This window comes from Paenibacillus sp. FSL W8-0186 (assembly GCF_037969765.1).
GTDB classification, from domain to species: domain Bacteria; phylum Bacillota; class Bacilli; order Paenibacillales; family Paenibacillaceae; genus Fontibacillus; species Fontibacillus woosongensis.
The window spans coordinates 3,709,887-3,767,557 of the sequence record NZ_CP150207.1 but is presented as its reverse complement, the minus strand read 5'-3'; the positions used below and the strand labels follow the sequence as shown (position 1 = coordinate 3,767,557).

Sequence of the window (57,671 nt, the reverse complement as noted above, 5' to 3'; positions counted from 1 at the left end):
ATTTATTACGGAGCAGCGGATACTTACGTAGGCGTGGCCTATACGACGGTACAGGAAATTGTAGAGTACGTAAAGGAGACGAGCGAGGAAGTGGCCGACGATGCCGGGATTGGCATGATGTAGCTTGAGATTTGCGATAACCATATCAGACAGAGGACGGAATCCTTCATCATGAAGAAGCGGCTTTCGTCCTCTTTTTAAGGAGGCGTAACGGGATGAGCAGCGACATGGCATTAGCGGAGTTGAAGCAATATGAAGGAAGCAGCCCGCGGCCGGCTGATTTTGATGCGTATTGGGCGAGGGCGCTACAGGAGCTGGAAGGGCAATCACTGGATTATGAGCTGGTTCCGGCTGAATTTAGCAGCCCGTTAGCGGATTGTTATCACTTATATTTTACCGGGACGGGCGGAGCGCGAATCCACGCGAAATACGTGAAACCGAAGAAACTGGAGGATCAAGGCCCAGCTATGGCGATGTTCCATGGCTACTCCTGTGATAGCGGGGACTGGGCAGATAAGGTGAATTATGCGGCTCACGGCATTACGGTGCTGGCGCTGGACTGCCGCGGTCAAGGCGGCTTGTCCGAGGATAATTTGACGGTCCAGGGGACGACGATTCGCGGCCATATTATCCGGGGAATCGATGACCCGAATCCGGATAAGCTGTATTTCCGGAACGTCTTTCTCGATACGGTGCAGACGGTGAGGATCCTGATGAGTATGGAGCATGTTGATCCAGAGCGGATTGGTGTTCACGGACTCTCGCAGGGAGGTGCCCTAGCAACAGCTTGCGCTGCACTGGAGCCAAGGGTTAAGCTGGCTGTGCCCGTATATCCGTTCTTGTGCGATTACCGCAGAGCCTTTGAACTGAATGTTACGACTTCGGCTTATGAAGAAATTCATTATTATTTTCGGTTCTTCGATCCTCACCATTTGCGGGAGGAAAAGTTTTTCACGAAGCTAGGTTATATTGACATTCAACATCTGGCCAGCCGGATTAAGGCCAAGGTGCTGTTCGTAACCGGACTTGCCGACACGATCTGTCCGCCGTCCACGCAATTTGCGGTCTATAACAAAATTTGCGCGGAAAAAGAGCTGCTGGTCTACCACGAGTATGGGCACGAGTACTTGCCATATTTGAGCGACCGTACTTTGCAAGCGTTCCTGAAACTGTAAACGTTAAAGTTAAGCAGTTGCTTCTATATAATATAGAAGAAATTATCCCGATTGGGAGGTTGGAGAACAACCTCGGTCGGGATTTTATTTTTCTGACGCCAAGGCCAACATTGCTGATGCTTTCCATACCTGATATAATAAATTGATTATACTTCTAAGGATTTGTGGTGGGGGTAACAATGACAGATATTAGAGCAAGGCAGCAAAAAATTCGGAATTTCTGTATTATTGCACATATCGACCATGGCAAATCAACGTTGGCTGACCGCATTTTGGAATACACCGGGGCGTTAACCTCGCGGGAAATGCAGCAGCAGGTGCTTGATACGATGGATCTGGAGAGAGAACGCGGAATTACGATTAAGCTACAGGCAGTCCGTCTCTCATACCGTGCGGATGACGGTGAAGAGTATGTGCTTAATTTGATCGATACGCCAGGACACGTCGACTTCACTTATGAGGTATCCAGAAGCCTGGCAGCTTGTGAAGGAGCGCTTCTGGTCGTCGATGCCGCGCAAGGGATCGAAGCTCAAACGCTGGCTAATGTCTACTTGGCATTGGATAACAATCTTGAGATTTTGCCGGTCATTAACAAGATCGATCTGCCGAGTGCAGATCCAGATCGCGTGAAGCAGGAGATCGAAGATGTCATCGGCCTGGACGCCAGCGAGGCGGTGCACGCTTCGGCCAAAGCGGGGATCGGCATTAGGGAAATTATCGAGCAGGTCGTTCAGAAGGTGCCCGCTCCGACGGGAGATCCCGACGAACCGCTGAAGGCGCTGATTTTCGACTCGCATTACGACCCGTACAAAGGGGTTATCGTATATGTCCGCGTTATTAACGGGCATATCAAAGCGGGCTCGAAGATCAAAATGATGGCGACTGGCAAGACGTTTGAGGTCATTGAGGTCGGCGCCTTCATGCCGCGGATGACGATGGTAGACGAGCTTAATGTCGGAGATGTAGGATTTATTGTCGCCGGCATCAAGACGGTGGGCGACACACAAGTCGGGGATACGATTACGGATGCGAAGAATCCGACGGCAGAGCCGCTGCCGGGTTACCGCAAGATCAATCCGATGGTATTCTGCGGCCTGTATCCGATCGACACTTCCGATTACAACGACTTGCGTGAAGCGCTGGAGAAGCTGCAGCTGAACGATGCTTCACTCAGCTTCGAGCCGGAGACCTCCAGTGCGCTTGGTTTCGGATTCCGCTGCGGATTCCTCGGCCTGCTGCACATGGACGTCATTCAGGAACGCATCGAGCGGGAATTCAATATTCCCCTCATTACGACCGCGCCAAGCGTTATATACAAAGTGGCCCTGACGAACGGAGAGACGGTGTCGATCGATAACCCTTCCAACTATCCGGAGGTCGGCAAAATCGATCACGTAGAGGAGCCGTTCGTCAAGGCTTCCATCATCGTACCGAATGATTTCGTGGGCACGGTCATGGAGCTCTGCCAAAGCAAACGCGGGGAATTTATCAATATGGAGTACCTGGATACGACGCGAGTAACGATTACGTACCAGGTTCCATTGTCCGAAATCGTGTACGATTTCTTCGATCAGCTGAAATCCAGCACGAAGGGATATGCTTCCTTTGACTACGAACTTTCCGGCTACCGTCAATCGAACCTGGTCAAAATGGACATCCTTCTCAACGGGGAGCAGGTGGATGCGTTGTCCTTCATCGTTCACAGAGACCGGGCTTACCATCGTGGCCGCGCCATTTGCGAGAAGCTGCGCGAGCTGATTCCACGCCAAATGTTCGAGGTGCCGATCCAGGCTTCCGTTGGTACGAAGATCGTAGCCAGAGAGACGGTCAAAGCAATGCGCAAAAACGTGCTTGCAAAATGTTACGGCGGGGATATCTCCCGTAAACGTAAATTGCTCGAGAAGCAAAAAGAAGGCAAGAAGCGCATGAAGCAGGTAGGCAACGTGGAGGTGCCGCAGGAGGCGTTTATGGCGGTGCTGAAAATCGACGACAATTAACCGACCAACTTGCCGCATGCATAGGGATAAATAAGGAAAGCCGGAGGGCTTTCCTTTTTCCGTACTATCATTGGAAAGTCATCAATTTTGGCAGTAAAACATATGAAGGAGGGGCACCAGCGTGAGCCATCAAATCAAAATAGAAGGCAGGGAGCCGCAGGGTTCCTCGCCATGCACGAAATCGGCTCCCCAAGCCGTATATATCCACATTCCGTTTTGTACGAATAAATGCTTCTATTGCGACTTCAATTCTTACGTCCTCAAGGATCAGCCGGTGATGGATTATTTGCGGGCGCTTGATCTGGAGATGGAGCTAACGGTCCAGGAGACACCGCCCGGAGAGATTAAGAGTATATTCGTTGGCGGCGGTACGCCGACCGTGCTCAAGCCGGATGAAATGGAATTTTTCCTGTCCTCCGTACGACGCCACTTTCCGAATTGGGCTGCGGATATCGAATTTTCCATGGAGGCCAATCCCGGTACGACGGACCGGGAGAAGCTGGCCGTCATGAAAGCGGGGGGCGTCAATCGCGTCAGCTTCGGCGTGCAGGCGTTCCAGAACGAGCTGCTCAGCGGAATCGGGCGAATCCATAACACCGACGACGTATTTCGCAGCTTGGAGAATGCGAGAGCGGCCGGACTGGACAATCTGTCGATCGATCTGATGTTCGGTCTACCGAACCAGACGGTTGAAATGCTGGATTACAGTGTATCCCGAGCATTGGAGCTCGGTCTCCCGCATTATTCCATTTACAGCCTCAAAGTCGAGGAGAATACGCTTTTCCATACGATGTATCAGAAGAACCAGCTTCCCCTGCCGGCGGAAGAGGACGAATTGAACATGTATCTGCTGCTGATGGAGCGGATGGAGCAAGCCGGTTACAAGCAATATGAGATCAGCAACTTTGCCAAACCCGGCTTCGAGAGCCGGCATAATATGACTTACTGGCGAAACGAAGATTACTACGGCCTTGGGGCGGGCGCCCACGGATACGTAAATCGCTGGCGCCATGTCAACATTAAGGGCGTTAACCCATATAATGAAGCAACTCAGCAGGGAAGGCCGATTCTCGAGCGGTTCGAGATATCCCGCGAGGAAGCGATGGAGGATTTCGTCATGGTCGGTTTGCGCGTACTGGAGGGCATTTCGGATGAACGGTTCCGGAGCCAGTTCGGGCGTTCGCTTGATGAAGTGTTCGGAGGGCAGTTCAGCAAATTGCTGGATGCCGGATTGCTGGAGAGAACCGCAGCAGCAGGAGGCTACCGGCTGAGCCGGAAGGGGATCTTGTTTGGCAATGAAGTATTTGCCGAATTTGTAGGTGCCTTGGACGGAAAATAATATATTGAACTTATATACGCTTTGTTGTATATTTATTCATATTATTGTGCCGGATTCGAGGAGGGATCAGCATGCCTGCTGTAGCTGTATGCAGAAGAGCAAAATTAAAAGACGTAGAGCCTCTATTTCAAATGATTGATGGATATGCCCAGCGGGGCATCATGCTTCCGCGGTCGAGAGAGGTGCTGAGCAGGCAGATTAATGATTTCGTCGTAACTGAAATTGACGGCAAGGTCGTTGGCTGCGGATCCCTCTGCCGTTTAGGCGAAGAACTCGTGGAAATCCGGTCGCTGGGTATAGCAGAAGGATATAAGGGGCGCGGTCTCGGCTCTCTGCTTGTGGAGCAGCTGTTAGAGGAAGCAAAGGGCCTCGGCATACCGAAGGTTATGGCGCTGACTTATGAAGTTTCTTTTTTCTTGAAAAACGGATTTACCGTCGTAGAGAAGGATATTTTTCCGGAGAAAGTCTGGACGGACTGCATTCATTGCCCGAAGCAGCACGCCTGTGACGAAATAGCAGTACTGAAGATACTGAACTGACTTGACAATCGTCTTGTCGGTTTGGTATTTTTGTATTAGCGATTAGCACTCGATATGAGTGAGTGCTAACGAACGCGGTCAACAGTCTAAATAGGAGGGATTTTCATGTTAACGGAACGCCAAAGAATGATACTGACAGCCATTGTAGATGATTATATTCGTTCGGCGGAGCCGGTGGGATCCCGAAGCATTTCCAAGCGAGGCGATGTCGGCTACAGCCCGGCAACGATTCGTAATGAAATGGCAGATTTGGAGGAGCTCGGATTCCTCGAGCAGCCTCATACCTCAGCAGGCCGTATACCATCTAACAAAGGATACCGATATTATGTTGATCATATGATGCCGCTTAATCTGTTAACTTCGGATGAGCTGGGAACGATGAAGTCGTTTTTTGCCGAGAAGCTGAACGCGACCGAGCAGGTCATCCAGCATGCAGGTACGATTTTATCGCATATGACAAACTATACCTCTATTCTGCTTGGGCCGGAAGTATTCCACACCTCACTTCGTCATTTTCAGCTGCTGCCGCTGAACGATACTACAGCCGTCGCCATTATTGTGACAAATACCGGGCAGGTAGAGAACAAGACGGTCTCGATCCCGCCAGGGGTGTCGATATCGGAAATAGAGAAGGTCGTCAACCTGCTCAATCACAGGCTGGCCGGCGTGCCGATCTATAAACTGAAGTCGGCCCTTTACAACGAAATCGGTCAAGAAATGCAGCGCCATATCGACCATTTCGAAGATTTGATCAAGGTGCTGGACGAAGCGCTCGACAGCGACGGAACCGAAGGACAGCGGTTGTTCCTTAGCGGAACTACCAACATGCTGACGCAGCCGGAATTCCGGGATGTCGAGAAGGTAAAGAGCATTCTTGACCTCTTGGAGGAGACGCCGACGTTGCTGAAGATGATGACCGCGGCTTCGAAGGGGTCAGGCATTCAGGTGCGTATCGGTACCGAGAACAAGCATGAAGCATTTGCCAACTGCAGTCTGATTACGGCGACTTACGCCATTGATGGCGGAGCCGTGGGCACGATCGGTATTTTGGGTCCAACCAGAATGGAGTATGCCCGGGTCATGCGGATTTTGGATATGTTATCTAAGGATTTGACAGAATTCCTGTCCCGCTTACATTAATAAGAATGAGCATGATATTTATGTTGCACGGCATGTTAAGGAGGTGAACATCTTGAAGGAGCAGGAACCGATTCAAGACAACATCAATACGAATGTAGAGGAAGAGTTGGAAATGAGCGATAACGTAAATCAAGAACATACAACGGACGAGAACAGCACTGCGGAGGAAACTGTGGCGAACAAGCAGCAGACTTCCGAGGCTAGCTCGGCCGAAGGGAGCAATACAGAGGCAGAGGCGCTTCGCGCTGAACTGGAAGAGCAGCAGCAGAGGCTGCTGAGAGCTCAGGCGGATTTCGATAACTTCCGCAGGCGCACACAGAAGGAAAAGGAAGAGCTGGGAAAATATGCTTCCGCGAAGCTGATCACCGAGCTGTTGCCGGTTATCGATAATTTCGAGCGGGCAATCGCCAGCGGTGAGCAGGGTACAGATGTCTCTTCCTATGCGAAGGGCGTGGAAATGATTTTCCGCCAGCTCGAAGGCGTGCTGGGCAATGAAGGTTTGAAGGCGATGGAGACCGTTGGCGAGCCGTTCAATCCGGAGTTCCATCAGGCGATCATGCAGGTGGAATCGGATGAGCATGAAGAAGGCATCGTTGTCGAAGAGGTACAGAAAGGGTATATGTTGAAGGATAAGGTAATTCGTCCGGCGATGGTCAAGGTCAGCGGTTAGAGGAAGCACACACATAAGCACAATCTATTAAGGAGGACATTACTTATATGAGCAAAGTAATCGGTATTGACTTAGGAACTACAAACTCTTGCGTAGCCGTTATGGAAGGCGGCGAGGCGGTCGTTATCCCTAACCCGGAAGGCGCGCGCACAACGCCATCCGTTGTAGGCTTCAAGAAAGACGGTGAGCGCGTTGTCGGCGAGACGGCAAAACGCCAGGCTATTACGAACCCGGATCGCACGATCATCTCGATCAAGAGACATATGGGAACGAACCATAAGGAGAATATTGACGGCAAAGAAATGACGCCGCAGGAAATTTCGGCGATCATTCTGCAGAAGCTGAAATCCGATGCCGAAGCTTATCTTGGCCAACCGGTGACCCAAGCGGTTATTACCGTTCCGGCCTATTTCAATGACAGCCAGCGCCAAGCGACGAAGGATGCGGGTAAAATCGCAGGCCTCGAAGTATTGCGTATTGTGAACGAGCCTACGGCAGCAGCACTGGCCTACGGTATGGAGAAAGCAGAAGATCAAACGATTCTTGTATATGACCTGGGCGGCGGTACGTTTGACGTATCCATTCTGGAGCTTGGGGACGGCTTCTTCGAAGTTAAGGCAACCAGCGGGGACAACAGCTTGGGCGGCGATGACTTTGACCAAGTGATCATCGACTATCTGGTAGCCGAATTCAAGAAAGACCAAGGTATCGATCTTAGCAAGGACAAAGCGGCTGTACAGCGTCTTAAAGATGCTGCCGAGAAGGCGAAGAAGGAATTGTCCGGCGTCCTGACGACGACGATTTCCCTTCCGTTCATCACGGTAGCCGATGGTGTGCCTCAGCACTTGGAGATGAACCTGACTCGTGCTAAATTCGAAGAGTTGTCCGCACATCTCGTAGAACGGACGCTTGAGCCGACACGCCGCGCTCTGAGCGACTCCGGGCTGACACCAGCGGAGATCGACAAGGTTGTATTGGTCGGCGGCTCCACGCGGATCCCTGCCGTTCAAGAAGCGATCAAGAGACTGACTGGCAAAGAGCCGCACAAAGGCGTTAATCCGGATGAAGTTGTTGCTCTTGGCGCTGCGGTACAAGCGGGCGTTCTGACAGGCGACGTTAAAGACGTAGTATTGCTAGACGTTACTCCGCTGTCCCTTGGGATCGAAACCGCAGGCGGCGTATTTACGAAAATGATCGAACGGAACACGACGATTCCGACGAGCAAATCGCAAGTCTTCTCAACTTATGCAGACAATCAGCCTAGCGTTGAGATTCACGTTCTGCAAGGGGAACGTGAAATGGCGGCAGGCAACAAAACGCTAGGTCGCTTTATGCTGGGCGACATTCCACCAGCGCCGCGCGGCGTGCCGCAAATCGAAGTTACCTTTGATATCGATGCCAACGGGATCGTTAACGTATCGGCAACGGACAAAGGAACCGGCAAAAGCCAAAAAATCACAATCACTTCTTCCAGCGGTTTGAGCGACGAGGAAGTAGAGAAAATGATGAAGGACGCCGAGCTTCATGCAGAAGAAGACAAGAAACGCAGAGAGCTTGTAGAAGCGAAAAACAATGGCGACCAGCTCATTTACAGTGTGGACAAAACCATCAAGGACCTTGGCGACAAAGTCGACGCTGCGGAGACAGAGAAAGCCAATGCGGCTAAAGACGAGCTGAAAAAGGCGCTTGAGGGTGACAATATCGACGAGATCAAAGCTGCTACCGAAAAGCTGACGGAGATTGTACAGCAGTTGTCCGTGAAGCTGTATGAGCAGGCTCAAGCAGGCCAAGCTGAAGGCGCTGAAGGTGCCGCTGCCGGCGGAGCCGGCAAAGACAACGTCGTAGATGCTGAATACGAAGTTGTGGACGAAGACAAGAAGCAAGACTAATCGCGCTGGATAGCAGCGATTGGTTAACCATACAACTTTGATGAACCGGGAAGGTCAAAGCGCGGGGCATTCCGTGCTTTGACTTTCCTTTTGCCGGATTGAGGGATGATCCGGGAAAGAGCAGAGCTATAGCAATAGTGGGGGTGGAAGGATGGCTGAAAAACGCGATTACTATGAGGTGCTAGGCGTTGGCAAGAGTGCCTCAGACGATGAGATTAAGAAGGCCTACCGCAAGCTGGCGCGTCAATATCACCCTGACGTGAACAAGGCGCCGGATGCGGAGGATAAATTTAAGGAAGTCAAGGAAGCATACGATGTCCTGAGCGACTCGGGAAAACGCGCCCGCTATGACCAATATGGCCATATCGACCCGAATCAGGGGATGGGCGGCGGATTTTCCGGGGCGGATTTCGGCGGCTTCGGCGATATTTTCGATATGTTCTTCGGTGGCGGCGGCCGTCGCGATCCGAATGCGCCGCAGCGCGGCAACGATTTGCAGTATACGATGACGATCGAGTTCAAGGAAGCTGTCTTTGGCAAAGAGAGCGACATTACGATTCCGCGCACGGAAAATTGCGATACGTGCTTTGGCTCAGGAGCCAAGCCGGGCACGAAGCCAGAGACCTGTTCCGTCTGTCGTGGCACAGGACAGGAGGAAGTGGTTCAGAATACGCCGTTCGGCCGTATGGTGAACCGTCGTGCTTGTAGCAATTGTTCGGGCAGAGGACAAATTATTAAAGAGAAATGCTCGACTTGCCAAGGCAGCGGCAAAGTGAAGAAGCAGCGTAAAATCCATGTTCGAATTCCAGCAGGGGTAGACGACGGTGCTCAACTGCGGATGACTGGCGAAGGGGAAGGCGGGCTGCGCGGCGGTCCTGCAGGGGACTTGTACATCGTCATTCGTGTGAAGCCGCATGATTTCTTCGATCGCGAAGGCGATGATATTTATTGCGAAATCCCGCTGACCTTTGCCCAGGCGGCATTGGGGGATGAAATCGAAATCCCGACGCTCACGGAAAAAGTGAAACTCAAGGTGCCGGCCGGTACGCAGACAGGCACTTATTTCCGCCTGAAAGGCAAAGGAGTGCCGCGGCTTCGCGGCATCGGCCAAGGCGACCAGCATATTAAGGTGGTTGTCGTAACGCCGAGCAAGCTAAGCGACGAGCAGAAAGATCTGCTGCGCCAATTTGCCGCGCTCGACGGGGAGCATACGCACGAGAACGAGCAGTCGTTCTTCGATCGAATGAAGCGGGCATTCCGCGGAGATTGAGAATCATAAGCTAAATAAACACAGGGTCTAGCCGACCGACGTCATCAAGACGTCGGTTTTTTTCTTTTTCAGAGAAGAAATTCCCGGTTCGTAATACTTTCGCCATGTTCGTTCTATCCAAAATAAGCGATGATAGCTATGAGTTCATGCACAGCTGGCTTTACCCAGGCTGGGATGTCCGATCATTCCGCAGTGCAGGCATACCATCTATGCTTGGCATGCTGTATTGTCAGAGGCATGAAATCTCCTATGCAAGGGTTCGAATCCCTTATCCTTAGAGAAGGATTAGCTCAGTGGTAGAGCGCTCGACTTTTAATCGAGAGACAAGAGTACAGATGATGGCCTGGTGGAGGATCCTCGGTGGCTTGTTATGCACGCTGCTGCAGATGCTTTGCAGCTTTGCGGATACCGAATTGCGGGCTGGATGCCGCCCCTGAGGGAGAAACGGGCAGATCGGAAGAAGGCAAGCGATTCTTACGGTAAGCTCATAGATGCTTCGGCGGGACGCAGGCGGCCTGCATTTCTTAAACAGAGCTCCGTTGATGCGGCAGGAGGATGCCTCTGCAAGAGGCCACAAATCGGCGGTGGAGCCGTCGTGAAGGAGGAAGAATGAGATGCTGAAAAAAATTACGATACATAAGGGCAAGCGCGGCTTGCTGTTCAAGCAGGGGAACTATGAAAAAATGCTGTACCCGGGTACGTACCGCCAGTCCCCGTTTGCGGAGAGCGATATCATCGTTGTCGATACAGCCATGCCGTTTGAAGTAGATGGCCAGGATTTGCAGCTGTTCATGCATGACGACCTGCTTAAGCGGGAGCTAGAGGTCGTTCAGGTGATGGACCACGAATATGTGCTGCATTACGAGGATGGCCGGTTCAGCGGGCTTCTTAAGCCGGGGGCATACGCTTTTTGGAACGTTCTGAAGAAGCATAGCTTCGTTCATGTCGATATTCGCAATCCGGAGCTGCCGGCCGAGGTCGATCCCGTTGTTTTGCCCAAATTGCATGGCTATTATCATATGCTGGAGGTAGCAGAGCATGAAGCAGGTGTACTGTATTACAACCATGTCATGCAAAAGGAGCTTGCGCCCGGGAAGTATTATTTCTGGAGAGGGCCGGCGGCGGTGTCGCTGCAGAAGGTCGATTTGCGGCAACAGCAGTTGGATATGACAGGGCAGGAAATGATGACGGAGGATAAGGTTACGCTAAGGCTGAACTTCGTTTGCCAATATAAGGTGACTCATCCGCTGCAAGTACTGGCGATCAAATCCTTCGAGGAGCAGATTTATATCCAGCTGCAATTGATATTGCGCGAATATATCGGGGGCTTTAAGCTCGACGACCTGCTTAGAACGAAGCAGCAAATTGCCGCTTTCGTGCTGGCGCGCCTTCAGGAGAAGGAACAGGAATATGGCGTTCATTTCATATCGGCCGGGGTGAAGGATATCATCCTGCCGGGGGATATCAGAGATATTTTGAATACCGTTCTCTTGGCGGAAAAGAAAGCGCAAGCCAACCTCATTACCCGCCGTGAGGAAACGGCATCTACACGCAGCCTGCTTAATACGGCCAAGCTGATGGACGAGAACGAGACGCTGTACCGTTTAAAAGAGCTTGAATTTCTGGAGAAGATTTGCGAGAAGATCGGCTCGATCTCCTTAACCGGAGGCAGCAGCCTGCTGGAGCAGCTTAATTTCTTGTTGGGCAGCAAGCGGGCAGATCAGACTAACTCTTAAGGTTCGAAGAGAGTTAGGGTGAACTAGCTATAAATTAAACGGACATACTCTTCTTCGAACAAAGATAATAAAAAGGCACCCTTATCGTCTGTAACGATAGGGTGCCCTTGCATATTACAGCAGTCAACCTTTACTGCCTTATGGACGCTGTAATTTCTTCATCCAGTTCCAGGGTAATATCGTCCTTGAAAGCCCGAATACCATATTCCTTGTACATATACTGGATAATCGCTTCTATAATATTCAATTCGATCAGGTAACGGCTTCGTCCATTAGCCCAAACTTCGCCGGTATAACCTGTATCTTCATCCCAGCTCAGCTCCACCTGGATGTCTGTTGGCCGCAAGCCGGTACGTTCGGCTGTATGAATACAAATGGCGTTGATGATTTCATCCATGCTTAGAATCATAGCTTAAAATCTTCCTCCGCGATTGTCATGGTCGTCATGACGCGGTCCTTGATACACCTGAGGCTTCCTAAACCTGCGGAACAGGGCAACCGCCACCATTACGATCAGGTAAATGGCAATCAAGTTGACTGCGAGCCCCAGCAATTCACCGAAAAAGCCCATGCCTCCGAACAGTCCGCCGAACAGAAGTCCGGCCAAACCGCCGACCATCATGCCTTTCATGAAGCTGCCACCGCCGAAAAATCCGGTTCTATTGTTCGTAGCGCCTGGAGTTGCAGTCGATTTGTTGGTCGTGTTGGATTCCGACTTATTGACGTTGCTTGATTTCTTTGGCGTTGTCGTGTAACTGCGTGGCCCGGATTTAAAACCACCGCCGCGCCGCGCGTCAGCGAAATCCGCAGAGGCGAAAGCAAACAATAAAGTGAATACCATCACGAGCGCCGTCATTTTCTTGAACATACTATAAATAAACCCTCCTACTGTAAAAATGGTATTTATATAAGAGTATATACGAAACCTCCCGATAATAGTTTCAAATTTTAAAAGAACGTATCATTTGTATAAAATGCCATTCATTTTTGCATCCTACAGACTAAGAAGCTGCGCAAGAAGCAGGTTCAATACATGCCGAGGGAAGGCAGGCGATCGCGGGTGGGTGAAAAAAACATACTCGCTTATTTTAAAAGCCCGGAAGAGGCGGAGGGCGCGGCCAGAAAATTGCAGGCTCTTCGGGTCGCGGACTTGTCCATCGACCGTTTCAGCAGATATCCGGGCGAGGGTTATGACCCGCTAAATCCGGTCACCGGCAAAATTTCGAGCCTGGCGGCGATTACTCAGGATGCGGAGATCACCAACAGGTCGGCCGGCATTTTGTCGGCTGCCGATCCTGCGGCAAGCGGGATGAGTCATGGCGGCCAAGGCGGACCGACCGGACACGATATCCTGTTGACGGTTGTCGTGGACGAGTCCAGTCATCATCAAGCGTTGCGAATCATTGAAGAACTTGGCGGGATGATGTAACTTGCAACTATCCGAAGGAGGGAAACGGGAAGATGAGCGAGCACAAGCAGGACACAAAGCGCTCCAGTACGGCAAAGTCATCAAGAATACCGATTGAACACAACGAGGACGTGGAGTTCTCCGAAGACTTGGCCGATCAGGAGGATTGGGAAGCGTTGGAGCGCAGCGAGCGCGCTGACCGCAGGCAGCAGCAGCGCTTCTGATCAAGCATGGGCGAAGCCATGCAGCAGGACCGCGGGCAGCCGCTGTTCATGGAGCTCCGGAAAAATGACGAATCCCTGGCGCAGAGCAGCCGGAGGAACTTAAGTTCAGGGTAAAAGACAATTTGCGTCTTTTGCCCTTTTTTCATGAGCCTTCAACCGGAATTAGAACGATCGAGGTAAGGCCGTTAGCGGCCTTTGTTTCCCTGGATATTATATAGTACAATAAAGGGTATGCGTATGAACCGAGGAGGATAAATCAACATGATTTGGAAGGAAATATCTATACATACAACGGAAGAAGCGGTAGAGATGATTACCAACTTCTTGCATGAGGAGGGGGCTGGCGGCGTTACCATTGAAGAGTACGTGGACAACAATAAACCTAGAGATACGTCCCTGGGACAATGGTTTGAAATACCGCCCAACGATATTCCACAGGGGGAAGCAAGAATTAGCGGGTATTTCCCGGAAGGAACGGACATTGACGCGGTGGTAGCTTCCGTAAAGGAACGGATTGCGGAGCTGCCAAATTACGACATTGATCCCGGCAAGGCAGAAATGGCAGTGAAGGATGTCAGCGAGGACGACTGGGCGAACAACTGGAAGCAATATTTTAAGCCGATCCGCGTGTCCGAGCGGCTGACGATTAAGCCGACCTGGGAGGATTACGTCCCTCAATCGGAGCAGGAGAAAATCATTGAGCTTGATCCAGGCATGGCTTTTGGAACCGGCACGCATCCGACGACCTCGTTGTGCCTCCGTACGCTGGAGGGCGTTATTCAAGAAGGGGACGAGGTTATTGACGTTGGGACTGGCTCAGGCATTCTCGCCATCGGGGCGGTTAAGCTTGGCGCATCCCGGGTTCTAGCATTGGATCTGGATCCGGTTGCTGTTTCCAGCGCAATCGAGAATACGAGGCTCAACAAGCTGGAAGAGCAAATTACGGTCGTGGAGAGCGACCTGTTATCCGTTTTGAAGCAGGAAGCAGGGGCCGAGCTAAACGTTAAACTGCCCGTTCGCGTGGTTGTAGCTAATATACTAGCGGAAATTATCCTGTTATTCATCGAAGACGTATACCAGGCGCTGCAGCCGGGCGGATATTATATTGCTTCGGGAATATATAAAAACAAAGAACAAGCCGTGAAGGAAGCGCTGCTTGCGACGGGCTTCGAAATCGAGGAGACCGCCCGCGAAGAGGATTGGGTTGCTTTCGTGGCGAGAAAGAGGTAGCCGTTCATGGATTTTTTAAATAAAATTTTGCGGATTCCCCTGGATCAGCTGCCTTATTTTTTAATTACGCTGATCATCGCATTTAGCGTGCATGAGTTTTCCCACGCTTATTTTGCCAATAAATTTGGGGACCCGACAGCACGGCTGCAGGGGCGGCTCACCCTGAACCCGGCTGTTCACTTCGACCTGTTTGGAGTGATTTTACTCCTCATTGCGGGGTTTGGCTGGGCAAGGCCGGTTCCCGTCAACCGGGATAATTTTGAGAAGCCGCGGCAAATGGGGATCGTCGTCGCCGCGGCAGGGCCGCTGAGCAATTTGCTGCTCGGTTTTCTCGGGACGATGATTTATGTTGTCCTTTCCAGGTTCGGCATAATAGATATGATTTCGAATGAAATCTTGTACAATGCCGTTCATACTTTTTTTGCGATGTTTAATTTCTGGAACTTTTTCCTTTTCCTATTCAACTTATTGCCGCTGCCGCCGCTTGACGGCTACCGTATTCTGGAGGATATCGTACCTGACCGGGCCAGAATCTCATTGAAGCAATTTGAGCAGTGGTCTGTACTCATCTTTCTGCTCATCTTGATCATTCCCCAGCTCCGCAGTGTGATTATCCAACCTTTATATGCGGGAGCCGAAACGATTTATTTTCAGTTCGGCAGTTTTTTCCTCATGCTGTTTGGCGGGTAGTCCCGCCCATTTTTTCGAGGAATAAATACTGGAATCCATAATTCAAAAGTTGTATGATGTTCTTTGGTGATTAAGGTGAGGTTGATGAGAAATGCAGCGTTATTTTATTGACCCGATACAGTTTGGGGACAAGACGGTGAGCATAACCGGTGAGGACGCTCGCCATATAGGCAAAGTGATGCGTTCCAAGCCTGAAGATAAGCTGATTGTCAGCGACGGGATCGCTAGGGAAGCGCTAGTCGAGATTACGGAGATTGAAGCGCAGGAAGTGACAGCCCGTATTATAGAAATGCTTGAGCCATCTGGTGAACCCCGTGTTCAGGTGACGATCGCCCAAAGTTTGCCGAAAGGCGATAAAATGGAAGTCGTCATCCAGAAATGCACGGAGATCGGCGCCACTTCCTTTCTGCCTTTCATGTCGGAACGGACGGTTGTTCAATATGATCCGCGGAAAGAGGAGAAGCGGGCGCTCCGCTGGCGCAAAATTGCGAAAGAGGCGGCGGAGCAGGCTCACCGCAGCAGGATTCCGACGGTGGATTCGCCGGCGGCCTGGAAGGAACTGCTGGTCAAGCTGCCGGAATATGACCTCGCCTGTGTATGCTACGAGAAGGAGCACGGCCAGCAGCTGCGGGACGTGCTGAAGCCTTTTGCGGAGCGCATGGAGGAGGGGGCGAAGCCGCGGGTGCTGATCGCGATCGGGCCTGAGGGCGGATTTACGGAGCAGGAAATCACGCAATTAGAAGCGGCAGGTGCCGTATCCATAGGGCTGGGCCGAAGAATTTTAAGAACGGAGACGGCTGGTATGGCCGCCTTGACCTGCATCATGTATGAAACCGGAGAAATGGGGGAGTTTTGAACAATGCCATCCGTCGCTTTTTACACGTTGGGCTGCAAAGTCAATTTCTATGACACAGAAGCCATTTGGCAGCTTTTTAAGAACGAAGGCTACGAGCAGGTCGATTTTGAACAGACCGCAGATGTATACTTGATTAATACGTGCACCGTCACGAACACAGGCGATAAAAAATCACGGCAAATCATTCGCCGGGCGATCCGCCGCAATCCGGACGCGATCGTTGCGGTTACGGGCTGTTATGCCCAGACCTCGCCTGCCGAAATATTGGATATCCCTGGGGTGGATCTTGTGATCGGTACCCAGGACCGGGAGAAGATCATGCCCCTGATCGGCCAGCTTCAGGAGCAGCGCCAGCCGATCAATGCCGTGCGCAACATTATGAAAACCCGGGATTTCGAGGAGCTGGACGTACCGGATTTTGCAGACCGGACACGCGCCTTTCTCAAAATCCAAGAGGGCTGCAATAACTTCTGCACCTTCTGTATCATTCCATGGTCGCGGGGCTTGTCCCGCAGCCGCGATCCGCAAAGCGTTGTGAATCAGGCGAAGCAGTTGGTCGCCGCAGGATATAAGGAAATCGTACTGACCGGCATTCATACCGGGGGATACGGCGATGACCTTGAAAACTACCGACTGTCCGATTTGCTCTGGGAGCTGGATAAGGTCGAGGGCCTTGAGCGCGTACGGATCAGCTCGATCGAAGCAAGTCAGATCGACGATAAGATGCTGGAAGTGCTGAAGGGCTCCAGCAAAATGTGCCGTCATTTTCATATTCCGCTGCAGGCGGGAAGCAACGAAGTGCTGAAGCGGATGAGACGGAAATATACGATTGAAGAATTCGAACTTAAGATTAAGAAGATTCGTGAATTCATGCCGGATGTGGCGATTACGACAGATATTATCGTCGGCTTCCCGGGCGAGACCGATGAACTGTTCCGGGAGGGCTTCGAGGCGATTAAGCGCATCGGCTTCTCGGAAATGCACGTATTCCCTTATTCCAAGCGGACCGGTACGCCGGCAGCTCGGATGGAGGACCAGGTAGACGAGGAAGTGAAGCACGCACGCGTCCATGAGCTGATTGATCTTTCAGAATCGATGCAGCTGGCGTATGCACAGAAATTCGTCGGCCAGGTGGTCGATGTCATACCGGAGAAGGATGAGAAGGGAGTCGCGGGAGAAGGCTATGCAGCCGGATTCAGCGACAATTACCTGCAAATTCGTTTTGAGGCTTCCGGTGACTTGGCTGGTAAAGTGTGCCGGGTCAAACTGACGAAAGCGGGCGTCAACACCTGCGAAGGCCAGCTTGTACGCATTTTGGAGGATTCCTCCAGAGCATTGGCCTAACATTCTGCCCAGCTTATCACGTGTTTGAATATCATACCTGCTTTCAAGGATTTCACCCCGGGGGTGAAATCCTTGTTGTCCATTTGGGTATTATCCCCGGTAAGGGGGCAAGCTGAGAATCCGTTTTTTAGAGAATGTGCTACGAATAAGGAGGGATCATGTTATGCCGTCCAAGCAAATATCCGCAGGAGGCATTGTCTACCGCCGAGAAGCGGGACAATTGCAAATTCAGCTCATTACAGACCGATACGGCAAAATATCCTATGCTAAAGGAAAACGGGAGAACGGGGAGACGATCGAGCAAACCGCGCTTCGTGAAATTAAAGAGGAAACCGGAATTCTCGGCCGAATCGTCGAGCCCATCGATATTATTGCCTATACTTATCATCATCCGCAGCATGGAGATATCCAAAAGGAAGTTCACTATTATCTTGTCGAAAGCGAAGGCGGCATGCTGAAACCCCAAACGGAGGAAATACGCAGCGTGGCCTGGTATGAGCCTGCAGTCGCTTGGGAAAGGCAGTGCAATGCCGGTTATGACAACAATGATTTTATACTGGAAAAAGCATTAAAACTGCTGGGCGTTCAGGTCTAATCGCCCATTTTGGCGGGAGGCAGCGCCACCGTCCGCGTGGAATATTCCGGGGGGCGATGCGTCGGCCCGCCCCATCTTGACCAGATGGGCAAATAGCAAAAGGGGAGCGCGAGCAAGGAACAGACCACGTTGAAAATCGTCTGCGTATGGGCGATTTGTGCCGCGGGATCACTGCTAAGCCAGACTGCGGCCGTCTCAAGCCATGGGATCAGGGGCATGAAGAGTACCGCGCCAAGCACGTTGAGGATGACGTGGGACCAGGCGACGAACTGTCCTGAACGGGAGCTGCCGACTGAGGCGATCAGCGGCGTAATACATGTGCCTACGTTAGAGCCGATGACCATGGCTATGCCAAATTCAACCGGGAGCGCTCCAGCAGCTACAAGCCCCATCGTCATGGCGATAACAGCTGCACTGCTATGAATAAGTGCCGTGAGAATTGCTCCGGCGATGGCCCCCCAGAGGAGACTGTCGTCCGCGTGCATCAGCAGCCAGGCGATCACGCCGCGGTCCTCTAGAGCTGAACCGATCGACTGCATCCATTTGATTGCGATCATAATAAGGCTGAAGCCGAACACAGCGAGCGATCCGAACTGGATTGGCCGCAGCCTTCGCGCCCAGCGTCCGCCATCCTGGCTGTGGGGATACGCTTCTTCGCCCATCACGGCGCAAGCCCATATGATGAGTGAGCCAATCATAAGCGGAATGCCAAGGCGCGAAATATTCAAGGCGATCAGTTCGGTGGTCAGGCAGGTTCCGATGTTGCCGCCGAGGATGATGCCCAGTGTCCGGCCGTAAGACAACAGCCCGGCATTGACGAGCCCGATCGTCATTACCGTTACGGCCGTACTGCTCTGGAGTACGGCTGTAACGAAGGTGCTCGATAACAGGCCCGTCCATGGCGTGCGCGTCGAGGCTTGCAGCAGTTTGATCAGCCTCGGTCCGGCCCAGGCCTGGAGCGACGCCTCCATAATTTTCATGCCAAGCAGAAACAGAGCAAAGCCAAACGTCGCCGGGAACACAATTTCGTGAAACATGAGCTCCCTCCTCTGATAAAGCTGTACAAGTTACATATATGCAGTACTTGCAGCTCTCATGCCCGAGCCTCCGGCCGGTTTTATAAGCCAGTCGCCTATACCGGGCGGCGGCGCAAGTCGAGGAGAAGCTATTTAAGAATAAGAGGAGTGGGTCAGCGTGCCATCAGTTATATTGCAACGCAGTCGTAAAAAACGGCTGGAACAGGGGCATCCTTGGATTTACAGCAATGAAATCGAGAAAGTAGAGGGCGGGCCGCAGCCGGGCGGCCTAGTATCCGTGCTGGATTGGAGGGACAAGTTCCTGGCAACGGGCTACTACAATCCCGATTCGCAAATTACGGTTCGTGTCATATCCTATCAACCGCTTGAAGCGATGGACACCGCCTTCTTCATCCAGCGTTTCGAACAGTGTCTTGCGCACCGCAACAGATTTCTGCAGGAGGATGCCTACCGGCTTGTCTATGGAGAGGCTGATTTCTTGCCGGGACTGGTCGTGGACCGGTTTGGCGATGTTCTTGTCGTACAGCTGCTCACACTGGGGATGGATCGCTGCCGAGACAGCATTGTTGAAGCTTTGGCAGCTGTGCTTCAGCCGGCGGGCATCTATGAGCGCAGCGACGTATCCGTCCGCGCCCTGGAAGGTCTTGAGGAGGTCAAGGGTCCGCTGTACGGTGATCCGCCGCGGCATGTGACCGTGACGGAGAATGGCCTATTGATCCAAGTCGATATCTGGCAGGGTCAGAAGACGGGGTATTTCTTTGATCAGCGCGAGAACCGCGCTTCCATCGAACCGCTGATGACAGGTTGGGGAGAAAGGAGCGGGGTTACACTGCAGCAGCTTCCCGCGGACGGCGGCGGATTCCGCATGGCTCCGGTCAACCGGAAGGGCAAGGAGGTTGTTTTTCCCTATTGGGATGGAGCCACCGTGCTGGAATGCTTCTCTCATACCGGCAGCTTTACGCTTCATGCATGCAAGTACGGCGCTAAGAAGGTAACCTGCCTCGATATTTCCGAGCACGCGATCCAAAGCGCCCGGGAGAACGTCAGGCTAAACGGCTTTGAAGAACGGGTGGAGTTCGTCGTGGCGGATGCTTTCGAGTATTTGCGCAGCCAGGTCAAGGGGCAGGACGAACGGCGTCTGCGCGCTGCCGATACCGGCAAGGTAGACACCTCTCAGCCAATGACGGCCGGCGGTGGCCGTACCTGGGACGTCGTCATACTCGATCCGCCGGCTTTTGCCAAGACGAAAGGGGCGGTCAAAGGGGCGTGCAGAGGGTACAAGGACATTAATTTGCATGGCCTGAAGCTGGTGAACGAGGGCGGTTACCTGGTTACTGCCAGCTGTTCCTACCATATGAAGCCGGAGCTGTTCCTGCAGACGATTCAGGAAGCCGCGATGGATGCGGGCAAGGTACTCAGGCTGATCGAATGGCGGGCGGCCGGGAAAGACCATCCGCAAATTTTAGGCGTTAATGAAGGGCACTATTTGAAGTTTGCGATCTTTGAGGTGCGGAGCAAGACGTTCTAACATATCCAGGATGGTAAAAAAACGAGGAATGGCAAGGGCTGCAATGAAAGACTTCTGATTTTTTCAGAAGTCTTGTTGTATTTTGCGCGTTTACTAGTTTACAATTACAGAACATACATTCTTGTTTGCGGCTTAATCGCTAAGATCTGTATGCTATAATGTAAATTAACAACTTTACCGTGACAAGAAGCCGCGACAGCATTGCTTCTTGCTTTGATATAAAATTTAGGTTTACGGCAGTTTTGCTGTTAGGAGGAGCATCATGTCACTTCAATTGATCATCGGCCGTTCAGGAAGCGGCAAGAGCAGCTTGATTCTGGAGCGGATTACCTCGATGCTAAGAGCCGACCCGGCGGGTCCGCCGATTATTTTGATCGCCCCGGAACAGGGGACGTTCCAGATTGAACGTGCTATCGTCCAGTCGGAGCAATTATATGGTACCGTCAGAGCCCAGGTTCTCGGCTTTCACCGTCTGGCTCTGCGGGTTATGCAGGAAACGGGCGGATCGGCGCTTATACCGATCAGCGAAGAGGGCAAGAAGATGCTTCTCTACAAAATTATGCGCAGGCACCGCAAAGAGCTGAAGCTATACAAGCAGTCGGGCGATCAGCTTGGTGTAATTGACCGGATCAATGCGCTGTACAGCGAGCTGAAGAAACATGATGCCGATTTCTCGGCATTGGACAAATATGGGGAAGTCCTCGAAAGGTCCGATGGCGAATCGCCGCTCCTGAAGGATAAGCTGCATGATCTCAGCATGATCTATCGCGAATTTGACCAGGAATTATCCAAACTCTACATAGATGCCGAGGATCATGTCGTCAAGCTTGCCGAGGGTGCTCCGAATTCCTCCTATCTTCGCGGGGCCGACATTTGGATCGACGGGTTCCAGTCTTTTACCCCCCAGGAGTACAAAGCCATAGGCGCGCTCATGTCGGCGGCCTCCTCGATGACCGTATCGCTGACGTTGGACCGTCCTTATGATGACGGAGTTATGCCGCATGAGCTGAATCTGTTCCATTCCACGGCGGTAACTTACATGAAGCTTCGCGAGCTTGCAGAGGAATGTGGAGTGGAGGTTAAGCCGGCGGAGGTTCTCGGTACACGTCCGTTTCCACGCTTTAAAGGCAATGGGATATTATCGCATTTGGAGTTTGCCTATGAACACCGAACCCCGTGGAAGGGTGCGGCACCGCCGGAGGATTTATCGGCCGCATTGTCTCTGCAAGCGGCGGGCAGCCGGCGCGCGGAAATTGAAGGAGCCGCGCGGGCGATGGTTGCCCTGGCCAGGGAGCAGGGGGCTAGATGGCGAGAAATGGCTCTGCTTGTTAGAAATTTGGAGGATTACGACCATCTCGTCGGCCCGTTATTCGAGGAATACGGCATCCCCTATTTCTTCGACCAGAAGCGGAGCGTCCTCTATCATCCCATGGTAGAGCTGATTCGTGGCGCCTTGGACGTTGTATTGAAATTTTGGAAATACGAGGATGTATTCCGCTGCGTCAAGAGTGAATTTCTGCTGCCGCTGGACGGCAGCTTGACGCGCAGCGATATGGACCGGCTCGAAAACTATGCGTTGGCGAGTGGAATTCACGGCTACCGCTGGAACGATGGCCGACCCTGGAAGAGCACGCCCAGCCTGTCATTGGAAGGCCCTGAACGTCAGGCCGAGCAAGCGGAGAGCGAGTCCATGCGCTTGCTGGAGCGCTGCCGCGAGGCGATTGTAACGCCTTTATCCGCTTTCGAGACGAGATTGAAGCGGAGCCGCAATACCCGTGAAATGTGCACGGCGGTCTACAGGCTGCTCGAAGATACCGAGGCTGCCCATCGTCTGGACAAGCTGGCGCATGAGGCCCATCGCCAGGGAAGGCCGCAGGAGGCAATGGAACATCGCCAGCTATGGAGCGCCGTCTTGGACCTCCTCGATCAAATCGTAGAAATGATGGGAGAAGAGCAGCTTAGCTTGGATATATTCGCTGGAATTATGGAGACAGGGCTGCAGGATCTCAAGCTGTCTCTTGTTCCGCCATCCCTGGATCAGGTATTGATCGGGAGCACGGATCGTACGCGTTCAAGCCATGTTGAGCATCTATTTCTGCTTGGAGTCAATGAAGGCATCATGCCTGCCAGCCTCCAGGAAGAAGGCGTGCTCAGCGATCAGGAGCGGACACGGCTCTCCGAGATCGGCATCAGGCTTGCCCCTGGCCTGACAAGAAGACTCCTTGATGAGCGCTTCCTTATTTACGAGGCCTTGTCGGCGGCGAGCCGCTCGCTGTGGCTAAGCTATCCGCTGGCTGACGAAGAGGGCAAGGCCCTTCTGCCTTCCGAGGTTATCCGGCATGTGAAGACGATTTTTCCGAGTCTGCAGGAACGCTTCCTGGCAGAAGCTCCGGCCGCAGGCGATCCCGAGGAACGGCAGCTTGAATATGTGAGCCGGCCGGCGCCAACATTGTCCCGGTTAATCGATCAGCTGCGGCTATGGAGAAACGGCGAGCCGATCTCTCCGGTATGGTGGAACGTTCTGGGCTGGTATAAGACCCGCCCGGAATGGGATGGCAAAGTTGCTCGCCTGCTTGGCTCACTGGAATACCGCAACAAGGTACGGGGGCTGTCTGCCGCGACGAGCCGGCGATTATACGGCAAGCGTCTTCGGACTAGCGTGTCCCGGATGGAGAAGTTTTCGGCATGTCCGTTTTCACATTTCGCCTCTCACGGTTTGAAGCTGAAGGAACGGCAAATTTACCGGCTGAAGGCGCCGGATATCGGCCAACTGTTCCATGCGGCGCTAAGCTCGATGGCGCTTACGTTCAAGGAGCAGAATCGCAGCTGGGGCAGTCTTTCCTCCGAACAATGTCTGAAAGAGGCGGAGGACGCGGTCGACCGGATTGCGCCAAAGCTGCAGGGTGAAATCCTGCTGAGCTCGAAGCGTTATGGGTACATTACCCGCAAGCTTAAGAATATCGTGGGCCGTGCCTCTATCATTCTCGGAGAGCATTCCAGAAGAGGCAGCTTCGAGCCGATCGGCCTGGAGCTGGATTTCGGTCCCGGACAAACCCTTCCCCCGCTGACCTTCGAGCTTCCAAACGGATGCGTCATGGAAATCGTTGGACGGATCGACCGGGTCGACGTCGCGGAGGGAGAGCAAGGGCTGCTGCTGAGAGTTATCGATTACAAGTCAAGCCAGACGGATCTGAAGCTTCACGAGGTGTATTACGGCTTGTCGCTGCAAATGCTCACCTATCTTGAGGTGCTGCTTGCGTCCAGCGAATCGTGGCTTGGGGAAAGGGCAATGCCCGCCGGCACGCTGTACTTTCATGTCCATAACCCGCTTCTGCAGAGCAGCAACGGCATGAGCCCGGAGCAAGCTGAACAGGAGATGCTGAAACGATTCAAAATGAAGGGACTGCTGCTTGCGGATAGGGATGTCATTTCCAAGATGGACAGCGTTTTGGATAAGGGGTATTCCGATATTCTTCCGGTCGCCGTCAAAGCTGACGGGGGCTTCTACAGCAGCGCTTCTGTCGCTACGGAAGAGCAATGGCACAAGCTGCTTCGATCGGCCAAGCGGACCATAACGGAAATCGGAACGAGAATTACGGAAGGAGACGTCCGAATCACTCCTTATCGGTTGGGCACCGAGACGGCATGCACGCACTGCGCCTTTAAACCGGTCTGCCGTTTTGATGAAACAGTGGAGGACGTTTCTTATCAGGTGCTGAGCAAGCCCGGCAAGGATAAGCTGTGGGAGCTGTTCGAGCAAAATGACAGAGAGGAGGGGCAAAGATGAGCATACCGAAGCCGCCGGGCAGCTACTGGAGCGACGATCAATGGAAAGCGATATCGCTGTCCGGAAGCAATATGCTGATCGCCGCAGCGGCCGGCTCGGGCAAAACGGCAGTGCTGGTGGAACGCATCATCCGAAAGCTGTGCAGCACGGATCAGCCGCTTAGCGTGGACCGCCTGCTTGTTGCGACTTTTACTAAAGCGGCCGCTACGGAAATGAGGCAGCGCATCAGGGAGGCGCTAGAGAAGGAGCTGTCCCGGAATCCTGCGAATGAGCATCTGGGGCGGCAGCTTGCCATGCTGGGACGTGCTTCGATTACGACCCTTCACTCTTTTTGCATGGAAGTGATCCAGCGCTATTATACGTTGATCCCGCTTGACCCCGGATTCCGCATCGCATCGGAAAGCGAGACCGCCCTGCTTCGCCAGGAAGTGCTCGAGGAGCTGTTTGAGGAGAAATATGCGCTCGAGCGGGAGGGCAGCCCATTTTTGCGTCTGGTGGACTGGTTTGGCGGAGAACGCAGCGACGATGCTGTTTTTTTCCTGGTGCAGAAATTGTACGATTTCTCGCGGAGCCATCCGTGGCCGGACTTTTGGCTGCGGCAGGCCGCAGAGGCCTTTGCCGCTCCTAGCGTGGAGGCTTTGGAGAAAAGCTTGTGGGTCAGCAGCATACTGAGCGATGCGAAGCTGACCCTCGAAGGAGCTGGGGAGCTGCTGCGGCAGGCCGAGGCGATCGCTTTGTCCCCTGGCGGACCGCAGCCTTACGCTGCCACTCTGGAAGAGGACATCGCGATGGTCGAGCTGATGCTGGCTTACGTTCATGAAGGGCAGTGGTCTTTGCTACATGGGAAATTCGATGCCATCGCGTTTGGCAAGCTGAAGCCGTGCAAGAAGGATCAGACCGATCCGACACTGCAGGAGCGGGTCAAAACGCTCCGCGAGGAAGCAAAGAAGACACTCATAGAGTTGCGCACGCAGCTGTTCGGCCGCTCGCCCGAGGCGTTTCTGGACGAGATGAACCAGATGGCTCCGCTGATGGCCGAGCTGTCTTCTTTCGTCATGGAATTCGCCAAGCGGTACCGCAAGGAGAAAACGGCCAAAGGTTGGCTCGACTTCTCTGACCTTGAGCATTACTGCCTGCAAATTCTGCGCCATCCGGATTCAACATGGGATAAGGTCGTACCCTCCGCTGCCGCGCTAGAATATCAGCAGCAATTCGAAGAGGTGCTCCTTGACGAATATCAGGATACGAATACGGTGCAGGAGGATATCGTCCGGTTGATTTCCCGGCAGGAGCCGGGCAACCGCTTTATGGTCGGCGACGTGAAGCAGAGCATATACAGGTTCAGGCTGGCTGAGCCTGGACTATTCCTGCAGAAGTACCGGAGCTATGGCGGGGATGCGTCGGCGGAAGGGCTTAGAATTGACCTTGCCCGCAATTTCCGCAGCCGGCGGGAAGTGATCGATGCTGTCAACTATGTCTTCCGGCAAGTCATGAATGAGACTGTTGCGGAAATTGCATATGATTCCCGTTCGGAGCTTGTGTATGGGGAAGGCTACCCTGACAATGACGGGGAGGACTACCGCCCCGAGCTGCTACTGATCGACCGGAGCGGCGATGCGGCCGCGGAGGGTGAAACTCCGGCAGCGGAGGGCGAGTCAGACGGAGCGAGAATCGACGAGGAGCTTGCTGATTTGGAGGCGGTTCGTCTGGAGGCCCGGGCCATTGCGGCCAAAATACGGGAGATGCGGCAGAAGCCTCTGCGCATTTACGATAAACACCTGAAGGGCTTGCGTCCCGTGGAATACCGGGACATGGTCATTTTGCTCCGCTCTACATTGACCTGGGCTCCCGCTATGATGGAGGAGCTTCGGATGGAAGGTATCCCGGCCTATGGAGAAGTGAGCCAGGGGTATTTCGACGCCTCTGAGGTCGAAACGATGATGTCCCTGCTCCAGGTCATTGATAACCCGATGCAGGATATTCCGCTGGCCGCCGTCCTTCGTTCGCCGCTCTGCAATTTGTCCGAGGAGGAGCTGGCTGAAATACGTCTTGCTGCTCCAAAAGGAAATTTCTATGAGGCTGTGCAGGCTTATATTGGCCCGGAAGAGACGGATATGGCAGGGGTGGTGGCTACTGCCGAAATTTCGGCAGAGGCAGGGGCGGAGGCTGCGTCATGGGCTTCGGCTGAAGCTTCGACAGCTGCTATGGCAGAGGCTGCGGAAGAGACGATGGCAGAGATCAGGAATAGCGGGCTGCTGGCGCCAGAAGTCTTGGCTGATGAACCTAAAGGTCCACTTGCAGCTGCATCCTCAGCAGAAAAGGGCGGCGAAGCTGGAACGGCGCCGGGCGAGCTTTGGACCGCAGAGCACTCGGCAGCTCAGGCCGGAGTAAAGCACGCTACGTTAAGGGACAGGCTAATCGTCTATACGGGGCAGCTCGAAGCTTGGCGGAATAAAGCCAGGGAGGGTGAACTTGGCGACCTGATTAGGGACATTTACCGGCAAACCGGATTTTTGGACTGGGTCGGCGGTTTGCCGGGAGGAGCTCAGCGGCAGGGGAACCTGCGGGCCCTTCTTGACCGGGCTAGACAATTCGAGAAATCCTCAGCCGCGCGCGGCCTGTTCAGGTTTTTAAGATATATTACGAGGCTGCGGGAGAACGGCGGTGACCTTGGCGCGGCGGCTTCTGCCGGAGAACAGGAGGATGCCGTCCGGATTATGACCATCCACAAAAGCAAGGGGCTGGAGTTCCCGGTCGTCTTTGTGGCGGGCTTGTCCAAAATGTTCAATCGGCAGGATTTGAATACGCCGTTCCTGATGCATAAGGAAATGGGCTACGGGCCTAAATTCGTCGATGAGAATACGCGGGTGAGCTATCCCACGCTTCCGAATCTGGCGATTCGCCGCCGGGCGCAGCTGGAGCTGCTGGCCGAGGAAATACGAGTGTTGTACGTGGCGCTGACCAGGCCTAAAGACAAACTCATTCTGATTTCCTCGGTCAAAGATTTGGCCAAATCGGTGGAGTCATGGGGAGGTATTCTGGCGAACGGCACCGAGCAGCTTCCTGATTATTTGATTGCCCGGGGGCGCAGTTACCTGGATTGGATCGGGCCTTCCTTAATCCGCCACCCGGCTGCGGCGCAGCTTCGCGATTTCGCCGGGTTACCGGAGCCTGCTGCGGACTATGGACAGGGAAGCGGTTCTGACTGGGTGATAAGCTTCATTGCCGCTGAGCAGTTTGTGACTGCCTTTGCACAAGCGGCAGCGGCCAAAGCTTGGGCGCCGGAGGAGAAGGCTATGCTGCAGGCCCTGGTAGCCGGCGGTCCCGTTCCCGTCCGCCCGGCGGAGGATATGGGGTTCGAAGATGCCGTGAAGGCAAGGCTGGACTGGCGCTACCCTTACGAAATGGCCGGCCGGATATCGGCCAAGACATCAGTTACCGAAATGAAGACGCTTTTGGCCATGCAGGAGGAGCCGCCGATGGATTGGTTCGCCGCAGAGGAAGCGCGCATGGAGCGGCGGAACGTTCTTGAAGAGAAGGCCGAATACAAGCTGCATTTGCGCCGTCCGAAATTTATGGAGGAGAAGCGGATGACGCCGACCGAACGGGGAACGGCGTATCATATGCTCATGCAGCATCTTCCTTTTGACCAGGAGGCGGGCGAAGAGACGGTTCGCCGGACGCTGCAGCAGCTTGTGGAGCTGCAGATCATGTCCCGGGAGCAGAGCGCGGAAATGGATACTGCGCGGGTTGCCGGATTTTTGCATAGCCCGCTGGGCGCTTTGCTTCGCCAGGCTGATTGGATTCGGCGGGAGATGCCGTTTAGCTACGGCCTGTCTGTGGAGGAAGCTTACCCGCGGTTCGCTTCGGCTACAGCGGGCGTCACAGATGAAGCTGAAGCGGACGGGAAACGGCTGGCGATTGAGGAACTGGCCGGAGAGACCGTGCTGATTCAAGGGATTATCGACTGCTTGTTCGCTGTTGGGGATAAGCTGTACTTGCTGGATTATAAAAGCGACCGGGTGCTGGAGCACCAGGGAGGCGTGCTGGCGCTGGCGGAAACCTATCGTTTCCAGCTTGAGCTGTATGCCAAAGCGATCGAACAGATCATGGGCCGCAAGGTCGATGAGAAATGGCTGTACTTTTTCGATCATGGGGAAGCGGTCAAATTGCAGGAATCATCGCAGTAGTTTTAATTTGGAGGGGGAACAGGAAATGCGTATTTTGCATACGGGAGATTGGCATCTGGGACGGACGCTGGAGGGGAGAAGCCGTTTTAGGGAACAGGAGATGTTTATGGATGAGCTTATCCAGCTTACCCGCGATCAGCAGGTCGATATGATATTAATGGCCGGTGACGTATACGATAGCGTCAACCCGCCTGCGGCTGCCGAGGGATTGTTCTACGATGCCGCGGCCCGTCTGAATGACAACGGCTGCCAGCTTGTCGTTATCGCCGGGAATCATGACCAGCCCGAGCGCATTTCCGCCGTTTCTCCGCTTGTCGCACAGCGCGGCATTACGCTGGTGGGTCTGCCCAGTTCCCGAAGCGTGATCGTGGACGTGCCGCGTACGAAAGAACGGGCGGTCATCGCGGCCCTGCCTTACCCCTCGGAAGCGAGATTATCCGAATTGCTGGCCGAGGACGGGGACGAACGGGAGCTGCGCTCGGCCTACAGCGCAAAGGTCAGCAAGCTAATGCGGCAGCTGGCGCAGGAATTTCGGCCTGACACTGTGAATCTGGCCATGAGCCATATCTATGTGCTGGGCGGAGTAGAATCGGACTCCGAGCGGCCCATCCAGGTCGGCGGCGCTTACACGGTGGACCCATCGGCTCTGGATGTCGGAGCACAGTATACGGCGCTGGGGCATTTGCACCGCCCCCAGCTCGTCAAGGGCAGCGGGCTGATCCGGTACAGCGGCTCTCCGCTAGCCTACAGCTTCTCGGAGGCTGGGCAAGCGAAATCGGTGATGCTGCTGGATACGGCTCCTGGCGAGATTCCTAGAATGGAAGAACTGTTTCTCAGCAGCGGCCGCCCGCTGGTGCGCTGGACATGCCGCGGCGGCCTGGAAGAGGCTCATCGCTGGCTTGATGAGGGGCGGGATCACAACGCCTTCATCGACCTTGAGATCAGCCTGACCGAAGCGATGTCGATGAGCGATATCCAGACGCTGCGCAAGGCCCATGAGGGAATTGTACATATCCGCCCAGTGTATCCGGGGCGGGCCGAGGAAATGGCGGCCGCCTCACGCGCACAAATGCCGGTTCACGAGCTGTTCCGCAAATTTTATCAGCGGCAAAGCGGCGGAGCGGAGCCGGAAGAGGAATTGGTGGAGCTGTTTATGTCGCTGGTGGCTGAAGATGAAGCCGCCGGCATCGAAGAGGAGGAGGAAGTATGAAGCCGATCTCGCTGAAGCTATCAGGCCTGCAGAGCTACCGGGGCATGCAGGAAATTGATTTCACGGCGCTATGCGACACCGGGCTGTTTGGCATTTTCGGTCCGACCGGCAGCGGCAAATCTACGATTCTCGATGCCATCACGCTGGCGATGTATGGCAAAGTCGGCCGAGCTTCCGGGGGAACACAGGGGATTATGAACCATTCAGAGGATTCGCTGTTCGTCGCTTTCACCTTCGAGCTGATGTCGGCAAAAGGCGAGGAGCGCTACCGGGTCGAGCGCCGCTTCAAGCGCCAAGGTGATATTTCCGTCAGCAACACGGTTAGCCGCTTCATTGAAATATCTCCCGAGGGCGAGAAGGTCGTGGCGGATAAGCTGGCCGAGGTCACGCGCTGCGTCGAAGAGAAAATCGGCCTCAAAATGGATGACTTCACCCGTGCAGTCGTTCTTCCCCAGGGCAAGTTCGCTGAATTTCTCTCCTTGAAGGGGGCGGAGCGCAGAGCGATGCTGCAGCGCCTGTTCCATCTGGAGAAATACGGCGACCTGCTGGGCCAGAAATTGAGCCGTAAGGTCAAAGAGAACGATCAAGCGCTCAAAGAGCTCGCTGCGGAGCAGCAGGGGCTCGGCGACGCATCGGAAGCAGCGCTGCACGAGGCCGAGGCTGCGCTCAAAGCGGCTGCGGCGCTGGCGGAGACACGCCGGCGCGAGCTCGATCACGCGCAGCAGCGCAGCGACCAGCTCTCGAAGGTGCGCGAGCTGAGCCTTGAGCGCAGCGCGCGTACCGCGCAGCTTGCCGCCCTGCGCGAGCGTGACGGCGCGGTCGCGGAGCTGGAAGCGCGGCTCGCGGCCGCGACTGCTGCCGAGCGGATCAGGCCGGCGCTTGCGGCCTGGCAAGAAGCGCAGCAGCTCGCCGCTGCGCGTACCGCCGCAGCTGCCGAGGCTCGCGAGGCGGCGGAGGCCACGGCGAGCAGCGCCCGCGCCGCGACGGAGGCCGCAGAGGCGGCTGCGGCCGAGCTCGGGCGCGAGGAGCCGGCGCTGCTGCTGCGGCTGGACCAGCTCGAGCAGGCGAAGGTGCTGCAGGCGGAGTGCGAGCAGCTGCTTGCGGAGGCGAGGGGCCTTGCGGCCCAGCATGAGCAGGCAAGCGCCCAGCACCGGCAGCTCGGCGAAGAGCTGCTTAAGCAGGAGCAGCTGCTGGTCAAAGCGCAGCAGCGCAAACATGAGCTGGAGGAGCAGCTCAAGAGCAACGAGGTGAAAGCCTCCGAGCGGCGCAGCCTGCAGGACGCGATATCCCGGCAGCAGGGGATCTACAGTGCCCGCGAAGCGTTGAGTAAGGCGGAGGCGGAGGAGAACAAGCAGCTTGCGAAGGCGAGGGAAGCCAGCGCCCGCTTGGAGGCTCTGGCTCAGGAGGAAGCCGGATTGGTACGTGAGCGTTTGGCTCTGTCGGAGAAGGCTTGGGAAGCCGGGTCGAGTCTGGCGGGGCTTGCTGCCGAGGCTGCCGGGCTGGCCGAGCGGATCGAGCGCTATGAAGCGGCTTTGAAGCGTACCGCGAAAGAGCGGGACGAGCACCAATGGTCATTGCGCTTGGCCGAAGCCTTAAGCCAAGGCTGTCCATGCCCGGTATGCGGTTCGACAGAGCATCCGTCGCCGGCTGCTCCTGAGCTGGAGGAGCAGGGCTCGCTGAGCAGCGAGTCGGAGCTGGAGCAGGCTGGCGCGTTGCTGGTACAAGCCCGCGATTTACGCTATGCGGCATCGAGGGATTCCGATGCTTTGGGCAGCTTGGCCAGCACGCTGGAGGCAGTTCTCGAAGAGGATTCGTCTGCTGCGATTGCACACCGTGAAGCAGCCGCGTCTCAAGCCGCAGCCTTTCCGGTACCCTTACTGCATGCTGATGGCTCTGATTTTGCCGGCGAATTCGAGGATGATCTGTCCGGGAAAGCGCAGACGATAGCTGTACTAGAACAGCGATATGAGGAATTGAAGAGCGGACAGGCCGAATGGCGCGAGGAATTCGCAGCTTTGGAACGCGGCGTCAAGACCTTGACTCATAAGCTGGCTGAAATTCAGACGAAGCGGGCTTCCGCGGCAGCGGAGGCGGCTTCAATATCTCAACTGGCTGAACAGTCCCAGGGGAATAGCCGCGAGTGCCGCGAAGCGCTGGCTAGGCTCATGAAGGAATGGGAGCTGGAGCATCCGGGCTTGTCACCGGAGGAGGCGGTCATCCGCATGGAGCAGCTTCATGAGCGGGATCAGGCTGCGGACGATATCAAGCAGCGGCTGTCTCTAAGCATTCCTTTTATTGAAGAGAAAACTGCGAATATTACCCAGCTGCAAAAAGACATCGGCGAGCTTGACAAGTCGCTGCTGCAATGGGAGCTTCAGGAGCAGGGCAAACAGGAGTTGCTTCGTGACAAAAAGACGCGTCTGACGGCATGGATCGGCGAGGAATCGGCAGATGAGCTGCTGCAGAGCACCCGCCAGCGAATCGACTGGCTGCGGGCGCAGGCCGAGGCGGGCAAACGCCGCCAGGCGGAAGCCGAGACGGAGCGCCAGCGCTGCAGCCAGGCGGATGTACTCGCGCAGCAGGCAGCCACGGATGCCCGGCAGCAGGAAGCGAGGCTGCTGGAGCAGTGGCAGGCTGAGCTTATGGTTTCCCCGTTTGATAGCGAGCAGCAAGTTGCAGAAGCTATTATGGATAAGGAGCAGATGAGCTCCATGGAGGAGCAAATCCAATCCCACCGGGATGCTGAACGCGAGCTGTTGATTAGCCTCAAAGAGCTCGAGGTTAAGCTGGAAGGCCGGATGGTGACTGAGGCGGAGTGGCAGGAATGCTGCGAAGCACTGCGGCATGCGAAGGAGCAGGATGAGGCCGCTTTGCAGTTGAAGGCGAGGTCGCAGCGTGATCTGGAGGACCTCGGACATCGGCATGTCCGCTGGCAGGAGCTCGAGAAAATCCGCCTGAAGCGGGAGCATGAAGCGGGTCTGCTGGCCAAGCTGCAATCCTCTCTGCGCGGAAATGCGTTTGTGGAATACGTAGCGGAGGAGCAGTTGATGAACGTCAGCCAAGCGGCATCGCAGAGGCTGAGGTTCCTGACGAATCAGAGATATGCGCTGGAATGTGATTCCGGCGGAGGTTTTGTCATTTGCGACGATGCGAACGGCGGAGTGAAGCGTCCGGTAGCTACTCTTTCCGGCGGGGAGACGTTCCTCACTTCTTTGGCGCTCGCCCTGGCTTTATCGGCGCAGATTCAGCTTCGCGGCCAATACCCGCTGCAGTTCTTTTTCCTGGACGAAGGCTTCGGCACGCTGGACCCTGAGCTGCTGGATACGGTAATTACCTCACTGGAGCATCTCCATCACGATCATTTATCCGTTGGGATTATAAGCCACGTGGCTGAGCTTCGGGCAAGATTAGCCCGTAAGCTGATCGTCATCCCGGCGGAAAGCGGCGGGGAGGGCTCACGGGTGATGCTCGAGAGATTGTAAGGGCTGTGATCAAGGGCGCCTCAGGCGATACGCCCGAAATCCTCGAGGTTATAAATAGGCCGATATTTTTTGCGACCGTGATGCATATCACAGATACAGCTTCACCCGGCTGTTATACTACAGTTAGCCGACATCATTTTGCAAGCACCCCGCCGGACGTATTGGTGACAGAGATTATTTTAATTTGGGTCCAATACGTCCGTGCGACCAGCGAACTCGTCTTCGAGGAAGCAGGGTGCTTCTTTTTTTTGCTAATTTTAGGTATGATGGTACATATATATTTTGTAGGAGGCTTGGAAATGGAAAACTGTTTGTTTTGTAAAATCGCAAATGGATCAATTCCTTCAAACAAAGTGTACGAAGACGATACTTTTCTCGTATTCCATGATATTCAGCCGGCCGCTCCGACGCATGTTCTAATTATTCCAAAGAAGCACATTGCGACGATGAACGACGTGGGGCCTGAGGACTATGCGATGATCGGGGAACTCCACCGGGTAGCCCAAGAAGCCGCGAAGAAGCTTGGCGTTGCCGAGACAGGGTATCGCCTGATTAACAACTGCGGCCCGGACAGCGGACAGGCCGTCTACCACATTCACTATCATTTGATAGGCGGAGCAAAGCTAGGCGCTTTGGTACAAAGTTCCGATTCACACGCCATTTAAAAATTTAATGGTGAAAATGAAAGATAAAAACTAGGTGTTTGGTTGACACCCGATTTATTTTTCCCCTATAATGAAGAATGATGAACCGTGTTATGCTCTTGGACGGTCTGGTCGGAGGGAGGGAAAACTGGTGTCTGAAACTAAAGTTCGCAAAAACGAGACAATTGATGCTGCACTTCGTCGCTTTAAGCGTTCCATCGCAAAAGATGGCGTATTGGCTGAGGTGAAGAAACGCAAGCATTATGAAAAGCCAAGCGTAAAGCGCAAGAAAAAGTCCGAGGCTGCTCGTAAGAGAAAGTTTTAGGAGGAATTAGCTACCATGAATCTTAGCGAGCGATTGAACGAAGATATGAAGCAAGCGATGAAGAGTCAAGACAAGTTCAAACTCTCCACCATTCGAATGGTTCGTGCTACGATCAAGAATCTTGAAATAGATCTGAAAAGACCTTTGAACGATAATGAAGTGCTTGATATCCTAAGTCGTGAAATCAAACAGCGCAAAGATGCCCTCCAAGAATTTGAAAAAGCAGGTCGCGATGATCTTGCTGCAAATGTCAAAGCTGAAGCTGAGATTATTGCCGTATACCTTCCTGAACAGCTTACAGAAGAAGAAATTAAAGTCATTGTACAGCAGACCATCCAGGAAACCGGTGCTTCTTCGAAGGCGGATATCGGGAAAGTCATGAGCGCTCTAATGCCCAAGGTCAAAGGCCGGGCGGACGGGAAGCTCGTGAATCAAGCGGTTCAGCAGCTTTTGCAATAACATACGCAAATGAACACCTTCTACGATTGTAGAAGGTGTTTTTTGTGTGGTGGAGGGTTCGGCATTAAATCAAGGGCCTTATATTTTAAAGGCTAAAAATAGAGGCATAGAGGCGAATGATGCAATTGTCATGTTTGGTTAGGACCTGTTACGATCCGGTTTCTTGAAGGAAGCCAAGCTTATTGCACAAACGACAGGACTTGCTTATCCTTTCAGATGAGGTTATGGTTTCTCCAAAGTTCACTGGGCAAGTAACTTGTACCCAAGCTCAAGCAACCATTCATTGATCATTTAAAACTAAATGTATTTTATACAACTAGTTAAGCTCTCTTATCAAAAAAACTATGCGCTAAATGCAAAACATGCAGTTAGTTTGCTTGAATGGAGCGAATTCGCCGAAATAGCTTGAAACTAAATGTAGGTTTTGCAGTTAGTTCCCTCTAACATGGCCAAAACCGATAAACTAACTGCATGAAATACATCTAGTAGTCTTATCAGTTACCTGATCCTTGCCATCTAGCTAGAGTCAATCTAGTCATAATCTTGTGTCCTGAACATCTAGGACAGTCATAAATCTGTAGTTTAATTTATTGGAAAGAAAGACTCCAGTTCAATAAAGGGACCGTGAGGAAAGTGATTTCGGGATTTTTTGGCATTCGGGCCTTCGCCAACTATATCGCTCACTTCACAACTACACACATTACACGCACCACACACCACACACACCACACACACCACACACACCACACACACCACACACACCACACACACCACACACACCACACACACCACACACACCACACACACCACACACACCACACACACCACACACACCACACACACCACACACACCACACACACCACACACACCACACACACTACACGCACTACACGCACTAGACGCACATCACTCACTTCACATACTTCACATACTTCACCTTACAATTCTTTTTCGCACCGCACCGCTCTAAGAGAGCAGTAATCTGCTGCATAAATAGCCGTGGGTGGATGAGGCTATGGCTCGACGGATCGACCACAAATTACACTTCACGCAACTTCACGCATCATCCTGCAGCCCACAACCCTCGTTGTACTCATATCTGACGGCAGCAAGCAGCAACCATACCCGTTTATTTCACCTTGAAAATAATATCAAGATCCGCTCCAATCTCCCCTTGCCCTCCTTTTTGCCCTGGGTCTCATAAATTCTGCTTCTGGCGCATATTTTGTAGGGTAGAGGAAGGAGGGTTGCCTCATATGAGCCAGCTATCACGGAAAATCCGCAAATGGGCGGTCGAAGCGCTCGACTTGCCGGGGGATCTCGTATTCGATTTACCGAGGCTCACCATGATCGGCAACAAGCAGCTGCTGGTGGAGAATCACAAAGGGGTGGTTCACTTCTCACCAGAGGAGCTTCATCTCGAATTGAAGCAAGGGGTGCTGAGGGTCGAGGGAGCGGAGCTTGTGATCAAGGCAATCATGCCTGAGGAAGTTATTATTGAGGGCCGGATTTCCGGCATTAAATATCATGGAGTGGAGGAGTGAATCGCGTGAAATCATCTGTCTTATCCCGGTTGCGCGGCAGTGTGAGGATCGTTGTGCGCGGCGGGAATCTCGAGAAGCTCATTAATGAACTGGCCAAGGAAGGCATAGAGATATGGGATGTGCGTTCCTTACCGGAGCGGAAGATGGAGATGAATGTTCAGCTAAGCGATTATTTCTCCCTCCGTCCACTGCTGAAGCGGACAGGCTGCAGGATGTCCGTGAAACGGCGCAGCGGCGTGCCCTTTCTGCTCGCCAGGCTGTGGCGACGCAAAATTTTTATCGCGGGGTTTGCCCTGTTCATTGCGATTATATTTGCCCTCTCGTCGCTTGTGTGGGATATTGAAGTGCAGGGCAATGAGAATATATCAACCGAAGACGTGCTGCGTGCTGCACGCGAAGAAGGGATCTATCCTTTTCAATGGATATTCCGCCTGCAAAAACAGGACAAGTTATCCGCAGAGCTTACCCGCAAATTGGCCGGATCCTCCTGGGTAGGCGTATCCCGCAGCGGGACGCGCATCACAATCCAGGTCGTCGAAGCTACGCGCCCCAAGGAACAGGAGCTTCGAAGCCCCAGCCATCTCGTCAGCAGCTCCGATGCCGTGATCACGCAGATTTATTCTGAACGGGGACAACCCCAGGTGAAGAAGCATGACCGGGTCAGAAAAGGACAAGTGCTAATTGCCGGCATACAGGGGAATGAATTTGTCGTAGCCAAGGGAGAGATCAAGGGGATCGTCTGGCATGAATATAACATCGAGGTGCCGCTAGTGCGGAAGCAGAATGTCTATACGGGAGAAAAAAAGGAGCGAGGCTATCTGTTCTTCGGAAAGACCGCTGTCCAGATCACCGGATACGGCAGGCCTGGCTTTGCCGAGTTCCAAACCTTGAGCGAGCTTGATCCGCTGACCTGGAGAAGCTGGAAGCTGCCGGTCGGCTGGATGAGCGAGAGGCTGCTGGAGACGACGGAAATCCAAATGAAGCTTTCACCGGAGCAAGCGAAACAAGACGGAATCGACAGAGCTTTACGCGACATTTATGCGAAACAGGGCGTCGAATCGAAAATTGTCAGTCAAAAAATTTTGCATGAGAAGACAGACAATGGTAAAGTTTATATGAAAGTGCTTTTTGAAGTAGAGCAGGATATAGCGGAAGATCTTCCGATAGTATACGATCAAGGAGAATGAGTCTATTTGTCAGAACAAATTTCGCATACCAAAATTACATTACAAAGTGCCTCTGAGGGATTGTCGCTATTCGGTCCGCAGGATTCGTTCCTGAAGCTCGTCGAGAGCAGTCTGAATGCAGGGATCGTTTTGCGGGAATCAGAAATATCGATTCGTGGCGAAGCCCGTCAGGTGGAAATTGCCCAGCAGTTGTTCGAGGTTTTGCTGGAGCTGATCCGCAACGGATATATTTTGACAGAGCGTGATGTGCTTTATGCCATCGATTTGGCAAAGGATCTTCGGGCCGATCAATTGCTTGATCTGTATAAGGGGGAAATAGCGCTAACCTACCGAGGCAAGCCGATCCGGGTCAAAACGATCGGACAGAAGCATTACGTAACGACGATCAAGAAGCGCGACATCGTATTTGGGATCGGTCCAGCAGGTACGGGCAAAACCTATCTGGCCGTCGTCCTCGCGATCACTGCGCTTAAGGAAGGTACAGTGAAACGGATCATCCTCACCCGGCCTGCTGTAGAAGCCGGAGAGAACCTTGGTTTCCTGCCTGGCGATTTGCAGGAGAAGGTAGATCCTTATTTACGTCCTCTGTACGATGCATTATATGATGTGATGGGACCGGAGCAGACGGCCAAAGCTTTGGAGCGCGGCCTCATCGAAATTGCGCCGCTTGCATATATGCGCGGCCGGACGCTTGACGATTCTTTCATCATTTTGGATGAAGCTCAGAATACGACGCCAGAGCAGATGAAGATGTTCCTGACGCGCCTCGGCTTCGGCTCGAAGATGGTGATTACGGGCGACGTGACGCAAATCGATTTGCCGAAAGGCAAAAAGTCCGGATTGATCGAAGCGAAGAATATTCTTCAGCAAATTGAAGAAATCGGGTTCGTCTATTTTGCGGAATCCGATGTTGTGCGCCACTCGCTTGTACAGAAAATTATCGTTGCTTATGACCGTGCCGCTGAAAATCAGGGTTAATTTGCTTAAATACAAGGTTGCCGGGCTCTAAATTTTTCAGGAGGGCTGCACTATGACCTCAAACGAAATGCAAAAAGGTAAAACGCTGCAATCCCGAACAGCCGGATGGAAACATAGCGTATCTGTACGCTATGTTCTGTTTGCGCTGCTTATTATTATGTTCTATGCCAGTCTTGCACCTAAGCTGCTGCCGGAAACCTATGATATTGCCGTCGGGCTGCCGAGCGACAAGGAAATTCTGGCGCCGATGGACATTCCGGATACCAAAGCGACGTTAAAGGCTCAGGAAGAAGCGGCTGAGAAAGTAGGACAAGTCTACACGATCCTACCGCTGCGCAATGAGGTGCTCGTCGGACAAATGCTTGACCGGATTTTCCGTCTGAATCAGGATGATCAGGTGTCGACCGAGGACAAAATCAAAATTTACCGCGAGGAGCTCCCGCAAAGGGCGCAGGATCATATCCAGAATTTTATCCGGAACAACCGAAATTCACCGAACTATTCGGAGAAGCTGTTCGAAGAGGTAAATGAGCAGATCAGCGAGCAGGCTTATCATATTGCTGAGGAGACTTTTATCAAAATACCGAGGCTGACGCCGGAGGATATTAATGAAATGAAGCCTGTGGCGGCTGATATCGTCGCCCGGCTGACTACGGACCAAATCGTGGACGCTCAGACGGCGCGCGCCAAGGTTGCAGAGCAGGTGAGCACGAGTTCGCTGAGCAAGCGTGTGTCGCGGGAAGTTGTTCAGGAACTGGCCCGGCTGGCGATTACGGCCAACAAGTTCTACGACGAGGAAGCGACCAAAGCGGCGAAGGTAGAAGCGCGTGAGAAGACGCCGACCGTGTTCATCAAGCAGGGTGATGTATTGGTGCAGAAAGGGGAGAAAATCACCCCGGAAATGTACTCCTTGCTGGAAAAGAACGGACTGCTCAAGGATGAGGTGAATTACTGGCCGCAATTTGGCCTGATCATTCTGTCTTCGCTATTGGCACTGGGCCTGATTATGTATATCCGCCAGTCGGAAGGCGTTAGCCGCTTCAAATACAACAATTCGCAGTTTGTTATGCTGCTGCTGATCATTTTGATAACGATCCTGTCGATGCATGTGGTCAACATCGTACAAAATGAACAGCGGCCTTATATCGGCTATATTGCGCCAGTCGCGGTAGGGGCCATGCTGATTACGCTGTTGCTTGACATGTCTTTGGCATATATATGTTCTATATTGTTCAGTATATTGGCCAGCGTTATTCTTAATGTGCACAAAGGGCAGATTTTTGATTTTCAGTTCGGATTTTTCGCAGTCGTCATTTCTTTTGCAGCTATTTTCGCTATTCACCGGGCCAGCCAGCGCTCGACCCTGCTGAAGGCGGGGATCATGATTACGCTGTTTGGCTCCCTGGCGGTATTTACGCTGATTTTGGTCAACAACAACGGCTGGACGGAATCCAGCACGCTGTATGCGATCGGTTTTGCCGTGGCGGGCGGATTGTTGACGACGATCCTCGTAATCGGCCTTATGCCGTTCTTCGAGGTCACTTTCGGCATCCTGTCGGCGCTGAAGCTTGTCGAGCTGTCCAATCCGAATCATCCGCTGCTGCGCAAGCTGCTGACGGAGACGCCGGGCACATACCATCATAGCGTGATGGTCGGCAATTTGTCGGAGGCGGCTGCAGAAGCGATCGGAGCCAATGGACTGTTGTGCCGAGTTGGATCTTATTACCACGATATCGGCAAGACCAAGCGTCCGAGCTATTTTATAGAGAACCAGAACAATATGGAGAATCCGCATGATTTTATCGATCCTAAGCTGAGCAAGTCGATTATTATTGCCCATGCTCGCGACGGGGTCGAGATGCAGAAGGATTACAAGCTGCCGAAGCCGATTCGGGATATTGCAGAGCAGCATCACGGGACGACCTTTCTGCATTATTTCTATCATAAGGCGCTTAAATTGGCTGAAGAGCAGGGCGTAGAGCCTGACTTCACAGAAGAGGATTTCCGCTATCCGGGGCCGAAAGCCCAATCGAAGGAAGCGGCGATCGTGGGTATCGCTGACAGCGTGGAGGCGGCGGTGCGGTCTCTGCGCAAGCCTACCGTGGAGCAGGTGGAGACAATGATCGAGAAGATTATTAAGAGCCGTCTTGACGATCATCAATTTAATGAGTGCGACCTGACGATGCGAGAGCTGGATGTCATTGCACAGACACTGAAAGAAACCGTGATGGGCATTTTCCACTCACGGATCGAATATCCGGAAGAAATCAAGAAAGCGAACTAATGAAGCAAAGACGGGAGGGCAAGTAAGCTATGGCATTACAGCTCGAATACAGTAATGAGCAAGAAATCATCGAAATTGGGGAAGATTTAATAGAGCTATTGCATACACTGCTGCAAAAAGCCGGAGAAGCCGAAGGCGTAACTGACGGCGAGGTTGCCCTGACGTTCGTAACCGACGAAGAAATTCATACGCTCAATCGCGAGTATCGCGGAATCGATCGGCCAACGGACGTACTCTCTTTTGCCATGAACGAATCCGTGGAAGAGGAGCAGGAGATCGTCTATGAGCTTGAAGAAGGCGAAGAGCTGGAAGGCTTTGGCGACATGCTCGGGGATATTATTATTTCCGTGGAGACGGCGAAGGCCCAGAGTGAAGAGTACGGCCATTCCCTCAATCGGGAAATCGGATTTTTGTTCGTACATGGATTTCTTCACCTGCTTGGCTATGATCATCAGGATGAGGCGAGCGAGGCGGAGATGATGGGCAAGCAGGAAGCCGTTCTGGCCCAGGTGGGGCTAACCCGTTAATGAAGCCTGCATCCAAATGGAGCGACACATTCCGCTATGCGGCGGAAGGAATCGTAACAGCGCTGAAATCTGAGCGGAACATGAAAATACATTTGCTGGCCGCGGTCGCTGTTCTGCTGGCCGCAGCGTATTTTCGCCTCCCGGGACGTGACGTCGCCCTGCTTCTGATCGTCATTGGCCTCGTCATCGCGGCAGAGCTGGTGAATACGGCGCTGGAGGCCGTCGTGGATCTTGTTTCGCCCGACTGGCATCCGCTTGCGAAGACGGCAAAAGATACGGCGGCAGGTGCCGTGCTTGTTGCGGCAATTATTGCGGTATGCGTAGGCTGTTTGTTGTTTTATGAGCCGGTGATGGCTTATTTTCAACAGTAACTATTCCACAGACAGGGAATGAGCAAGGCTTACCACTATATTGCCTGAGGAGATGACGACAATGGATAACACGAGTTTGCTGTTAGAAGCGATTAAAGCGCGGGCTGCTGCCTATACGCCGTATTCCGGCTTTGCCGTCGGCGCCGCACTACTGGATGCGAACGGGCATGTCCACTATGGATGCAACATCGAGAACGCGGCATACGGGCCAACGAACTGCGCCGAGCGAACCGCGCTGTTCCGCGCCGTAGCCGACGGCCTTGCTCCAGGCAGTTTCCGGGCGCTGGCCGTCATCGGCGAGACAGATGACCCCATCGCGCCGTGCGGCGTATGCCGCCAGGTCATACTGGAGCTGTGCAGCCCGGATATGCCGGTAATTCTCGGCAACATGAAAGGCGATGTCAGAGAGACGACCGTGGCGGAGCTGCTGCCATATGCCTTTGGTCCTGCAGATTTGCAGAAATCTTAGCATCGTTACGGAAGACAGAAAGGACTAGACGAAATGGCAAAAACAACATTCAAATCCGGATTTGTGGCGATCGTCGGCAGGCCGAATGTCGGCAAGTCGACGCTGATGAACCACATTATCGGGCAAAAAATCGCAATTATGTCCGATAAACCGCAAACGACGCGGAACAAAATCCATGGTGTATATACGACGGAAGACATGCAAATTGTCTTTCTGGATACCCCGGGCATCCATAAACGCCAATCCAAGCTTGGGGATTTCATGAACACGACTGCTTTGAATACGTTAGGGGAAGTAGAAGCTGTGTTGTTCCTTGTCGACGCCTCGGAAGGATTGGGCGGAGGCGACCGGTTCATTATCGAACGATTAAAGGATGTAAACACTCCCGTGATCCTGGTCATGAACAAGATCGACCGGATCGAACCGGAGCAGCTGCTGCCGCTGATCGAGCAATACCGGGAGCTATATGACTTTGCGGAGATCGTGCCGATCTCCGCCATGCTTGGCAACAACGTCACTACGCTGCTGGAGCAAATCGGCAAGTATTTGCCGGAGGGGCCCCAATATTATCCCGAGGATCAAATTACGGACCATCCGGAGCAGTTTGTCTGCGCTGAATTGATCCGCGAGAAGATCCTGCATTTAACCCGTGAGGAAGTGCCGCACTCTATTGCCGTGACGATTGAGGATATGCGCGTTGAGGACAATGGGGTCGTCTATATTTCCGCTGTCATTTTCGTCGAGCGCGATTCCCAGAAAGGGATTATTATTGGCAAGCAAGGAGCGCTGCTTAAGGAAGTCGGAAAACTGGCCAGACAGGATATCCAGAACCTGCTCGGCTCGAAGATCTTTCTTGAGTTATGGGTCAAAGTCAAAAAAGACTGGCGCAACCAGGAGCGGATTTTGAAGGATCTCGGTTTTCACCGGGACGCTTAACGAATGGCAGTAATTTCATCACATACTCTTAGCTAGCTGGGCCATCCTATTCTTCATAGACGCAGCTTCATTTCCGAAGAAAGGGTGAATACGATTGCGAGATTTTTCGTGGAAGTATTTTGCGATGACTGGAGATGTCGATGCTTACATGCTGTACAAGGAAGCTTGCAGCAATTGTGAAGAGGAGGCCGCAGCTGCGGCAGAGCTGGAAGCTGTGGAGCAGGATGCAGACGCCGCTCCGCTGTAACATCACGCTTGGGGGAGAGACATGCTATACAGGGTGGAAGGTATCGTCATCCGCAGCATGGATTATGGCGAGGGGAACAAAATCATTACGCTGTGCACGGCAACGCATGGCAAGATCGGGGTGCTCGCCCGCGGGGCTAAGAAGGTCAAGAGTCGACATGCTGCTCTGACCCAGCCGTTTACTTATGGTGAATATACGTTCTACAGGCAGAAGGAAGGCCTTGGAACGCTGAATCAAGGTGAGATTCTCGAATCTCACTTTTCTTTACGTGAAGATCTGTATTTAGCGGCTTATGCATCTTATGCCTGCGAGCTTCTGGACCGGACGCTGCAGGACGAAGAAGTCGGCAGCTTCTGGTTCAATCAGCTCAAGGCGTGCTTGGACGGATTGTCGGCAGGCAAGGACCCGGAGATCGTTCTTCGTTTATTTGAGATGAAAATATTACAGGCGGCTGGATACGGGCCCGTTTTTGCAGAGTGCCTGTCCTGCGGGCGGCAGGATGACTCGTATTTCATCAGTCCGCGTCTCGGGGGAAGACTGTGCCGAAGCTGCAGGCATCATGATCCGGCGGCCATGACGGTTGCTCCCGGCACATTCAAACTGCTGTCGCTATTTGAGCGAATGGACCTTCGCCGGCTAGGCAATGTCGAGGTGAAGGACGCGACGAAGGCGGAACTGAAAAAACTGATGCGAGCGTTCATCGACATGCAGCTGGGATTGCAGCTTAAATCCAGAAACTTCCTGGACCAATTAGACAAATATGAAATTTGACTTTATGTTCATGATTCATGTATTATAAAAAAGATTTCTCTTAATAGAGACCCGTGCGTTGAATGGGAAAAGTAATGTGTTCTTAAACCGGATTAGCGAGTCGGGGATGGTGGAAGCCCGAGCCGGAGAAACTCATGAAAATGGCGGCCCTGGAGCACGGAAATGATCGTGAAAAGCGGATTTTGCATCAGCGGCAAGCGGCATTGTAATCTGCGCTGCTATAATGCAAATCAAGTAGGGTGGAACCGCGGGAAGTAACAGCTCTCGTCCCTACGTCTGAACAGCAGGCGTAGGTGACGGGGGCTTTTTGCACGTCATTGTACGCCGGCTGAACACGAACAAGTGTAAAGGAGTTGTGGTCATGAATTTTCAGCAAATGATTCTAACGCTGCAGCAGTTCTGGGCGGAGCAGAATTGTATCGTGGTGCAGCCTTACGATGTAGAGAAGGGAGCCGGTACGCTTAACCCGATGACATTTCTGCGTTCGATCGGTCCGGAGCCGTGGAATGTCGCATATGTGGAGCCATCCCGCAGACCGGCGGATGGACGCTATGGGGAGAATCCGAACCGTCTGTACCAGCATCACCAGTTTCAGGTCATCATGAAGCCTTCCCCTGATAACATTCAAGAGATTTATCTGGAGAGCTTGAAGCGGCTTGGCATTAACCCGCTTGAGCATGACATCCGTTTTGTTGAGGATAACTGGGAGCATCCGGGGCTTGGCGCCTGGGGACTCGGCTGGGAGGTATGGCTTGACGGAATGGAGATTACACAGTTTACGTATTTCCAGCAGGTCGGCGGCATCGAGACGAACCCGGTCTCCGTTGAAATCACGTACGGTATGGAGCGGCTTGCTTCTTACATCCAAGAGAAGGAGAACGTGTTCGATCTGGAATGGGTTGACGGTACGACTTACGGCGATGTATTCCATCAGCCGGAGTTCGAGCACTCCAAATACACGTTCGAGACCTCGGACGTGAAAATGCTGTTTACTTTATTTAATATGTACGAGCAGGAAGCTTCGAAAGCGATGGAGCAGCATCTTGTATTTCCTGCTTATGATTACGTCTTGAAATGCTCGCATACGTTCAACCTGCTTGACGCACGGGGCGCGATCAGCGTGACCGAGCGCACCGGATACATTACGCGGGTGCGGAATTTGGCCCGCCAGGTGGCAGCGACGTATTTGGAGGAGCGGGAGAAGCTTGGATTCCCGATGCTGAAGAAAGGGGGCGAAATCCATGCCTAAAGATTTGCTATTTGAAATCGGGCTTGAGGAAATGCCGGCCCGCTTTATTCGCGGTGCTATGGAGCAGTTGAAGGACCGGACGGTGAAATGGCTCGACGAGCAGCTGATCCGGCATGGAGAAGTTGCTGTTTACGCCACGCCTCGCCGTCTTGCCATACTCGTCAAAGAGGTGGCGGACAAGCAGGAAGACGTTCACGAAGAGGTGAAAGGCCCTTCGCGCAAAATCGCCCTGGACGAGAACGGGCAATGGAGCAAGGCTGCGCTTGGTTTTGCCCGCAGCCAAGGCGCCGACCCGGAGCAATTCACCTTTAAGGAGCTCGGGGGCACGGAATATATCTATATCAGCAAAAGCCGTAACGGTGTAGAGACATCTTCGATCGTGGCCGAAGGCCTGCTGAATATTCTCCATGCGATGAATTTTCCGAAGAATATGCGCTGGGGAAGCTACGATTTTAAATTCGTGCGGCCGATCCGCTGGATGGTAGCCCTGCTCGGCAGTGAGATTATCGATATTGAAATTACCGGCGTGAAGTCCGGAAATGTGACGCGCGGACATCGTTTTCTGGGCGGCGAGATCGTAATCGGTCAGCCGGCGGATTATGTGGAGGCTCTGCGCGGCGGGCACGTCATCGCCGATGTGAAAGAGCGGCAGGAAATGATTGTGCAGCAAATTAACGGCTTGGCCGAGGAGAAGGGCTGGCATATTTCCGTGAAGGAAGACCTTCTGGAAGAGGTGCTGTTCCTGGTAGAAACGCCAACAGTGTTGTACGGCACGTTCGAGGAATCCTTCCTGCATATTCCGCAAGAGGTGCTGATCACTTCGATGCGCGAACATCAGCGCTATTTCCCGGTGCTGAACGATCAAGGAGAGCTTCTTCCTTACTTTGTAACGGTGCGCAACGGCAACGCCGAGCATCTGGAGCTCATTGCCAAAGGCAACGAGAAGGTGCTGCGCGCCCGGCTGTCGGATGCCAAATTCTTCTATGAAGAGGATCAGAAGCTGGCGATCAAGGACGCCTTGTCCAAGCTGGAGAGTATCGTCTTCCACGAAGAATTAGGAACGGTCGGCGACAAGGTGCGCCGGATCCGGCGGAATGCGGAGAAACTGGCTGACGTGCTTAATGCGGATGCCGGGACGACCGAAGCGGTTAACCGGACCGCGGAAATTTGTAAATTCGATCTCGTTACCCAAATGGTTTATGAGTTCCCAGAGCTTCAGGGCGTAATGGGCGAAGATTATGCGCGCAAAGCGGGAGAACCCGAGGCTGTAGCCAAAGCGATCTTCCAGCATTACCAGCCGAGATTTGCCGGGGATGCGGTACCGGCGTCCGAGGTAGGTTCGATTGTGAGCATTGCCGACAAAATCGATACGATCGCAGGCTGCTTCTCCATCGGCATTGTTCCAACGGGATCGCAGGATCCGTATGGCCTTCGCCGCCAGGCTGCCGGTATCGTGCAGATCATCCTGGAGCACAAGCTCTCGCTTGCCCTCCCGGTGCTGTTCGATATCGCACTTGAGACGCATGAGCATTTCCATGAGCTGAAACGGACGAAGGACGAGATTCTGAAGGATCTTACCGATTTCTTCGGACTGCGCATTAAGAAAACTCTATCCGATCATGTGCGTTATGATGTTGTAGATGCCGTCATTTCCGCAGGCTACGATGATGTCGTTTCCATCGTGTCCAGAGGCGAGACGCTGATGGCTGCGGTGAGCGGACAGGATGATTTCAAGACGACCGTCGAGTCGTTCGGGAGAGTAAGCAATCTGGCTGCCAAGGCTTCTGCAGAGAAGGTTCGCTCGGATTTGTTGAACGATCCGGCAGAATCTCAGCTATACGAAGCCTGGAAGTCGGTTACTGCGGCATATCGTGAGGCATTGGAGCAGCGGGACGCAGCGCAGGCCCTGAAGCTGATCTCCGGCCTGAAGGAGAGCATTACCTTATTCTTTGACAAAGTTATGGTTATGGCTGAGGACGAGACGGTTCGTGCGAATCGACTAGCTCTGCTTAAGGCAATTGACGAGGATTTAAGCATGTTTGCTGATTTCAGCAAGCTGGTTTGGGCATAATAGCATAATACGGTTTTGAAGGACGGGAGTCTGATGAATACACGGATCGTCGTTGACGGAGACTCCTGTCCCGTCAAGGCTGAAATCGCTGCTACAGCTGCAAAGTTCGGAGTTGGCGTATTGATGGTATCCTCCTATGACCATGTGATCAAGCAGGTCTCGGGGGTTACCATTGTTCAGGTTGACCGCAGCCAGCAAAGCGCGGATTTGTACATTGCCAACCATATTGCCAAGGATGATATCGTCATAACGCAGGATTATGGACTTGCTGCCTTGGCTTTAGCCAAATCGTGCCGGATCTTGTCGCCTAGAGGCGAGGAGTATCACCCCGGCAATATAGATTATTTGCTGGAACGTCGTCACCATCATGCCAAAGCTCGGCGCGGCGGACGGTATTTCAAAGGGCCTAAGCCTTTTACGGACGATGACCGCAAGAAGTTTATTGATGCGTTGTCAAAAGTTTTGCGAGATATGCAGGAGAATGTACAATTTTAGCGAATTACTATTTACGTGTTATATAGAGATGAAGGTGGTTTGGATGAGTACCGGACGAGGAATTCCGGAGGAGATCATCGAGGCGGTCTTGCAGCAGCATGATATCGTCGATACGGTAGGCAAGCACGTTCATCTAACTAGACAGGGCAAATATATGAAAGGTCTTTGCCCTTTTCATTCGGAGAAGACGCCGTCATTTACGGTGACGCCCGAACGGCAAATGTTCCACTGCTATGGCTGCGGCAAAGGCGGAAATGCCATCAGATTTAGGATGGAAATCGAAGGATTATCCTTCCCCGAAGCTGTCAAAATCATGGCGGAAGAGGCCCATATCCCCTTTCAGGATAGTGCCTTCCGGGCAGGGAGCGCCCCTGTAAGCCGGGAGATGGAACAATTACTGCAGGCCTACGAATGGTCTTCCAAGCTGTATCATTTTCTACTGAACAATACAGAGCATGGCAAACCGGCCATGGACTATTTGAAGTCAAGGGGGTTTAGCGATAAGGCCATCGACACATTCCAAATCGGTTATGCCCCGGCACGCTGGGATACGCTTGTCCAGTTCCTGGAGAAGCGCTCGTTTGATCTCAGTGCCATGGAGAAAGGCGGTTTATTATCGTCCAAGCAAGACGGATCAGGATTTGTTGACCGCTTTCGCGACCGGATCATCTTTCCCCTGCACAACAGGAGCGGCAAAGTGATCGCTTTTGCGGGGCGGATACTTGGGGAAGGCCAGCCCAAATATTTAAATTCTCCGGAGAGCAGGTTATTTACCAAGAGCCGAACGCTCTATAATCTTCATCAGGCCAAAACGGAAATCCGCAAATCGCGTCAGATCGTATTATTCGAAGGATACGGCGACGTCATTAGCGCATGGGAGGCCGGGGTTCATAATGGTGTTGCTACGATGGGGACCGCGCTTACCGAAAGCCATGCCAGCATCATGAGAACACTCGCGGACGAAATCATCGTCTGCTATGACGGCGACAATGCCGGACAAGCCGCAGCCTTGAAGAGTATCCCGATACTGGAGGCCGCAGGCTTCCAAATTAAAATTTCACTGCTCAGTGAAGGACTTGACCCTGATGAGTTCATTCGTAAATACGGGGCCGAGAGGTTCAGATTGCAAGTCTTGGATGGCGCTGTTTCAGCGGTTAAATTTAAGCTTATATATCTGAAAAAAAACCATATACTGCTAGAAGAAGATGGAAAGGTCGCATACATCAAAGATGCTCTGGAAGTTATCGCGCCTCTGCCGTCGCCGACAGAGCGGGAGATTTATTTGAAGGAATTGTCTGCCGAACTGCAGGTTTCATTTGATAGCTTGAAACAGGAATGCAATCAATTCCGTCAAGACATGCAAAAAAGGTCATCCCATGGGGATAATAACGCCAAAAGGTGGAATAATGTTAGGCATAAAAAAGGCAAGGCATCTATGCCGACTTTACTGCCTGCTTATCATGTCGCGGAACGGAGATTGTTATCCTTCATGCTTCAGGATGAGGAAGTCGCCCGCTATGTTGGCGATCGTCTTGGAGATAGTTTTAACATCAATGATCATGCGGCGATTGCTGCTTATCTATACGCCTATTACGCAGGGGGGAAAGCGCCGGATGTCAGCCGTTTCATTTCATCTTTGCAGGATGAACGGCTGGAGCAGGCCGTCACATCCATCGCGATGATGGATACTCCGGAGGAATGGACGACTCAGGAGCTTGACGACTGCATCCGGGAAATTAAGCGTGTTCCGCTGCAGGCCCAAATTCAGCGTAAGAAGGAAGAAATGGTTTCGGCGGAGCGTGCCGGGGATTTTCTGCGAGCGGCACAAATTGCAAGTGAGATTATAGCCCTAGAGAGACAATAGCTGGATGAATTTTCGCGGATGTTTCTAGGGAGGAGGGAGTCAAGTATGGCGAATGATCAGCATACGGAATCTGAAACAGAACTGACATTGGACCAGGTCAAAGATCAACTGGTGGAACTAGGCAAGAAAAGATCTTCGTTAACATATAAAGAAATTATGGAGAAGCTTTCGCCTTTCGATCAGGATCCTGAGCAAATGGACGAGTTTTTTGAGCATTTAGGGGATTTGGGAATAGATGTTGTAAATGACAGCGATGATGAGCTCGGCCATCGCGGCGATGATGAAGGTCGCAGCGACAGCGACGAATTCAGCTTTGATGATGATTTGACATTGCCTCCCGGCATCAAAATCAACGACCCGGTACGCATGTATTTAAAGGAAATTGGCAGAGTGCCTCTGCTCTCGGCCGATGACGAAATCGAGCTGGCCAAACGCATTGAGAACGGCGATGAGGAAGCGAAGCGCCGTTTGGCTGAAGCTAACCTTAGACTCGTGGTCAGCATTGCGAAACGTTATGTAGGCCGCGGCATGCTCTTTCTGGATTTGATTCAAGAAGGAAACATGGGTTTGATTAAAGCGGTGGAGAAGTTCGACTTCAAGAAGGGCTTTAAATTCAGTACCTATGCGACATGGTGGATTCGCCAGGCCATCACGCGGGCCATCGCCGACCAAGCCCGTACGATCCGTATTCCGGTGCATATGGTTGAGACGATCAATAAGCTAATCCGCGTTTCTCGTCAATTGCTGCAGGAGCTGGGGCGCGAACCGACGCCGGAAGAAATTGCAGCGGAGATGGAGCTTAGCGTTGAAAAAGTTCGTGAGATCATGAAAATAGCACAAGAACCCGTATCGCTGGAAACGCCGATCGGCGAAGAAGATGATTCGCATCTGGGGGACTTCATTGAGGATCAGGAGGCGTTGGCTCCTGCGGATGCCGCGGCTTATGAGCTGCTGAAGGAGCAGTTGGAGGATGTGCTGGATACATTGACCGAACGGGAAGAGAACGTCCTGCGCCTGCGCTTCGGCCTGGATGACGGCCGGACGAGAACGCTGGAGGAAGTCGGCAAAGTATTTGGCGTGACACGGGAAAGAATTCGTCAAATCGAAGCGAAAGCATTGCGCAAGCTTCGCCATCCTAGCCGCAGTAAACGGTTGAAGGATTTCTTGGAATAGGTCGTGCAACCCTGACCCTTCTGCAGCAGCAGAAAGGTCTTTTTTTTCAGGAAAGCGGCATATGGTTTACATTAGTTTTACTTTTTTCCTATTTTTTCTTGCTGATTTTATTTTAGCTTTTTTCCTGGCCCAATGCAAATGAAAATGGTGCGGATATTTGTTGGATGGAGGGAGTAATGACTCGGATGAAATTATCATCAAGGTTACAGCATATCGCGGACAGATTGCCTCCGGGCTGCCGTTTTGCAGATATTGGCTCCGATCATGCGCTGCTGCCCGTATGGGCAGTAAAGCACGGTGCAGCGGTATCTGCCGTTGCCGGAGAGGTCAATGACGGGCCGCTGGAGGCTGCGAGAAGACAGGTAGCGGAAGCGGGACTAAGTCAATCGGTATCCGTCCGCAAGGGAGACGGTTTGGAGGTGATTGCTCCCGGCGAAGTGGACGCGATTACGATTGCGGGTATGGGAGGCGCCTTAATCAGCTCCATATTAGAGGCGGGAGTAGATAAGCTTGCAGGTGTTAAGCGGCTCATTTTACAGCCAAATGTTGGGGAGGATTTCGTTAGGCGCTGGCTGCTGGAGCATGATTGGTATGTTACAGATGAGACGATTGTGGCGGAAGACGGTAAAATATACGAGATCATTACGGCGGATGCCGTTCCCGGTGCAGCCGGACTGAATGAAGAGCTGTATAAGCAAAGGCTGCTGCAGCAAGGGCAGGACGAGAGTGACAAGAGCGGAGCCGTGTTAACGAAGGAATTGTTATTGATGATGGGGCCGAGGTTAACCGTGCAGGTCGGCGATGTGTTCCTGAATAAATGGAATGCCGAAATTTCCAAACTCGAGAACATTCAGCGTTCCGTCGCGGGCTCCCAGCTTCCGGCCTCCCAGAAAAAGGAGCAGGAGTTAAGTTTATTGATCAAACAGCTTAAGGAGGTGCTGGCATGTTTGCCAAAGGTCAAACCGTAATCCAGTATATGGAGCAGCTGGCTCCGAAGCATGTCGCTATGGAGGGCGATAAAATCGGGCTGCAGCTTGGGACGCTGCAAAAGGAAGTCCGCAATGTGCTCGTCGCTTTGGATGTAAACGAAGAGGTGGTCGATGAGGCCATTGCGCTTGGTGCGGACTTAATCATCGCACATCATGCGATTATTTACAGGCCGTTAGCGGGTCTACAAACCGATTCGCCGATGGGGAAGGTCTATGAGAAGCTGATCAAGAATGACATCGCTGTCTACATCAGCCATACGAACCTAGATGTAACGGAAGGCGGAATGAATGACTGGATGGCAGAGGCGCTGGGTATTGAGAATACGGCCCCGCTGGAAGATATTCATACGGACAAGCTGTACAAATTGGTCGTATTCGTGCCGAAGAACCACCATCAGAAAGTGCTGGATGCGATTCTGAATGCCGGGGCGGGGTGGATCGGCAACTACAGCCACTGCAGCTTCAATATCGAAGGATACGGCACGTTCCTGCCTAGGGAGGGAACTGATCCATACCTGGGAGAGCAGGGCAAGCTGGAGCGGGCGGAGGAAGTCCGCATCGAGACGATTATCACTGACAGCGTGAGGAATAAGGTCATTCAGGCCATGCTCAAAAATCATCCTTATGAAGAAGTGGCCTATGATCTTTATCCAATGGACTTGAAAGGACGGAGCCTTGGATTAGGGAGAGTCGGCCGGGTTGCCGAGCCTGTCACGCTGGGGGCATTTGTCGAGCGGGTGAAAGAGAAGCTGGATGTTCCGGCCGTACGGGTCGTCGGGGACTTGAACCGGCAGATCAAGAAGGCGGCTGTCGTCGGCGGCTCGGGAGGGCGCTACTGGAGGCATGCCCAGTTCCGGGGGGCGGATGTGCTTGTTACCGGAGATATCGACTACCATACCGCCCAGGACGCGCTTATGGCGGGTATTACCTTGATTGATCCAGGGCATAACGCGGAGAAAATCATGAAAGCAAAAGTGGCGGCCTGGCTTGCCGATAAATTTGCCGAGCACAAGTATGAGACAAAGGTTCATGCATCGGCCATCGATACGGAGCCGTTTGCATTCCGCTGATGTCAAAATGCTGGCATTGGCAGAAAACGTCAGCATTGGCGCTGATTTATACTTGTGATTGCAGAGCAATCCCTGTATACTATTTAATGTTGCCTTCGAAAGTTTGACAGACAATCGCCGGCGGCTATTCGCCGCGGGAGGAAAGTCCGGGCTCCAAAGGGCAGGGTGCTGGATAATGTCCAGTCGGCGCGAGCCGAAGGATAGTGCCACAGAAACGGACCGCCGATGGCCGCCGCAAGGCGTGCACAGGCAAGGATGGAACCGAGGTGTAAGAGACCCCGAGGAACGCTGGTGACTTCGTTCCTGGTAAACCCCACCTGGAGCAAGACCTAATGAGACGCAGCTTGCGCCTGCAGGCACAGGCAGCTTTCGCCCGAAGCGCGTCTAGGTTGGTCGCTGGAGCCGTGCAGTAATGCACGGCCTAGATAGATGATTGTCACTTACTAGCGGGAGGGTAGTTCCCGATTACCGCGAACAGTACAGAACCCGGCTTATGGCAAACTTTCATCACTGCAACATATTTTATTTGAACAGTCATAGCGCTGTTCCTATTCTTAACTCAAATCAAAGAAGATCGCTAAGCGTATAACCGCAGCGATCTTCTTTTTCTTTTAACGGCGGAAAGGATCTTCCAACAGCCGCCTTAGCTTCTGGTCGATATGCTGGGGCCACAGCTGCAGCGGAGCCCCGCTGCCTCCGGCAGCTTCCAGCGCCGCGAACACGTCGATCTGTCCATATCCGTACATATTGTCATGGCCGGGATCGCCGAGATCGATGACGTTGCTGCGGATAATGTCCATGACCTCCGTATTTTTCAGATCCGGATTGATGGACCGTATCAAAGCGGCAAGTGCGGCCACATGCGGACTAGCCATCGAGGTGCCCGACAATGCGGCGTACTGGTTATCGGGATACGTACTGGCAATGCTTTCACCGGGAGCGACTACGTCAACATAGTCGCCGTAATTGGAGAACGACGCTTTCTTTAAATTGTTGTCGGTAGCCGACACGGACAGCACTTCGGGATATGCAGCCGGATATCCCGGCCGCTCCGTATTGTCATTGCCGGTGGCCGCGACCAGAACGACGTCCTTGTCGAAGGCATACTTGATGGCTTCATGCAGGAATTGGGCATCCGCATAGTTGCCAAGACTCATATTGATAACTTTGGCCCCGTTGTCCACAGCCCATATAATGCCCTGGGCAACGGAGTAGGTCGTACCCGAGCCGGACTGATCCAGCGCCTTAACCGGCAATATTTTGCCGCCCCACGTCATTCCCGCGATACCCTCATTGTTGTTTACGTTGGCTGAAATGATGCCGGCGACATGCGTGCCGTGTCCTACATCGTCCGTAGGATCCTTGTCGGGGTCGATGACATTATATCCTTTTAGCAGCCGTCCCTCCAGATCAGGGTGAGACAGATCCACGCCGGTATCGACAACTCCAACGATGACGTCATTGCTGCCCTTAGACAATTTCCAGCCCCGGTTCGTTTCGATGATGGGCAAATTCCACTGGTACTCCGAAAACAGCAAATCATTAGGAATTTCCGGCGAATCGGCCGCGGGCGCTGTTTCATTCGTCATATACAAATAATGCGGCTCGATAAAGGCCGGGCGCCATTTCTGGACGAAGTATTTTTTCAGCTCGTCCATGCTCATGCTATCCGATTGAAAAATATAGGTGTTGCGAATCGACCGCGGCTTATTCGTATGTTTTGCTTTAATATCCTTCTGGATTTGGGCGAGCTGTTGGTCGGACGGAGGTTCTTTAAAGGTCACGACGATTTCATTTTCATAAAAATGGCTTGCTTTTTCATTGTCATGCCCGGTTTTGACAGTTAGGTCTTTAAGCGTATCGGCATGCACCGACTCGATTTTGTATTTGCCCTCCTTCGGATAAGGGATCAAGCGCAGATTTTTGTCTTGATGTTCTTTGACGCGTCTTAGAATGTGGGTATCCATGACGGCGATGATTCCATCTTTGTTATGTTTGGAAGGCTCGGCAATGACAAAAAAATGCGGGTCCTTTTCCGGAAACACAGGCGATTCATAAGGCTCGGATTTGCGGAGCGCTTTTCGCGCCAGGGCGACATAGTAATTTGTCTGCTCCTGTACATCTGGGGCGGTTCGTTCATTGCTGCCGCGGAAATGCTTGTCCTTTCCCGTAGAGCTGTACAGCATAATCGAACGAAACTGCTTATGCCCTTTTTGCAGTTCCCGGATATCGGCGGACAGCTTTGATAACGAGGAATCCTTGATTCCTTCGGCCAGCGCCTGCAAATGTCTTTTGGCATCAAGTCTGGCCAGCCTTTCTGTCGCTGTGACGTCCCGGCGCAGCATCAACTGCTTCAACTGCTTTTCTTCTGCGGGCCTGGGCACCTCTGTCTGCTTCGTATTTTGCATAATTTGCTGTTTAGTCCGCTGCTGTCCCGCTTGCTGCTGTGGGCCAATATTAAACTGCGGCAACAACGCCAAGACCGTGATGGCTGCCACACCGGACACTCCAATAGCGACCCATCTGCCCCATTTCATGGATCATCCCTCCTGCTGTAGTTTCATGTAACTGTAGGTTGAGGATTTTGCCTTCATTTTATTCCTGAGCTTCTGTATCGATTTGACATAAATTCGGCCGCATATCCGGCATACCGTCGGGGGAAAATGTATGCGAGGTGATCAATATGCCAAATGAAAATAAACCAATTGTCAGATGCAGCGTATCGAATTGCGCTTATTGGGGGGAGCAGAATTATTGCAATGCGGATCTGATCATGATCGATATCGACAAGCATGCAGACCGCAAATATAATGCGGAATTCGCAGGCGAAGCTTTTGATAGCGAGCATAAGGATACCGCTAGTTCATCCGCCGCTACATGCTGTCATACGTTTAAGCCGAAATCATCGTAACAAAGCAAGTCATAATACTTTTGGAGGTGCAGAAGATGACGGATGAGAATAAGGATTATGTGGAGAATATCCTTGATGATGAAGAACTGACAGGCGATCCGAAGCGGGTGGACTATCCCCGCCGAACACACGAGGAGGAATATTCCGCCGAGGTTGCTCCGACAAGAACGTACGAAAGCTCCCGGACAGACCGTGAAGCGGATCAGGACGATGCAGGCGCAGATACTGGCACGGCAAGCCGAACCGTTGGCTATGTTGGCGTAGGTTTAGGCATCGCATCTTTATTTGTTTGGTCAATTGTGCTCGGGCCCCTTGCCGCAATTATGGGATTTTACGCGTACAGCCAGGGAAGCAAAACCTCAGGAGCCTGGGCGATCGGCCTTGGCGCCATCGCTACGCTCAGCTATTTCTTTTTGATTCCTTTTACTCGTTAATTCCAGGTTTCTCAGTATTGGAAAAGACCTTCGTCTATTCAGACGAAGGTCTTTTCGGGTAAACGAAATAATTTTTCGAAAAAAGGTGGTTATTGTCGCATTTCAAGTGTAAAATATAGGATATAGCATTCCATGGGGAGAAAGAGGAGTTAAGAACAAGATGGAAATCGATACGCGTACGATGGGACAGCTGATTCAGCTCCAAATGATGAATGATATCGACCTTCAAGGCACTTCTGTTCAAAGAACCTCTTCCGGAAGTGAAGGTTCTTTATTCGATATATTGCTGAAAGAATTAATGGTGGCGGAAGGACAAGAGCAGACATTGGCGCAGGGCGGCTTGCCTGCTGCCGGCGGGATGCTGCCGGGCTCGCTTGAGGATGCCTTATGGTATTTTATCGGGCAAACTACATACAGTGATGCAGACATGGCATCGCTTCCGGTTGAAGCTTCTAGTTCAATCACTGGTTTGTCGGCACCGACAGGCGCGGGAAGGGATATCGACGAGCTCATCAGCCGTGCCAGCCGGGCTTACGGTGTAGCGGAGAGCTTGATTAAGGCCGTCATTGAGACCGAATCCTCCTTTAATTCCAATGCGGTCTCCTCTGCGGGAGCCAAAGGGCTGATGCAGCTCATGGATGGAACGGCCAAAGGATTGGGCGTAAGCAACCCGTTTGATCCTGCCCAGAATATCGACGGAGGCACGCGCTACCTGTCCTATCAGCTTCAGCGTTTCGGCGGTGTAAAGACAGCGTTGGCTGCTTATAACGCAGGACCTGGGCGTGTCCAGCGTCTTGGTATCAGCAATGACCAGGAATTGATGGAGAAGCTGCACTTGCTCCCGAAGGAAACGCAGAATTATATTAGAAAGATTGAAACTGCTCAATTGAAGTATCAGGCTTAGGGGCTTGCGGGCAAGTGCTGGGCTTATATTCGTTATAGCAAGAAGTCAGAGATCATTTGAGAAAACGCTGATTCGCTGCGATTTCCCATTTGGTCTTTTTTTTGACAATGACGATATCGTTAGGAATCCGTTACAATAGACAAGGATTATATTGTTCATTAGGGGGGATGAAATGAAGTATTTTGATCACGCAGCTACTACGCCGCCCTATGAAGACGTTATTCGTACCGTTGGAGAAGTGATGGCCCAACACTTTGGGAACCCGTCCTCCTTGCATCGTATGGGAGAAGACAGCGGGAAGCTGTTGTCCAAAGCCAGAGAAGTGTGCGCGCATGCGCTTCAGGTTAATCCGGGGGAAATCGTGTTTACGTCGGGAGCCACGGAGAGCAACAATTTGGCAATCAGGGGCGCGATGGCCCGGTACCGCCAGCG

The 57,671-nt window shown here is 52.8% G+C and carries 51 protein-coding genes and 1 other RNA gene (2 of these 52 cut by a window edge); 48 read left to right on the top strand and 4 right to left on the bottom strand.

The window, feature by feature from the left end; all coding sequences use genetic code 11:
* From MKX50_RS17065 to MKX50_RS17015, 11 genes are all read left to right on the top strand, one after another.
* Window positions 1-123 carry the end of a glycoside hydrolase family 130 protein gene (locus tag MKX50_RS17065; protein WP_213590114.1) on the top strand. It extends 900 nt beyond the left edge of the window, so the window shows 123 of its 1,023 coding nt (coding positions 901-1,023); its start codon lies beyond the left edge, outside the window; it ends in the stop codon at window positions 121-123.
* Window positions 124-215: 92 nt separating this feature from the next.
* Window positions 216-1,175: an alpha/beta fold hydrolase gene (locus MKX50_RS17060; RefSeq protein ID WP_213590115.1), complete on the top strand. Its 960-nt coding sequence runs from the start codon at window positions 216-218 to the stop codon at window positions 1,173-1,175.
* 179 nt (window positions 1,176-1,354) lie between these two features.
* On the top strand, window positions 1,355-3,172 hold the full coding sequence (gene lepA / locus MKX50_RS17055) for a translation elongation factor 4 (RefSeq protein WP_213590122.1): 1,818 nt from the start codon (window positions 1,355-1,357) through the stop codon (window positions 3,170-3,172).
* 139 nt (window positions 3,173-3,311) lie between these two features.
* Complete coding sequence (gene hemW, locus MKX50_RS17050; RefSeq protein ID WP_213590688.1) at window positions 3,312-4,511, top strand: radical SAM family heme chaperone HemW; 1,200 nt, start codon at window positions 3,312-3,314, stop codon at window positions 4,509-4,511.
* Between the two features lie 71 nt (window positions 4,512-4,582).
* On the top strand, window positions 4,583-5,050 hold the full coding sequence (locus MKX50_RS17045; RefSeq protein WP_213590124.1) for an N-acetyltransferase: 468 nt from the start codon (window positions 4,583-4,585) through the stop codon (window positions 5,048-5,050).
* Between the two features lie 105 nt (window positions 5,051-5,155).
* Window positions 5,156-6,190 carry a heat-inducible transcriptional repressor HrcA gene (hrcA, locus tag MKX50_RS17040; protein ID WP_213590126.1) on the top strand — a complete coding sequence of 345 codons (1,035 nt, stop codon included), beginning with the start codon at window positions 5,156-5,158 and terminating at the stop codon, window positions 6,188-6,190.
* A 52-nt stretch (window positions 6,191-6,242) separates the two neighbouring features.
* On the top strand, window positions 6,243-6,860 hold the full coding sequence (gene grpE, locus MKX50_RS17035) for a nucleotide exchange factor GrpE (RefSeq protein WP_339157400.1): 618 nt from the start codon (window positions 6,243-6,245) through the stop codon (window positions 6,858-6,860).
* Window positions 6,861-6,907: 47 nt separating this feature from the next.
* The gene (dnaK, locus tag MKX50_RS17030; RefSeq protein ID WP_213590128.1) at window positions 6,908-8,749 is read left to right on the top strand and encodes a molecular chaperone DnaK; all 1,842 of its coding nucleotides are present in this window, start codon (window positions 6,908-6,910) and stop codon (window positions 8,747-8,749) included.
* A gap of 151 nt (window positions 8,750-8,900) precedes the next feature.
* A complete protein-coding gene (gene dnaJ, locus MKX50_RS17025) occupies window positions 8,901-10,019 on the top strand; it encodes a molecular chaperone DnaJ (protein WP_155610458.1) in 1,119 nt (372 codons plus the stop codon).
* A gap of 370 nt (window positions 10,020-10,389) precedes the next feature.
* Window positions 10,390-10,632 (top strand): hypothetical protein, encoded by a 243-nt coding sequence (locus tag MKX50_RS17020; protein WP_213590130.1) that lies wholly within the window; start codon window positions 10,390-10,392, stop codon window positions 10,630-10,632.
* Between the two features lies 1 nt (window position 10,633).
* Window positions 10,634-11,755: a slipin family protein gene (locus MKX50_RS17015; RefSeq protein WP_213590132.1), complete on the top strand. Its 1,122-nt coding sequence runs from the start codon at window positions 10,634-10,636 to the stop codon at window positions 11,753-11,755.
* 130 nt (window positions 11,756-11,885) lie between these two features.
* Here MKX50_RS17015 and MKX50_RS17010 read toward each other — a convergent pair whose 3' ends face one another.
* The gene (locus MKX50_RS17010) at window positions 11,886-12,164 is read right to left on the bottom strand and encodes a YxcD family protein (RefSeq protein ID WP_213590133.1); all 279 of its coding nucleotides are present in this window, start codon (window positions 12,162-12,164) and stop codon (window positions 11,886-11,888) included.
* A gap of 3 nt (window positions 12,165-12,167) precedes the next feature.
* Window positions 12,168-12,623, bottom strand: a complete 456-nt coding sequence (locus MKX50_RS17005) for a hypothetical protein (protein WP_213590135.1) — start codon at window positions 12,621-12,623, stop codon at window positions 12,168-12,170.
* Between the two features lie 192 nt (window positions 12,624-12,815).
* On the opposite strand from MKX50_RS17005, the gene MKX50_RS17000 reads away from it, so the two are divergent.
* The 7 genes from MKX50_RS17000 (at window position 12,816) to MKX50_RS16970 (ending at window position 18,102) form a co-directional block, all read left to right on the top strand.
* Window positions 12,816-13,184, top strand: coding sequence for a hypothetical protein (locus MKX50_RS17000; RefSeq protein WP_213590137.1), 369 nt, complete (start codon window positions 12,816-12,818; stop codon window positions 13,182-13,184).
* Window positions 13,185-13,216: 32 nt separating this feature from the next.
* The gene (locus MKX50_RS16995) at window positions 13,217-13,387 is read left to right on the top strand and encodes a YfhD family protein (protein ID WP_213590139.1); all 171 of its coding nucleotides are present in this window, start codon (window positions 13,217-13,219) and stop codon (window positions 13,385-13,387) included.
* Between the two features lie 261 nt (window positions 13,388-13,648).
* Entirely contained in the window at window positions 13,649-14,617 is a 969-nt protein-coding gene (gene prmA / locus MKX50_RS16990) for a 50S ribosomal protein L11 methyltransferase (RefSeq protein ID WP_213590141.1), read from the top strand.
* A gap of 6 nt (window positions 14,618-14,623) precedes the next feature.
* On the top strand, window positions 14,624-15,307 hold the full coding sequence (locus MKX50_RS16985) for a site-2 protease family protein (protein WP_213590143.1): 684 nt from the start codon (window positions 14,624-14,626) through the stop codon (window positions 15,305-15,307).
* A 91-nt stretch (window positions 15,308-15,398) separates the two neighbouring features.
* Window positions 15,399-16,163: a 16S rRNA (uracil(1498)-N(3))-methyltransferase gene (locus MKX50_RS16980; protein WP_213590145.1), complete on the top strand. Its 765-nt coding sequence runs from the start codon at window positions 15,399-15,401 to the stop codon at window positions 16,161-16,163.
* A gap of 3 nt (window positions 16,164-16,166) precedes the next feature.
* Window positions 16,167-17,507: a tRNA (N(6)-L-threonylcarbamoyladenosine(37)-C(2))-methylthiotransferase MtaB gene (gene mtaB, locus MKX50_RS16975; protein ID WP_213590147.1), complete on the top strand. Its 1,341-nt coding sequence runs from the start codon at window positions 16,167-16,169 to the stop codon at window positions 17,505-17,507.
* 163 nt (window positions 17,508-17,670) lie between these two features.
* Entirely contained in the window at window positions 17,671-18,102 is a 432-nt protein-coding gene (locus MKX50_RS16970) for an NUDIX domain-containing protein (protein WP_213590149.1), read from the top strand.
* Here MKX50_RS16970 and MKX50_RS16965 read toward each other — a convergent pair.
* Window positions 18,099-19,139 carry a Na/Pi symporter gene (locus MKX50_RS16965; protein ID WP_213590151.1) on the bottom strand — a complete coding sequence of 347 codons (1,041 nt, stop codon included), beginning with the start codon at window positions 19,137-19,139 and terminating at the stop codon, window positions 18,099-18,101. The two genes, MKX50_RS16970 and MKX50_RS16965, sit on opposite strands and share 4 nt — an antisense overlap.
* A 157-nt stretch (window positions 19,140-19,296) precedes the next feature.
* Between MKX50_RS16965 and MKX50_RS16960 the strand changes: the two genes are divergently transcribed.
* The 26 genes from MKX50_RS16960 to rnpB all read left to right on the top strand — a co-directional run bounded on the left by MKX50_RS16960 (window position 19,297) and on the right by rnpB (window position 53,499).
* The gene (locus MKX50_RS16960; RefSeq protein WP_339157399.1) at window positions 19,297-20,667 is read left to right on the top strand and encodes a class I SAM-dependent rRNA methyltransferase; all 1,371 of its coding nucleotides are present in this window, start codon (window positions 19,297-19,299) and stop codon (window positions 20,665-20,667) included.
* Window positions 20,668-20,929: 262 nt separating this feature from the next.
* A complete protein-coding gene (addB, locus tag MKX50_RS16955) occupies window positions 20,930-24,454 on the top strand; it encodes a helicase-exonuclease AddAB subunit AddB (protein WP_213590155.1) in 3,525 nt (1,174 codons plus the stop codon).
* Window positions 24,451-28,644 (top strand): helicase-exonuclease AddAB subunit AddA, encoded by a 4,194-nt coding sequence (addA, locus tag MKX50_RS16950; RefSeq protein ID WP_339157398.1) that lies wholly within the window; start codon window positions 24,451-24,453, stop codon window positions 28,642-28,644. Before addB ends, addA begins: the two co-directional genes overlap by 4 nt.
* A 25-nt stretch (window positions 28,645-28,669) precedes the next feature.
* The gene (locus tag MKX50_RS16945) at window positions 28,670-29,854 is read left to right on the top strand and encodes an exonuclease SbcCD subunit D (RefSeq protein WP_213590159.1); all 1,185 of its coding nucleotides are present in this window, start codon (window positions 28,670-28,672) and stop codon (window positions 29,852-29,854) included.
* On the top strand, window positions 29,851-33,336 hold the full coding sequence (locus MKX50_RS16940; protein ID WP_339157397.1) for an AAA family ATPase: 3,486 nt from the start codon (window positions 29,851-29,853) through the stop codon (window positions 33,334-33,336). Before MKX50_RS16945 ends, MKX50_RS16940 begins: the two co-directional genes overlap by 4 nt.
* A 299-nt stretch (window positions 33,337-33,635) precedes the next feature.
* Window positions 33,636-34,001 (top strand): histidine triad nucleotide-binding protein, encoded by a 366-nt coding sequence (locus MKX50_RS16935; protein WP_155610441.1) that lies wholly within the window; start codon window positions 33,636-33,638, stop codon window positions 33,999-34,001.
* A gap of 130 nt (window positions 34,002-34,131) precedes the next feature.
* On the top strand, window positions 34,132-34,305 hold the full coding sequence (rpsU, locus tag MKX50_RS16930) for a 30S ribosomal protein S21 (protein WP_005547957.1): 174 nt from the start codon (window positions 34,132-34,134) through the stop codon (window positions 34,303-34,305).
* A 15-nt stretch (window positions 34,306-34,320) separates the two neighbouring features.
* Window positions 34,321-34,764 (top strand): GatB/YqeY domain-containing protein, encoded by a 444-nt coding sequence (locus MKX50_RS16925; RefSeq protein WP_055107420.1) that lies wholly within the window; start codon window positions 34,321-34,323, stop codon window positions 34,762-34,764.
* A 1,257-nt stretch (window positions 34,765-36,021) separates the two neighbouring features.
* Window positions 36,022-36,309 (top strand): sporulation protein YqfC, encoded by a 288-nt coding sequence (gene yqfC / locus MKX50_RS16920; protein ID WP_155610439.1) that lies wholly within the window; start codon window positions 36,022-36,024, stop codon window positions 36,307-36,309.
* Window positions 36,310-36,314: 5 nt separating this feature from the next.
* A complete protein-coding gene (gene yqfD, locus MKX50_RS16915; protein ID WP_213590163.1) occupies window positions 36,315-37,496 on the top strand; it encodes a sporulation protein YqfD in 1,182 nt (393 codons plus the stop codon).
* Between the two features lie 6 nt (window positions 37,497-37,502).
* The gene (locus MKX50_RS16910) at window positions 37,503-38,474 is read left to right on the top strand and encodes a PhoH family protein (RefSeq protein ID WP_213590166.1); all 972 of its coding nucleotides are present in this window, start codon (window positions 37,503-37,505) and stop codon (window positions 38,472-38,474) included.
* A 52-nt stretch (window positions 38,475-38,526) separates the two neighbouring features.
* Window positions 38,527-40,758, top strand: a complete 2,232-nt coding sequence (locus MKX50_RS16905; protein ID WP_213590168.1) for an HDIG domain-containing metalloprotein — start codon at window positions 38,527-38,529, stop codon at window positions 40,756-40,758.
* A 29-nt stretch (window positions 40,759-40,787) separates the two neighbouring features.
* Window positions 40,788-41,285: an rRNA maturation RNase YbeY gene (gene ybeY / locus MKX50_RS16900; protein ID WP_213590183.1), complete on the top strand. Its 498-nt coding sequence runs from the start codon at window positions 40,788-40,790 to the stop codon at window positions 41,283-41,285.
* Entirely contained in the window at window positions 41,285-41,656 is a 372-nt protein-coding gene (locus MKX50_RS16895) for a diacylglycerol kinase family protein (protein ID WP_213590185.1), read from the top strand. Before ybeY ends, MKX50_RS16895 begins: the two co-directional genes overlap by 1 nt.
* A 61-nt stretch (window positions 41,657-41,717) precedes the next feature.
* Window positions 41,718-42,125, top strand: a complete 408-nt coding sequence (locus MKX50_RS16890; protein ID WP_213590187.1) for a cytidine deaminase — start codon at window positions 41,718-41,720, stop codon at window positions 42,123-42,125.
* Between the two features lie 33 nt (window positions 42,126-42,158).
* Window positions 42,159-43,061, top strand: a complete 903-nt coding sequence (era, locus tag MKX50_RS16885; protein ID WP_213590189.1) for a GTPase Era — start codon at window positions 42,159-42,161, stop codon at window positions 43,059-43,061.
* Between the two features lie 94 nt (window positions 43,062-43,155).
* Window positions 43,156-43,308, top strand: coding sequence for a YqzL family protein (locus MKX50_RS16880; RefSeq protein ID WP_155610432.1), 153 nt, complete (start codon window positions 43,156-43,158; stop codon window positions 43,306-43,308).
* A gap of 21 nt (window positions 43,309-43,329) precedes the next feature.
* On the top strand, window positions 43,330-44,079 hold the full coding sequence (recO, locus tag MKX50_RS16875) for a DNA repair protein RecO (RefSeq protein WP_213590191.1): 750 nt from the start codon (window positions 43,330-43,332) through the stop codon (window positions 44,077-44,079).
* 361 nt (window positions 44,080-44,440) lie between these two features.
* The gene (gene glyQ / locus MKX50_RS16870) at window positions 44,441-45,328 is read left to right on the top strand and encodes a glycine--tRNA ligase subunit alpha (RefSeq protein ID WP_339157396.1); all 888 of its coding nucleotides are present in this window, start codon (window positions 44,441-44,443) and stop codon (window positions 45,326-45,328) included.
* A complete protein-coding gene (gene glyS, locus MKX50_RS16865; protein WP_213590195.1) occupies window positions 45,321-47,399 on the top strand; it encodes a glycine--tRNA ligase subunit beta in 2,079 nt (692 codons plus the stop codon). Before glyQ ends, glyS begins: the two co-directional genes overlap by 8 nt.
* Window positions 47,400-47,432: 33 nt before the next feature.
* Window positions 47,433-47,894: a YaiI/YqxD family protein gene (locus tag MKX50_RS16860; RefSeq protein ID WP_155610428.1), complete on the top strand. Its 462-nt coding sequence runs from the start codon at window positions 47,433-47,435 to the stop codon at window positions 47,892-47,894.
* 43 nt (window positions 47,895-47,937) lie between these two features.
* Window positions 47,938-49,758 carry a DNA primase gene (gene dnaG, locus MKX50_RS16855; protein WP_213590197.1) on the top strand — a complete coding sequence of 607 codons (1,821 nt, stop codon included), beginning with the start codon at window positions 47,938-47,940 and terminating at the stop codon, window positions 49,756-49,758.
* Window positions 49,759-49,803: 45 nt separating this feature from the next.
* Complete coding sequence (rpoD, locus tag MKX50_RS16850; protein WP_213590199.1) at window positions 49,804-50,931, top strand: RNA polymerase sigma factor RpoD; 1,128 nt, start codon at window positions 49,804-49,806, stop codon at window positions 50,929-50,931.
* Window positions 50,932-51,116: 185 nt separating this feature from the next.
* A complete protein-coding gene (locus MKX50_RS16845) occupies window positions 51,117-51,899 on the top strand; it encodes a class I SAM-dependent methyltransferase (protein ID WP_213590201.1) in 783 nt (260 codons plus the stop codon).
* Window positions 51,875-52,990: a Nif3-like dinuclear metal center hexameric protein gene (locus MKX50_RS16840; RefSeq protein ID WP_213590209.1), complete on the top strand. Its 1,116-nt coding sequence runs from the start codon at window positions 51,875-51,877 to the stop codon at window positions 52,988-52,990. The genes MKX50_RS16845 and MKX50_RS16840 overlap by 25 nt, the downstream gene beginning before the upstream one ends.
* A gap of 98 nt (window positions 52,991-53,088) precedes the next feature.
* Window positions 53,089-53,499: RNase P RNA component class A (rnpB, locus tag MKX50_RS16835), an RNA gene on the top strand.
* A gap of 102 nt (window positions 53,500-53,601) precedes the next feature.
* Here the strand turns inward: rnpB and MKX50_RS16830 are convergent.
* Window positions 53,602-55,527 carry a S8 family peptidase gene (locus MKX50_RS16830; protein ID WP_339157395.1) on the bottom strand — a complete coding sequence of 642 codons (1,926 nt, stop codon included), beginning with the start codon at window positions 55,525-55,527 and terminating at the stop codon, window positions 53,602-53,604.
* A gap of 146 nt (window positions 55,528-55,673) precedes the next feature.
* Here MKX50_RS16830 and MKX50_RS16825 point away from each other — a divergent pair, with 146 nt between their 5' ends.
* The 4 genes from MKX50_RS16825 to MKX50_RS16810 form a co-directional block, all read left to right on the top strand.
* Window positions 55,674-55,901 carry a DUF1540 domain-containing protein gene (locus MKX50_RS16825; protein WP_155610421.1) on the top strand — a complete coding sequence of 76 codons (228 nt, stop codon included), beginning with the start codon at window positions 55,674-55,676 and terminating at the stop codon, window positions 55,899-55,901.
* A gap of 35 nt (window positions 55,902-55,936) precedes the next feature.
* A complete protein-coding gene (locus MKX50_RS16820; protein ID WP_244996367.1) occupies window positions 55,937-56,335 on the top strand; it encodes a hypothetical protein in 399 nt (132 codons plus the stop codon).
* Window positions 56,336-56,495: 160 nt separating this feature from the next.
* Window positions 56,496-57,239, top strand: a complete 744-nt coding sequence (locus tag MKX50_RS16815; RefSeq protein ID WP_213590212.1) for a lytic transglycosylase domain-containing protein — start codon at window positions 56,496-56,498, stop codon at window positions 57,237-57,239.
* A gap of 172 nt (window positions 57,240-57,411) precedes the next feature.
* On the top strand, window positions 57,412-57,671 hold the 5' end (the start) of the coding sequence (locus tag MKX50_RS16810; protein ID WP_213590213.1) for a cysteine desulfurase family protein. It continues 892 nt past the right edge of the window; only the first 260 of its 1,152 coding nucleotides appear in the window; it begins with the start codon at window positions 57,412-57,414; its stop codon lies off the right edge, out of view.

Coding starts and splice junctions, on each gene's coding strand:
- MKX50_RS17060 (WP_213590115.1), top strand. CDS start 216: ATGAGCAGCGACATGGCATTAGCGGAGTTGAAGCAATATGAAGGAAGC.
- lepA (WP_213590122.1), top strand. CDS start 1,355: ATGACAGATATTAGAGCAAGGCAGCAAAAAATTCGGAATTTCTGTATT.
- MKX50_RS17045 (WP_213590124.1), top strand. CDS start 4,583: ATGCCTGCTGTAGCTGTATGCAGAAGAGCAAAATTAAAAGACGTAGAG.
- hrcA (WP_213590126.1), top strand. CDS start 5,156: ATGTTAACGGAACGCCAAAGAATGATACTGACAGCCATTGTAGATGAT.
- dnaK (WP_213590128.1), top strand. CDS start 6,908: ATGAGCAAAGTAATCGGTATTGACTTAGGAACTACAAACTCTTGCGTA.
- dnaJ (WP_155610458.1), top strand. CDS start 8,901: ATGGCTGAAAAACGCGATTACTATGAGGTGCTAGGCGTTGGCAAGAGT.
- MKX50_RS17020 (WP_213590130.1), top strand. CDS start 10,390: ATGCACGCTGCTGCAGATGCTTTGCAGCTTTGCGGATACCGAATTGCG.
- MKX50_RS17015 (WP_213590132.1), top strand. CDS start 10,634: ATGCTGAAAAAAATTACGATACATAAGGGCAAGCGCGGCTTGCTGTTC.
- MKX50_RS17010 (WP_213590133.1), bottom strand. CDS start 12,164: ATGATTCTAAGCATGGATGAAATCATCAACGCCATTTGTATTCATACA.
- MKX50_RS17005 (WP_213590135.1), bottom strand. CDS start 12,623: ATGTTCAAGAAAATGACGGCGCTCGTGATGGTATTCACTTTATTGTTT.
- MKX50_RS16995 (WP_213590139.1), top strand. CDS start 13,217: ATGAGCGAGCACAAGCAGGACACAAAGCGCTCCAGTACGGCAAAGTCA.
- prmA (WP_213590141.1), top strand. CDS start 13,649: ATGATTTGGAAGGAAATATCTATACATACAACGGAAGAAGCGGTAGAG.
- MKX50_RS16985 (WP_213590143.1), top strand. CDS start 14,624: ATGGATTTTTTAAATAAAATTTTGCGGATTCCCCTGGATCAGCTGCCT.
- MKX50_RS16980 (WP_213590145.1), top strand. CDS start 15,399: ATGCAGCGTTATTTTATTGACCCGATACAGTTTGGGGACAAGACGGTG.
- mtaB (WP_213590147.1), top strand. CDS start 16,167: ATGCCATCCGTCGCTTTTTACACGTTGGGCTGCAAAGTCAATTTCTAT.
- MKX50_RS16970 (WP_213590149.1), top strand. CDS start 17,671: ATGCCGTCCAAGCAAATATCCGCAGGAGGCATTGTCTACCGCCGAGAA.
- MKX50_RS16965 (WP_213590151.1), bottom strand. CDS start 19,139: ATGTTTCACGAAATTGTGTTCCCGGCGACGTTTGGCTTTGCTCTGTTT.
- addB (WP_213590155.1), top strand. CDS start 20,930: ATGTCACTTCAATTGATCATCGGCCGTTCAGGAAGCGGCAAGAGCAGC.
- addA (WP_339157398.1), top strand. CDS start 24,451: ATGAGCATACCGAAGCCGCCGGGCAGCTACTGGAGCGACGATCAATGG.
- MKX50_RS16945 (WP_213590159.1), top strand. CDS start 28,670: ATGCGTATTTTGCATACGGGAGATTGGCATCTGGGACGGACGCTGGAG.
- MKX50_RS16940 (WP_339157397.1), top strand. CDS start 29,851: ATGAAGCCGATCTCGCTGAAGCTATCAGGCCTGCAGAGCTACCGGGGC.
- MKX50_RS16935 (WP_155610441.1), top strand. CDS start 33,636: ATGGAAAACTGTTTGTTTTGTAAAATCGCAAATGGATCAATTCCTTCA.
- MKX50_RS16925 (WP_055107420.1), top strand. CDS start 34,321: ATGAATCTTAGCGAGCGATTGAACGAAGATATGAAGCAAGCGATGAAG.
- yqfC (WP_155610439.1), top strand. CDS start 36,022: ATGAGCCAGCTATCACGGAAAATCCGCAAATGGGCGGTCGAAGCGCTC.
- MKX50_RS16905 (WP_213590168.1), top strand. CDS start 38,527: ATGACCTCAAACGAAATGCAAAAAGGTAAAACGCTGCAATCCCGAACA.
- ybeY (WP_213590183.1), top strand. CDS start 40,788: ATGGCATTACAGCTCGAATACAGTAATGAGCAAGAAATCATCGAAATT.
- MKX50_RS16895 (WP_213590185.1), top strand. CDS start 41,285: ATGAAGCCTGCATCCAAATGGAGCGACACATTCCGCTATGCGGCGGAA.
- MKX50_RS16890 (WP_213590187.1), top strand. CDS start 41,718: ATGGATAACACGAGTTTGCTGTTAGAAGCGATTAAAGCGCGGGCTGCT.
- era (WP_213590189.1), top strand. CDS start 42,159: ATGGCAAAAACAACATTCAAATCCGGATTTGTGGCGATCGTCGGCAGG.
- recO (WP_213590191.1), top strand. CDS start 43,330: ATGCTATACAGGGTGGAAGGTATCGTCATCCGCAGCATGGATTATGGC.
- glyQ (WP_339157396.1), top strand. CDS start 44,441: ATGAATTTTCAGCAAATGATTCTAACGCTGCAGCAGTTCTGGGCGGAG.
- glyS (WP_213590195.1), top strand. CDS start 45,321: ATGCCTAAAGATTTGCTATTTGAAATCGGGCTTGAGGAAATGCCGGCC.
- MKX50_RS16860 (WP_155610428.1), top strand. CDS start 47,433: ATGAATACACGGATCGTCGTTGACGGAGACTCCTGTCCCGTCAAGGCT.
- dnaG (WP_213590197.1), top strand. CDS start 47,938: ATGAGTACCGGACGAGGAATTCCGGAGGAGATCATCGAGGCGGTCTTG.
- rpoD (WP_213590199.1), top strand. CDS start 49,804: ATGGCGAATGATCAGCATACGGAATCTGAAACAGAACTGACATTGGAC.
- MKX50_RS16845 (WP_213590201.1), top strand. CDS start 51,117: ATGAAATTATCATCAAGGTTACAGCATATCGCGGACAGATTGCCTCCG.
- MKX50_RS16840 (WP_213590209.1), top strand. CDS start 51,875: ATGTTTGCCAAAGGTCAAACCGTAATCCAGTATATGGAGCAGCTGGCT.
- MKX50_RS16830 (WP_339157395.1), bottom strand. CDS start 55,527: ATGAAATGGGGCAGATGGGTCGCTATTGGAGTGTCCGGTGTGGCAGCC.
- MKX50_RS16825 (WP_155610421.1), top strand. CDS start 55,674: ATGCCAAATGAAAATAAACCAATTGTCAGATGCAGCGTATCGAATTGC.
- MKX50_RS16820 (WP_244996367.1), top strand. CDS start 55,937: ATGACGGATGAGAATAAGGATTATGTGGAGAATATCCTTGATGATGAA.
- MKX50_RS16815 (WP_213590212.1), top strand. CDS start 56,496: ATGGAAATCGATACGCGTACGATGGGACAGCTGATTCAGCTCCAAATG.